The sequence below is a fragment of the Streptomyces sp. NPDC058240 genome, assembly GCF_042882135.1.
Classification (GTDB): Bacteria; Actinomycetota; Actinomycetes; order Streptomycetales; family Streptomycetaceae; genus Streptomyces.
This window is the reverse complement of sequence record NZ_JBHVWT010000001.1, coordinates 109,334-166,593: the sequence shown is the minus strand read 5'-3', so window position 1 is coordinate 166,593 and position 57,260 is coordinate 109,334. Positions and strand designations below refer to the sequence as shown.

At 71.7% G+C, this 57,260-nt stretch carries 53 protein-coding genes and 1 riboswitch (2 of these 54 running past the window's edge); of the genes, 31 read left to right on the top strand and 22 right to left on the bottom strand.

What is annotated here, in order from left to right; translation table 11 throughout:
* The 4 genes from ACFVX4_RS00760 to ACFVX4_RS00745 form a co-directional block, all read left to right on the top strand.
* Positions 1-189: the end of an NYN domain-containing protein gene (locus tag ACFVX4_RS00760; RefSeq protein WP_389970410.1), read on the top strand. It extends 1,173 nt beyond the left edge of the window; the window shows 189 of its 1,362 coding nt (coding positions 1,174-1,362); its start codon lies beyond the left edge, outside the window; it ends in the stop codon at positions 187-189.
* 284 nt (positions 190-473) lie between these two features.
* Positions 474-1,502 (top strand): NlpC/P60 family protein, encoded by a 1,029-nt coding sequence (locus ACFVX4_RS00755; RefSeq protein WP_389970407.1) that lies wholly within the window; start codon positions 474-476, stop codon positions 1,500-1,502.
* A gap of 237 nt (positions 1,503-1,739) precedes the next feature.
* Entirely contained in the window at positions 1,740-2,771 is a 1,032-nt protein-coding gene (locus tag ACFVX4_RS00750; RefSeq protein WP_389970405.1) for an NlpC/P60 family protein, read from the top strand.
* Between the two features lie 16 nt (positions 2,772-2,787).
* On the top strand, positions 2,788-4,029 hold the full coding sequence (locus ACFVX4_RS00745; RefSeq protein WP_389970402.1) for a hypothetical protein: 1,242 nt from the start codon (positions 2,788-2,790) through the stop codon (positions 4,027-4,029).
* Positions 4,030-4,244: 215 nt separating this feature from the next.
* On the opposite strand, the gene ACFVX4_RS00740 is transcribed toward ACFVX4_RS00745, so the two are convergent.
* Positions 4,245-5,492 (bottom strand): glycosyltransferase 87 family protein, encoded by a 1,248-nt coding sequence (locus ACFVX4_RS00740; RefSeq protein ID WP_389970399.1) that lies wholly within the window; start codon positions 5,490-5,492, stop codon positions 4,245-4,247.
* Positions 5,493-5,615: 123 nt separating this feature from the next.
* Here ACFVX4_RS00740 and ACFVX4_RS00735 point away from each other — a divergent pair, with 123 nt between their 5' ends.
* Complete coding sequence (locus tag ACFVX4_RS00735) at positions 5,616-6,758, top strand: glycosyltransferase family 4 protein (RefSeq protein WP_389970397.1); 1,143 nt, start codon at positions 5,616-5,618, stop codon at positions 6,756-6,758.
* A 73-nt stretch (positions 6,759-6,831) separates the two neighbouring features.
* Here ACFVX4_RS00735 and ACFVX4_RS00730 read toward each other — a convergent pair whose 3' ends face one another.
* Complete coding sequence (locus ACFVX4_RS00730; protein WP_389970394.1) at positions 6,832-8,628, bottom strand: AMP-dependent synthetase/ligase; 1,797 nt, start codon at positions 8,626-8,628, stop codon at positions 6,832-6,834.
* Between the two features lie 280 nt (positions 8,629-8,908).
* Here ACFVX4_RS00730 and ACFVX4_RS00725 point away from each other — a divergent pair, with 280 nt between their 5' ends.
* From ACFVX4_RS00725 to ACFVX4_RS00700, 6 genes are all read left to right on the top strand, one after another.
* The gene (locus ACFVX4_RS00725; protein ID WP_389970392.1) at positions 8,909-9,715 is read left to right on the top strand and encodes a metallophosphoesterase; all 807 of its coding nucleotides are present in this window, start codon (positions 8,909-8,911) and stop codon (positions 9,713-9,715) included.
* Positions 9,716-9,821: 106 nt separating this feature from the next.
* On the top strand, positions 9,822-10,271 hold the full coding sequence (locus ACFVX4_RS00720) for an SRPBCC family protein (protein WP_072483258.1): 450 nt from the start codon (positions 9,822-9,824) through the stop codon (positions 10,269-10,271).
* Positions 10,272-10,275: 4 nt separating this feature from the next.
* Positions 10,276-11,592, top strand: a complete 1,317-nt coding sequence (locus tag ACFVX4_RS00715; RefSeq protein ID WP_389970389.1) for an ArsA family ATPase — start codon at positions 10,276-10,278, stop codon at positions 11,590-11,592.
* Between the two features lie 83 nt (positions 11,593-11,675).
* Positions 11,676-12,134 (top strand): DUF5304 domain-containing protein, encoded by a 459-nt coding sequence (locus tag ACFVX4_RS00710; RefSeq protein ID WP_389970386.1) that lies wholly within the window; start codon positions 11,676-11,678, stop codon positions 12,132-12,134.
* Between the two features lie 74 nt (positions 12,135-12,208).
* On the top strand, positions 12,209-13,150 hold the full coding sequence (locus tag ACFVX4_RS00705; RefSeq protein WP_385327057.1) for an ROK family glucokinase: 942 nt from the start codon (positions 12,209-12,211) through the stop codon (positions 13,148-13,150).
* Between the two features lie 69 nt (positions 13,151-13,219).
* Positions 13,220-13,978 carry an endonuclease/exonuclease/phosphatase family protein gene (locus ACFVX4_RS00700; RefSeq protein WP_389970383.1) on the top strand — a complete coding sequence of 253 codons (759 nt, stop codon included), beginning with the start codon at positions 13,220-13,222 and terminating at the stop codon, positions 13,976-13,978.
* Positions 13,979-14,033: 55 nt separating this feature from the next.
* On the opposite strand, the gene ACFVX4_RS00695 is transcribed toward ACFVX4_RS00700, so the two are convergent.
* Positions 14,034-14,714, bottom strand: a complete 681-nt coding sequence (locus ACFVX4_RS00695; protein ID WP_389970380.1) for a hypothetical protein — start codon at positions 14,712-14,714, stop codon at positions 14,034-14,036.
* Positions 14,707-15,486, bottom strand: a complete 780-nt coding sequence (locus ACFVX4_RS00690) for an alpha/beta hydrolase (RefSeq protein ID WP_389972033.1) — start codon at positions 15,484-15,486, stop codon at positions 14,707-14,709. Before ACFVX4_RS00690 ends, ACFVX4_RS00695 begins: the two co-directional genes overlap by 8 nt.
* A 195-nt stretch (positions 15,487-15,681) precedes the next feature.
* Here ACFVX4_RS00690 and ACFVX4_RS00685 point away from each other — a divergent pair, with 195 nt between their 5' ends.
* From ACFVX4_RS00685 to ACFVX4_RS00670, 4 genes are all read left to right on the top strand, one after another.
* Positions 15,682-16,425 (top strand): lysophospholipid acyltransferase family protein, encoded by a 744-nt coding sequence (locus tag ACFVX4_RS00685; protein ID WP_389970378.1) that lies wholly within the window; start codon positions 15,682-15,684, stop codon positions 16,423-16,425.
* Positions 16,426-16,474: 49 nt separating this feature from the next.
* Positions 16,475-17,698 (top strand): MacS family sensor histidine kinase, encoded by a 1,224-nt coding sequence (gene macS / locus ACFVX4_RS00680; RefSeq protein ID WP_389970375.1) that lies wholly within the window; start codon positions 16,475-16,477, stop codon positions 17,696-17,698.
* Positions 17,695-18,387, top strand: a complete 693-nt coding sequence (locus ACFVX4_RS00675; RefSeq protein WP_389970372.1) for a response regulator — start codon at positions 17,695-17,697, stop codon at positions 18,385-18,387. Before macS ends, ACFVX4_RS00675 begins: the two co-directional genes overlap by 4 nt.
* Before the next feature lie 208 nt (positions 18,388-18,595).
* The gene (locus ACFVX4_RS00670) at positions 18,596-19,600 is read left to right on the top strand and encodes a 2-hydroxyacid dehydrogenase (RefSeq protein WP_266420366.1); all 1,005 of its coding nucleotides are present in this window, start codon (positions 18,596-18,598) and stop codon (positions 19,598-19,600) included.
* A gap of 34 nt (positions 19,601-19,634) precedes the next feature.
* Here ACFVX4_RS00670 and ACFVX4_RS00665 read toward each other — a convergent pair whose 3' ends face one another.
* Entirely contained in the window at positions 19,635-21,569 is a 1,935-nt protein-coding gene (locus ACFVX4_RS00665; protein WP_389970369.1) for an anthranilate synthase family protein, read from the bottom strand.
* 92 nt (positions 21,570-21,661) lie between these two features.
* On the bottom strand, positions 21,662-21,718 hold the full coding sequence (locus ACFVX4_RS00660) for a trp operon leader peptide (RefSeq protein WP_107408160.1): 57 nt from the start codon (positions 21,716-21,718) through the stop codon (positions 21,662-21,664).
* A 103-nt stretch (positions 21,719-21,821) separates the two neighbouring features.
* Between ACFVX4_RS00660 and ACFVX4_RS00655 the strand changes: the two genes are divergently transcribed.
* Together ACFVX4_RS00655 and ACFVX4_RS00650 are read left to right on the top strand one after the other, a co-directional pair.
* Complete coding sequence (locus tag ACFVX4_RS00655; RefSeq protein ID WP_266420370.1) at positions 21,822-23,168, top strand: class II 3-deoxy-7-phosphoheptulonate synthase; 1,347 nt, start codon at positions 21,822-21,824, stop codon at positions 23,166-23,168.
* 161 nt (positions 23,169-23,329) lie between these two features.
* On the top strand, positions 23,330-23,635 hold the full coding sequence (locus ACFVX4_RS00650) for a bacterioferritin-associated ferredoxin (RefSeq protein WP_389972031.1): 306 nt from the start codon (positions 23,330-23,332) through the stop codon (positions 23,633-23,635).
* Between the two features lie 95 nt (positions 23,636-23,730).
* Here the strand turns inward: ACFVX4_RS00650 and bfr are convergent, their stop codons facing one another.
* Positions 23,731-24,210, bottom strand: coding sequence for a bacterioferritin (bfr, locus tag ACFVX4_RS00645; RefSeq protein ID WP_124718145.1), 480 nt, complete (start codon positions 24,208-24,210; stop codon positions 23,731-23,733).
* 154 nt (positions 24,211-24,364) lie between these two features.
* Between bfr and ACFVX4_RS00640 the strand changes: the two genes are divergently transcribed.
* Positions 24,365-24,997 carry a sulfite oxidase-like oxidoreductase gene (locus ACFVX4_RS00640; RefSeq protein ID WP_389970365.1) on the top strand — a complete coding sequence of 211 codons (633 nt, stop codon included), beginning with the start codon at positions 24,365-24,367 and terminating at the stop codon, positions 24,995-24,997.
* Positions 24,998-25,029: 32 nt separating this feature from the next.
* Here ACFVX4_RS00640 and ACFVX4_RS00635 read toward each other — a convergent pair whose 3' ends face one another.
* From ACFVX4_RS00635 to thiO, 6 genes are all read right to left on the bottom strand, one after another.
* Positions 25,030-25,614, bottom strand: coding sequence for a DUF4396 domain-containing protein (locus ACFVX4_RS00635; protein ID WP_389970363.1), 585 nt, complete (start codon positions 25,612-25,614; stop codon positions 25,030-25,032).
* 80 nt (positions 25,615-25,694) lie between these two features.
* Entirely contained in the window at positions 25,695-26,549 is an 855-nt protein-coding gene (locus ACFVX4_RS00630) for a deoxyribonuclease IV (protein WP_389970360.1), read from the bottom strand.
* Between the two features lie 6 nt (positions 26,550-26,555).
* The gene (gene pknB, locus ACFVX4_RS00625; protein ID WP_389970357.1) at positions 26,556-28,469 is read right to left on the bottom strand and encodes a Stk1 family PASTA domain-containing Ser/Thr kinase; all 1,914 of its coding nucleotides are present in this window, start codon (positions 28,467-28,469) and stop codon (positions 26,556-26,558) included.
* 111 nt (positions 28,470-28,580) lie between these two features.
* On the bottom strand, positions 28,581-29,375 hold the full coding sequence (locus ACFVX4_RS00620; protein WP_389970355.1) for a thiazole synthase: 795 nt from the start codon (positions 29,373-29,375) through the stop codon (positions 28,581-28,583).
* Between the two features lie 2 nt (positions 29,376-29,377).
* The gene (gene thiS, locus ACFVX4_RS00615) at positions 29,378-29,608 is read right to left on the bottom strand and encodes a sulfur carrier protein ThiS (RefSeq protein ID WP_389970352.1); all 231 of its coding nucleotides are present in this window, start codon (positions 29,606-29,608) and stop codon (positions 29,378-29,380) included.
* Positions 29,605-30,789, bottom strand: a complete 1,185-nt coding sequence (gene thiO, locus ACFVX4_RS00610; RefSeq protein WP_389970349.1) for a glycine oxidase ThiO — start codon at positions 30,787-30,789, stop codon at positions 29,605-29,607. The genes thiS and thiO overlap by 4 nt, the downstream gene beginning before the upstream one ends.
* Positions 30,787-30,899, bottom strand: a riboswitch (TPP riboswitch). It overlaps the preceding gene by 3 nt.
* Before the next feature lie 237 nt (positions 30,900-31,136).
* Here thiO and ACFVX4_RS00605 point away from each other — a divergent pair.
* The 6 genes from ACFVX4_RS00605 to ACFVX4_RS00580 all read left to right on the top strand — a co-directional run bounded on the left by ACFVX4_RS00605 (position 31,137) and on the right by ACFVX4_RS00580 (position 37,431).
* Positions 31,137-32,393 carry an NAD(P)/FAD-dependent oxidoreductase gene (locus ACFVX4_RS00605; RefSeq protein WP_389970346.1) on the top strand — a complete coding sequence of 419 codons (1,257 nt, stop codon included), beginning with the start codon at positions 31,137-31,139 and terminating at the stop codon, positions 32,391-32,393.
* A 116-nt stretch (positions 32,394-32,509) separates the two neighbouring features.
* Complete coding sequence (locus ACFVX4_RS00600) at positions 32,510-34,258, top strand: peptide-N4-asparagine amidase (protein ID WP_389970343.1); 1,749 nt, start codon at positions 32,510-32,512, stop codon at positions 34,256-34,258.
* A 43-nt stretch (positions 34,259-34,301) separates the two neighbouring features.
* A complete protein-coding gene (locus ACFVX4_RS00595; RefSeq protein WP_389970340.1) occupies positions 34,302-34,667 on the top strand; it encodes an Rv2175c family DNA-binding protein in 366 nt (121 codons plus the stop codon).
* A gap of 107 nt (positions 34,668-34,774) precedes the next feature.
* Entirely contained in the window at positions 34,775-35,428 is a 654-nt protein-coding gene (gene thiE, locus ACFVX4_RS00590) for a thiamine phosphate synthase (protein WP_389970337.1), read from the top strand.
* 99 nt (positions 35,429-35,527) lie between these two features.
* A complete protein-coding gene (gene metF, locus ACFVX4_RS00585; RefSeq protein ID WP_389970334.1) occupies positions 35,528-36,445 on the top strand; it encodes a methylenetetrahydrofolate reductase [NAD(P)H] in 918 nt (305 codons plus the stop codon).
* Positions 36,446-36,495: 50 nt separating this feature from the next.
* Positions 36,496-37,431 carry a hypothetical protein gene (locus tag ACFVX4_RS00580; RefSeq protein ID WP_389970331.1) on the top strand — a complete coding sequence of 312 codons (936 nt, stop codon included), beginning with the start codon at positions 36,496-36,498 and terminating at the stop codon, positions 37,429-37,431.
* A 52-nt stretch (positions 37,432-37,483) separates the two neighbouring features.
* Here ACFVX4_RS00580 and ACFVX4_RS00575 read toward each other — a convergent pair whose 3' ends face one another.
* The 5 genes from ACFVX4_RS00575 to ACFVX4_RS00555 form a co-directional block, all read right to left on the bottom strand.
* Positions 37,484-39,001, bottom strand: a complete 1,518-nt coding sequence (locus ACFVX4_RS00575; protein WP_389970328.1) for a phytoene desaturase family protein — start codon at positions 38,999-39,001, stop codon at positions 37,484-37,486.
* A gap of 30 nt (positions 39,002-39,031) precedes the next feature.
* Positions 39,032-39,649, bottom strand: a complete 618-nt coding sequence (locus ACFVX4_RS00570; protein WP_389970325.1) for a DUF4126 domain-containing protein — start codon at positions 39,647-39,649, stop codon at positions 39,032-39,034.
* A 362-nt stretch (positions 39,650-40,011) separates the two neighbouring features.
* A complete protein-coding gene (locus ACFVX4_RS00565; RefSeq protein WP_266420416.1) occupies positions 40,012-40,623 on the bottom strand; it encodes a TetR/AcrR family transcriptional regulator in 612 nt (203 codons plus the stop codon).
* 29 nt (positions 40,624-40,652) lie between these two features.
* Positions 40,653-42,740, bottom strand: coding sequence for a YhgE/Pip family protein (locus ACFVX4_RS00560; protein ID WP_389970322.1), 2,088 nt, complete (start codon positions 42,738-42,740; stop codon positions 40,653-40,655).
* Positions 42,712-43,512, bottom strand: coding sequence for an ATP-binding cassette domain-containing protein (locus ACFVX4_RS00555; RefSeq protein WP_389970319.1), 801 nt, complete (start codon positions 43,510-43,512; stop codon positions 42,712-42,714). Before ACFVX4_RS00555 ends, ACFVX4_RS00560 begins: the two co-directional genes overlap by 29 nt.
* Positions 43,513-43,681: 169 nt before the next feature.
* Here ACFVX4_RS00555 and ACFVX4_RS00550 point away from each other — a divergent pair, with 169 nt between their 5' ends.
* The 3 genes from ACFVX4_RS00550 (at position 43,682) to ACFVX4_RS00540 (ending at position 45,754) form a co-directional block, all read left to right on the top strand.
* Complete coding sequence (locus ACFVX4_RS00550) at positions 43,682-44,209, top strand: SAV_6107 family HEPN domain-containing protein (RefSeq protein ID WP_389970316.1); 528 nt, start codon at positions 43,682-43,684, stop codon at positions 44,207-44,209.
* Between the two features lie 102 nt (positions 44,210-44,311).
* On the top strand, positions 44,312-45,070 hold the full coding sequence (locus ACFVX4_RS00545) for a class I SAM-dependent methyltransferase (protein WP_389970313.1): 759 nt from the start codon (positions 44,312-44,314) through the stop codon (positions 45,068-45,070).
* Positions 45,071-45,361: 291 nt separating this feature from the next.
* Entirely contained in the window at positions 45,362-45,754 is a 393-nt protein-coding gene (locus ACFVX4_RS00540; protein WP_389970310.1) for a DUF3040 domain-containing protein, read from the top strand.
* A gap of 330 nt (positions 45,755-46,084) precedes the next feature.
* On the opposite strand, the gene ACFVX4_RS00535 is transcribed toward ACFVX4_RS00540, so the two are convergent.
* The 4 genes from ACFVX4_RS00535 to ACFVX4_RS00520 form a co-directional block, all read right to left on the bottom strand.
* The gene (locus ACFVX4_RS00535) at positions 46,085-48,574 is read right to left on the bottom strand and encodes a DUF3488 and DUF4129 domain-containing transglutaminase family protein (protein ID WP_389970308.1); all 2,490 of its coding nucleotides are present in this window, start codon (positions 48,572-48,574) and stop codon (positions 46,085-46,087) included.
* Complete coding sequence (locus ACFVX4_RS00530) at positions 48,571-49,959, bottom strand: DUF58 domain-containing protein (protein WP_389970305.1); 1,389 nt, start codon at positions 49,957-49,959, stop codon at positions 48,571-48,573. The genes ACFVX4_RS00535 and ACFVX4_RS00530 overlap by 4 nt, the downstream gene beginning before the upstream one ends.
* Positions 49,959-51,008 carry an AAA family ATPase gene (locus ACFVX4_RS00525; RefSeq protein ID WP_389970303.1) on the bottom strand — a complete coding sequence of 350 codons (1,050 nt, stop codon included), beginning with the start codon at positions 51,006-51,008 and terminating at the stop codon, positions 49,959-49,961. The genes ACFVX4_RS00530 and ACFVX4_RS00525 overlap by 1 nt, the downstream gene beginning before the upstream one ends.
* A gap of 244 nt (positions 51,009-51,252) precedes the next feature.
* Complete coding sequence (locus ACFVX4_RS00520) at positions 51,253-51,816, bottom strand: beta-class carbonic anhydrase (RefSeq protein WP_389970301.1); 564 nt, start codon at positions 51,814-51,816, stop codon at positions 51,253-51,255.
* Between the two features lie 382 nt (positions 51,817-52,198).
* Here ACFVX4_RS00520 and rsmH point away from each other — a divergent pair, with 382 nt between their 5' ends.
* The 4 genes in view from rsmH to ACFVX4_RS00500 are tightly spaced (at most 49 nt apart) and all read left to right on the top strand, a layout consistent with a single transcriptional unit that may run on beyond the window.
* Positions 52,199-53,164, top strand: coding sequence for a 16S rRNA (cytosine(1402)-N(4))-methyltransferase RsmH (rsmH, locus tag ACFVX4_RS00515; RefSeq protein ID WP_389970298.1), 966 nt, complete (start codon positions 52,199-52,201; stop codon positions 53,162-53,164).
* Between the two features lie 49 nt (positions 53,165-53,213).
* Positions 53,214-53,807, top strand: a complete 594-nt coding sequence (locus ACFVX4_RS00510) for a septum formation initiator family protein (RefSeq protein ID WP_389970295.1) — start codon at positions 53,214-53,216, stop codon at positions 53,805-53,807.
* A 4-nt stretch (positions 53,808-53,811) separates the two neighbouring features.
* On the top strand, positions 53,812-55,794 hold the full coding sequence (locus tag ACFVX4_RS00505) for a penicillin-binding transpeptidase domain-containing protein (protein ID WP_389970292.1): 1,983 nt from the start codon (positions 53,812-53,814) through the stop codon (positions 55,792-55,794).
* An 18-nt stretch (positions 55,795-55,812) separates the two neighbouring features.
* Positions 55,813-57,260 carry the 5' portion of a UDP-N-acetylmuramoyl-L-alanyl-D-glutamate--2,6-diaminopimelate ligase gene (locus ACFVX4_RS00500; protein WP_389970289.1) on the top strand. 280 nt of this gene lie beyond the right edge of the window, so only the first 1,448 of its 1,728 coding nucleotides appear in the window; it begins with the start codon at positions 55,813-55,815; the stop codon falls past the right edge of the window.

The window sequence follows — 57,260 nt, the reverse complement described above, 5'->3', positions numbered from 1 at the left end:
GTCCGGGTGCTGTTCAGCAAGCCCGGCGTGACCGCCGACGAACTCATCCGTCAGCTGGCGCGCGCCGAACCTCCGGGCAGGCCCGTCGTGGTGGTCTCCACCGACCGCGAAGTCGCCGACGGAGTGGCGAAGGCGGGCGCCAGGCCCGTTGCGTCCGTCTTGCTCCTGAAGCGCCTTTCGCGCGTCTAGTGGCACTTGTCGGGTCTCGGTGGAAATGAGGGAACGGACCGTCAGGTCGCCGCTACACCCCGTGCGTCGAGGGTAAAGAAGTGCGGTCTGTGACGAGATTTTTCTGGTGAGGATTTGAACTGATCACAAGTTGGTCACTAGGGTCGTACCTCGAACCTTCGCACGGTTGATCACCCATCCGGGGTGACGGCGAAGACACCGCCGAGTCCGTGACGTGCACGGAGCCGGGGATTCGAATCCCCCACAGCCCGGTAGGCGGCTCGAGGAAGAAGGAGCTCGCCTTCGTGGCGTCCCACCGTCGTCCCAAGCAGCCGAGCCGCGCCCGTGTGACCGTGCTCACCGCGACCGCCGCCGCGGCCGTGGCCCTGACCTCCCAGGCGGCCCACGCCGACCCGAAGCCCTCCAAGGGCGAGGTCAAGGCGAAGGTCGAGAAGCTCAACCACGAGGCCGGCGCCGCCAATGAGCGGTACTACGGCGCCAAGGAGAAGCAGCAGAAGCTGGAGAAGGAAGTCGGCGCGCTGCAGGACAAGGTGGCCCGCGGCCAGCAGGAGATCAACAACCTGCGCAACGGCCTCGGTTCGCTCGCCGCCGCGCAGTACCGCTCCGGTGGCATCGACCCGTCGGTGCAGCTCTTCCTCTCCTCCAACCCGGACAGTTTCCTCGACGAGGCCTCGGCCCTCGACCAGTTGACGGCCAAGCAGACCGAGACCCTGGGGAAGATCCAGGAGAAGCAGCGGGTCCTCGCGCAGGAGCGCAAGGAGGCCCAGGACAAGCTCGGTGACCTCGCGGACGTGCGCAAGACACTCGGCGCGAAGAAGAAGAAGCTCCAGGACAAGCTGGCCGAGGCGCAGCGCCTGCTCAACACGATGACCCAGGCCGAGCGCACGAAGATGCGCAATGACGAACAGCGTGCCAGCCGTGCCGCGAGCGACCGGGTCGACCTGGGCAAGGAGGTCCCCGCCTCCGCCTGGGGTGCCGCCGCCCTGAACGCAGCTGCCACCCAGGAGGGCAAGCCGTACCAGAGGGGCGGCACCGGCCCCGGGGCCTTCGACTGCTCCGGGCTGACCCAGTGGGCCTACGCCCAGGCCAACGTCCAGATCTCCCGGGTCACGTACACCCAGGTCAACGACGGTGTCCACATCGGGCGCAGCGCGCTGAAGCCGGGCGACCTGGTCTTCTTCAACAACACCGAGCACGTGGGCCTCTACGCGGGCAACAACACCGTCCTGCACGCCCCGTACCCGGGCACGTTCGTCCGCTACGAGTCGATGAACACCATCGGCAGCTTCCAGTTCGGCGTGCGCGTCGGCTGACGACGCCCGAACGGGCGAATTCCCGCGCCCGCGCAGACAGCCCGCCCCGCCGGAGACCACAGGTCACCGGCGGGGCGTCGCCTTTTCTGCCGCCCTTCCGTCCGGCGCGGTCGTTGGTCGCTCCGTGATCGGCCGACTACTGTCTGCCTGCCGTGCAGCTCCCGGTCGTCGGTCCGCCCGCCCCGGGCGGCAGGGGCTGCGCGCGTCTGCGTACCGCGGAAGGGAGTGCGGCGTCCTGTGGTGTCCCATCGCCGTTCCACACAGCCCGGCCTCAATCTCGGGGTCCGGGCCACCGTTCTGTCGGCCGCGGCGGCGACCGCGGCCGCCACCCTCGGGGCGGCCACCGCGAACGCCGACCCGCAGGACGCACCCCGGGCCGCCAAGGCCCGCATCGACCGGCTGTACACCGAGGCCGAGCGCGCCACCGAGCAGTACAACAAGGCCGGTGAGAACGCCGGCCGGCTGCGCGGCGAGGTCGGCCGGGCCCAGGACCGGGCGGCCCGCGGCCAGGAACGGCTCAACCGGATGCGTACGGCGCTCGGTTCGGCGGCGAGCGCGCAGTACCGTTCCGGCGGCATCGACCCCTCGCTCGCCCTGCTGCTCTCCTCCGACCCGGACAGCTACCTCGACCGGGCGGCCGTGCTGGAGCGCCTGACCGACCTTCAGGCCGCCGAGCTGCGGGAACTCCAGCAGGTCCAGCGCGGGCTCGTGCAGACCCGCGCGGAGGCGGACCGCGCGCTGGCCGAGCTGGAGCGCAACCGGGCGGACGCCACCCGCCACAAACGCGCCGTCGAGCGCAAGCTCACCGAGGCCAGGAAGCTGCTGAACGCGCTGCCCGGCGCCGACCGGGCGGAGTTCCAGCGGGCCTCGCGCTCCGGCCGCGACGGCGCGTACCCGGCGATGGCCGATCTGCCGGCCGGCTCCGCGCGCGCGGCGGCCGCCCTCATGGCGGTCCGGCAGGCACTGGGACGCCCGTACATCTGGGGAGCCAACGGGCCGGCCGGATTCGACTGCTCCGGGCTGATGCAGTGGGCGTACGCCCAGGCCGGGGTCAGCCTGCCGCGGACCTCGCAGGCCCAGCGGTACGCGGGACACATGGTGCCGCTCTCCGAGGCCCGCCCCGGCGACCTGGTTGCCTACCGCGCGGACGCCGGCCACATCGCGATGTACGTCGGCAACGGCCAGGTGATCCACGCCCCGTACCCCGGGGCCCCGGTGCGCTACGACCCCGTCGGCATGATGCCCGTCTCGTCGGTCACCCGCGTCTGACCGTACCCTCGGTCGGGTGAGCGAGCGGCGGGGACGGAACGGCGGGCGGCGCGCGGCGGGAGCGCTGCTCGCCGGACTGCTGCTCGCCTCCGGCTGCGCGGCCCACGACGACGGCGCCGCCCCGGACGCGACCGTCCGCGCCGTCCGCGCCACGCTGGACCGCCGGGCGGCCGCCGTGCTGGACCACGACACGGACGCCTACCTGGCCACGACGGACCCCGAAGCCACCGGGCTGCGCACGGCCCAGCGCCGGGAGCTCGCCAACCTCGCGGACATACCGCTGGGCTCGTGGACGTACCGGCTGCGCGACGTGACCGCGCGGGGCGCCGACCGGGCCACCGCGGACGTCGAGCTGCGCTACCGGATCAAGGGCTACGACGCCGCCCCGGTCGCCGCGGACCGGGTGTTCGACCTGAGACGGGACCGGGCGGACGGCCGCTGGTACGTCGTCGGGGACCGGGCGGACGGGGACGGCGCCCGGCAGCTCTGGCAGCAGGGCGACGTCCGGGTGGTGCCCGGGAAGCACAGCCTCGTGCTCGGCGTCGGCCGCACGGAGCAGGAGCTGCGCGCCATCGCCCGGACCGCGGACCGCGCGGTGCCCGCCGTGTCCGACGCCTGGCCGGAACGCTGGGCGGGCCGCGTGGTGATGCTCGTACCGCGGACGGTGGAGGACATGGCGGGGCTGCTGGGGTCGTCGGCGGCGGACTACCGGGGCATCGCCGCCGTCACCACCGGGCAGACCGGCGGCGCGGGCCGGACCCCCGCGGACCGGGTGATCGTCAACCCGCAGGCGTACGGCACCCTCGGCACCTTCGGGCAGCGGATCGTCCTCACCCACGAGACCGCCCACGTCGCCACCCGCACCCGCACCTCCGCCGCGACCCCGACCTGGCTCTCCGAGGGCTTCGCGGACTGGGCGGCCTACCGCTCCGAGGACCGCACCGCCGCACAGATCGCGCCCGACCTCGCAAACGCCGTCCGGCGCGGCGACCCGCCCGCCGAGCTCCCCACGGACGAGGACTTCGGCTTCGCGGGCGACCCGGCGCGCCTGGCGAGGGCGTACGAGGGCGGCTGGGCGGCCTGCGAGCTGATCGCCGACCACTGGGGCGAGAAGAAGCTGTTCGCCTTCTACCGGGCCGTCGGAGGGCACCCGGGACGGGACGGAGCGGTGGAGCAGGCCATGCACGAGGTGCTCGACACGACCCCGCAGGACTTCACCGCACTCTGGCGGGAGCAACTGCGCTCCCGGCTCGGCTGAGCGCGGCGCACGGCTCAGAGCCTGTCGGGTGACCTCAGATCGGATAGCGGACGCGGTCTGGTGCGTGCGATTCCAAGGCGGAAGAGGAAGTCAACGCGGAGCGTTGGCGACCGACGACAACGCGGGAAGCGCGCGTGCCAGGGCGTGGCCGCCCGGTCGGAGGTCACCCGACAGGCTCTCAGAGGCTGCCCGATTGGAGGTCACCCGACAGCCTCTCAGGAGCCGACCGGCTCCGCCTCCCGGCCGAGGCCGGACCGGACGGCTGACCCGCCGCCGTCGCGCGTCGCCCGGGGCACCGTCCGCCGCCACAGACGGCGGCAGGCGATCAGCGTCGCCGCGACCAGCAGGCCGTTGCGCAGGAACATCAGCGTGACCCCGGTCGCGTCGCTGGTCACCACATGCGTGAACCCGAACGGGAACTCCCACTGGGTGAAGCCCGTCGCCAGCAGCACCAGACCGGCCGGCAGCACCATCCGGCTGTCGCGGAACACCAGGCAGACCGCCGCCAGGCCGACCAGCCACAGCAGGTACTGCGGGCTGATCACCCGGCTCGTCGTCGTGAACAGCAGCACCGCCGCGAACGCCGCGTCCGCCGGGGTGCTCACGCCGAACTCACGGGCCCGCAGCCGCCACACCACCAGCCAGCCGAACGCGAGGACGGACAGACCGAGGGCCAGCGTGCTCACCAGCGGCACGTACGGACCCAGGAACTCCATCGAGCCGTAGTGGAACTCCACCCGGCCCTGCCAGCCGAACTGCCGCGCCACGTGGAAGACCAGCGCGCCCAGCGACTCGACCTCGGTGCCCCGGTCGCGCTGGGAGCCGATGAAGGCCAGCGCACCGGGCATCGCCACGGCGCACCCCACCAGCAGCCCGGCCGCCGTCACCGCCGCGGCCGTCCACGCCAGCCGCGTCCGCCGGCCGCGCGCCGTACCGGCCAGGATCAGCGCCGGCCACACCTTCAGCAGCGCACCGACGGCGGCCAGCACCCCCAGCACCCGCGGATGCCGCAGCCCCGCCAGGAGCGCCGCCACCGCCACCGCCGTGACCATCACGTCGTAACGGGCGTACGCGGTCGTGCCGAGCAGCGGCACCCCCGCCACCCACACCCAGGCGCCCGCCACCGACCGGCCGCCGCCCCGGCCCGCGTACAGCAGCAGCCCCAGCACCAGCAGGTCGCACACGAACGCGAGGACGAAGAAGGCCGAGGCGTAGTCCAGGAACGGCAGCAGCGCGGGGGAGAGGATGGCGAGCGCGGCCAGCGGCGGGTACTGCCAGGTGACGTCGGACTGCGGATACGTACCGGTCTTCAGCACCTCGGACCAGCCGTGGTAGATCACCGAGACGTCACTGGTCACGTCCGGTCCGGACAGCGTGATCACCTTGGTGACGCAGAGCAGCAGCGCGACCCTGGTCAGGGCCCACACCGCGACAGCGAGCCGCGCGCCGGTCGATCCCCTCATGACCGCCTCATCCGTTCTCATCAGTGGGCACCGGTGGGTACTCGGTGGGTACGAGGAGACATGATGCCCGCACGGCCGGTGCCGGAGCCATCGGGCCCGGACCGCCCGGTACTGTCGGCCGGGATGGACAAGACCCTGATCGTGACCAACGACTTCCCGCCCCGCCCCGGCGGCATCCAGGCCTTTCTGCACAACATGGCACTGCGCCTGGACCCCGGACAGATCGTCGTGTACGCCTCGACCTGGAAGCGGACCCCCGAAGGCGTCGCGGCCACCGCCGCCTTCGACGCCGAGCAGCCGTTCACCGTCGTGCGCGACCCGACGACGATGCTGCTGCCGACCCCGCGGGTCACCCGGCGCGCGGTACGGCTGCTGCGCGAACACGGCTGCAGCTCCGTCTGGTTCGGCGCCGCGGCCCCGCTCGGGCTGATGGCACCGGCGCTGCGCAGGGCCGGTGCCCGCCGCCTGGTCGCCACCACCCACGGGCACGAGGCGGGCTGGGCCCAGCTGCCCGCGGCCCGGCAGCTGCTGCGACGGATCGGCGAGGGCACGGACACGATCACCTACCTGGGGGAGTACACCCGCTCCCGGATCGCCCCCGCGCTCACGCCCGGGGCCGCGGCGCGCATGGCCCAACTGCCGCCCGGCGTCGACGAGAAGACCTTCCACCCGGGGTCGGGCGGGGACCGGGTCAGGGCCGGGCTCGGCCTCGCGGACCGGCCCGTCGTCGTCTGCGTGTCACGGCTCGTGCCGCGCAAGGGCCAGGACACGCTGATCCTCGCGATGCCCGCGATCCTGGCGCAGGTGCCGGACGCGGTGCTCCTGATCGTCGGCGGCGGACCGTACGCCGAGGAGCTGAAGCGGCTGGCCGGGGAGACCGGGGTCGAGGAGTCCGTGCGGTTCACCGGACCGGTGCCGTGGGAGGAGCTGCCCGCCCACTACGGTGCGGGCGACGTCTTCGCCATGCCGTGCCGCACCCGTCGCGGCGGCCTGGACGTGGAGGGCCTCGGCATCGTCTTCCTGGAGGCGTCCGCGACCGGTCTGCCGGTGGTGGCGGGCGACTCGGGCGGCGCGCCCGACGCGGTGCTCGACGGCGAGACCGGGTGGGTGGTGCGCGGGGACAGCGTGGAGGAGTCGGCCGACCGGATCGTCACCCTGCTCCGCGACCCGGAGCTGCGGCAGCGGATGGGGGAGCGGGGACGGGCCTGGGTCGAGGAGAAGTGGCGCTGGGACCTGCTCGCCGAGCGGCTCCGGGCACTGCTCTGACGACCGGGACGTACGCATGAGAGGGGGCCCGCACATGCCGTGCGGGCCCCCTCTCATGCGTACGTCCCGGTCGTCAGCCCCGGTAGATCGCCTCGATCTCGTCCGCGTAGTCCTTCGCCACCACGTTCCGCTTCAGCTTCAGCGACGGCGTGATGTGGCCCGCCTCCTCGGTGAACTGCGAGTCCAGGATGCGGAACTTGCGTACCGACTCCGCCTTGGACACGGCCGCGTTCCCGTCGTCCACCGCCCGCTGAACCTCGGCCAGCAGCTCCGGGTCCTCGCGCAGCGACCGGGCCGTCGAGCCGGCCGGCTTGCCGTGCTCCTCGGCCCAGCGGCCCAGGAACTCCTCGTCCAGGGTGACCAGCGCGCCCACGAACGGCCGTCCGTCGCCGACCACCATGCACTCGGCGACCAGGGCGTGCCCGCGGATCCGGTCCTCGATCACCGCGGGAGCGACGTTCTTGCCGCCCGCCGTGACGATGATCTCCTTCTTGCGGCCGGTGATCGCGAGATAGCCGTCCTCGTCGAGGGTGCCGATGTCGCCCGTGTGGAACCAGCCGTCGGCCAGCGCGTCGGCCGTCGCCGCCTCGTTGTTCCAGTAGCCGGTGAACAGGTGCTCGCCGTGCAGCAGCACCTCGCCGTCGTCCGCGATCCGCACGACCGAACCGGGCAGCGGCTGGCCGACCGTACCGATCTTCTGCCGGTCCCACGGGTTGAAGGCGGTGGCCGCACAGGTCTCGGTCAGGCCGTAGCCCTCCAGGACCGTGAAGCCGATCCCGCGGTAGAAGTGGCCGAGCCGCTCACCCAGCGGCGCGCCGCCGGAGATCGCGTACTCGCCGCGCCCGCCGAGCACCGCCCGCAGCTTGCCGTAGACCAGCCGGTCGAAGACCTTGTGCTTCAACTTCAGGCCCAGGGGCGGGCCCTGGGGGGTGCCCAGCGCGCGGCTGTAGGTGATCGCCGTGTTGGCGGCCTTGTCGAAGATCTTTCCCTTGCCGTCGGCCTGCGCCTTGGCGCGCGCCGCGTTGTACACCTTCTCGAAGACCCGCGGCACGCCGAGGATCAACGTCGGCCGGAACGAGGCCAGTTCATCGGTGAGGTGCTTGATGTCCGGTACGCAGCCGAGCTTGATCGGGGCCATCACCGAGGCCACCTCGACCAGCCGTCCGAAGACATGCGCGGCGGGCAGGAAGAGCAGCACGGAGCACTCGCCGGTACGGAAGAGCGGCTTCAGTCGTTCCACCACGTTGCCGCACTCGGCGAAGAAGCTGCGGTGCGTGAGCACACAGCCCTTGGGGCGGCCGGTGGTGCCCGAGGTGTAGACGATGGTGGCCGGGTCGTCCGCCTTGGCGCTCACCATCCGCAGGTCCAGCGTCTCGTCCGAGACGTCCTCCCCGATCGCCGTCAACCGGCGGATCGCGTCGTCCTCGATCTGCCAGATGCCCTTCAGGGCCGGCAGGTCCGCCTGGACGGAGACCACGGAGGCCTGGTGCGCGTCGGATTCCACGAGGCACAGGGCGGCGCCGGAGTCGCCGAGGATCCACTGGATCTGCTCGGGCGAGCTGGTCTCGTACACCGGGACGGTGACCGCGCCCGCGCTCCAGATCGCGAAGTCGAGCAGTACCCACTCGTAGCGGGTGCGCGAGAGCAGGGCCACCCGGTCACCGGCGTCGACGCCCTCGGCGATCAGCCCTTTGGCGACGCCTCTGACCTCGGCCAGGAACTGTGCGGCGTTCACATCGGTCCACGTGCCCCCCACCTTGCGGCTCATCACCGCGACATCGGGATGCTGAGCGGCATTGCGGCGGATGAGATCCGTCAGGTTGCCGTCCGAAGGGACCTCGTACAGGGCCGGAAGGCTGAACTCGCGCAAGACTGCTGCTCCTCATCGGGCTCCGGTGCCACGGCTCTGTGTGACGCACCGGCTGCGGTCCAAGACTGGCGGGTGCTCAGTGGGGTGAGCACGACTGGACTGCCCGGACGTTACCCACGAGTACTCGGTTCCCGATAGGGGGTTCCGGCCAGATGTCTTATGCGTCACACACCACGGTGACCCTTGGGCGCACAGTAGTCCACCCGCGTGACCGGGCGGCGATATTCGCAGGTCCGGCGGCCTCTACCGAGGTGACCGGCAGAGTTCTAAGGTGATCGTCATGCGAGCCGGACCGGACAGCCCAGGCACATCGACCCGACAGCGCACCCGCATCCACGTCGTCAGCGACGTGCACGGCAACACCGAGGCGCTGGCCCGTGCCGGGAACGGCGCCGACGCGCTGGTCTGCCTCGGTGACCTGGTGCTCTTCCTCGACTACGCCGACCACTCGCGCGGCATCTTCCCCGAACTCTTCGGGGTGGAGAACGCCGACCGGATCGTCGCGCTGCGCACCGCGCGCCGCTTCGAGGAGGCCCGCGAGTTCGGCCGGGGCCTGTGGGCGGGCATGGACCGCAACGCCGCGATCGTCACGGCGGTGCGCAAGCAGTACGCCGCACTCTTCGCGGTCTTCCCCACACCGACGTACGCCACCTACGGCAACGTCGACATCCCCGGCCTGTGGCCCGAGTACGCACACCCCGGCACCACCGTCCTGGACGGCGAGCGGGTCGAGATCGGCGGCCGTGTCTTCGGCTTCGTCGGCGGCGGCCTGAAGACCCCGATGAACACCCCGTACGAGATCGGCGACGAGGAGTACGCGGCGAAGATCGAGGCGATCGGCCCGGTCGACGTGCTCTGCACCCACATCCCGCCCGAGGTCCCGGAGCTGACGTACGACACGGTGGCGCGCCGCTTCGAGCGCGGCAGCCGGGCCCTACTGGACGCCATCCGCCGCACCCGCCCGCGGTACGCGCTGTTCGGCCACGTCCACCAGCCGCTGGTCCGCCGGATGCGGATCGGCGCCACCGAATGCGTGAACGTCGGCCACTTCGCGTCCACCGGCAGGCCCTGGGCCCTGGAGTGGTGACAACACCGGCACGGACCCTGGAACGAGGCGCCGCACACACGCGATAGCCTTCTGACGGCAGGCCTCTGCCGACGCACCGGTACACCGCACTGGAGGAGCCACGGCGATGGCTGAACACACCAGCTCGAGCATCACGATCGAGGCGGCACCGGCCGACGTCATGGGAGTGATCGCCGACTTCGCCCGCTACCCGGAGTGGACCGGCGAGGTCAAGGAGGCCGAGGTCCTCTCCACCGACGACCACGGCCGCGCCGAGAAGGTCCGCCTCGTCCTCGACGCCGGAGCGATCAAGGACGACCACACGCTCGCCTACACCTGGATCGGCGACTACGAGGTCAGCTGGACCCTCGTCAAGTCCCAGATGCTGCGCGCCATCGACGGCTCCTACGCGCTGGCCCCGCTCGGCGACGGCGACCGCACCGAGGTCACCTACCGGCTGACCGTCGACGTCAAGATCCCGATGCTCGGCATGATCAAGCGCAAGGCGGAGAAGGTCATCATCGACCGGGCCCTGGCCGGTCTGAAGAAGCGCGTCGAGTCCGTCCCGAAGGCCTGACCGGATGCGTACGGTCCTCGTCACCGGCCCCGGCGGCGCCGGCCGTACCACCGTCGCGGCGGCGACCGCGCTGGCCGCCGCCCGCCGCGGCAGGCGCACCCTGCTGCTGACGGCCGACGGCATACCCGGCTTTCCCGACAGCACCGAACCCACCGAGGTCACCGATGGGCTGTGGTCCGCCCGCATCGACTCCGGCGATCACTTCCGCGGCGAACTCCTCGCACTCCAGGACCAGGCCTCCGCCGTGCTCGACCTGCTCGGCGGGAACCGGCTGGACGGCGAGGAACTGACCGAGCTCCCCGGCAGCTCCGAGCTCGCCCTCCTGCACACCCTGCGCCGCGCCGCCGAGGGCGACTGGTCGCGCCGCGGCCACGACCTCCTCGTCGTCGACCTGCCACCGCTGCGCGAAGCACTCGCCCTGCTCGCCCTCCCCGAGCAGCTGCGCCGCTATCTGCGCCGGCTGCTTCCCCCGGAACGCCAGGCCGCCCGTGCCCTGCGACCGATGCTCGCCCAGCTCGCCGGCGTGCCCATGCCCGCCCAGTGGCTGTACGAGGCAGCCGCCCGCAGGGACGCCGAGCTGGCCGCCGTCCAGGCCCTGATCGAGGACCGCAACACCACGCTCCGGCTCGTCGCGGAGCCCGGCCCCGCCGCCGAGGAAGCCCTGCGCACCGCCCGCACCGGCCTCGCCCTGCACGGACTGCGGGTCGACACCCTCGCGGTGAACCGGGTGCTGCCCAGGCACTCCGCCGACCCCTGGTTCGCGGAGCTCGCCGCGCAGCAGGAGAAGACCGTCGACCGCTGGTACGAGGAATGGGTGCCCGAGGCCGCGCTGTGCGAGGTGCCCCACCTCGGCCGCGACCCGCGGGGCCTCGACGACCTCGCCCGCCTCGACACCACGGCCGCCTGCACCGTCTTCGAGACGGCCGGCACCGGTGGCGGCCTCTTCGAGGGCGACGGACTGGCCTCGGAACTGGACGGGCGGAGCCCCGGCCGGGCCGACGACCCCTGGTGGATCGAGAGCCCCGACGTCCCGGACGGCCTCGACGGGCTGCTGCCCGGCGGCCGGATCGTGACGGCCCCGCCGTCCGGCGACGGCGACCCGGTCCTCGTCTGGTGCCTGCCGCTGCCCGGCGCCGTCAAGAAGGACCTCCAGCTGGTCCGCCGCGGCGACGAGCTGCTGCTCACGGTCGGCCCGTTCCACCGGATCGTCCCGCTGGAATCAGGACTGCGCCGCTGCACCGTCTCCGGCGCCGCCCTCACCGACGGGGTGCTCCGGGTCCGGTTCACCCCGGACCCCGGACTGTGGCCGAGGACGGGCTGAACGGCACCCCACGGTTCGGGTAACGTCGGTAGTACGTGCCCCGTATGCCGGGCCGCCGGCACACCACGTCGCAGGAGTCCGCCATGAGCGATGCCACCGATCGTCCCGTCGACGACGACGCGTGGGCGAAGGCCTGCGCCGAGGACCTCGAAGCGGAGAAGGCCCGCCGCCGGGCCCAGCACGGCCCGCCGCCCGGCTCCGCCGCCGAGGAACTGCGCAAGCTGGTCGACGCCGTGGCCGACAAGGTCTCGTCCCTCCAGTCGCCGCTGTTCGGCGCGGCGGCCCAGGGCACCGTGCAGCAGATCATCAAGCAGGCGAAGTCCGCGGTCGAGCCCGTCATCGAGCGCAATCCGGACGTCTTCGACCACATTGCCGCAGCCGGCAGCGAACTCCTCGCCGCCTACCGCTCCGCCGTCGAAGGCCAGGAACGCCGCTGGACCCAGGGCGCCGGGGACCCCGCAGGCAACGAAAAGAAGGCCGACGACCCTTCCGACCCCCGCGACGAGGGCCCCGCCGCAGGCGAACACATCGACCTGGACTGACCGGCCCCGAAAGGCCGGGCCCCCGGCTCGGGTACGGTTGGCCCCAGCGGGGCTCGACCGGAACTGAGGGATTCATGGGACTCACCATCGGCGTCGATATCGGCGGCACGAAGATCGCGGCGGGAGTGGTCGACGAAGAGGGCCGGATCCTCTCGACGTTCAAGGTGCCGACCCCGCCGACGGCTGAAGGCATCGTGGACGCGATCGCGTCGGCCGTGTCCGGCGCGAGCGAGGGCCACCAGATCGATGCCGTCGGCATCGGTGCGGCCGGATACGTCGACGACAAGCGCGCCACCGTGCTGTTCGCGCCGAACATCAACTGGCGGCACGAGCCGCTGAAGGACAAGGTCGAACAGCGCGTCGGCCTTCCGGTCGTCGTCGAGAACGACGCCAACGCCGCCGCCTGGGGCGAATACCGCTTCGGCGCCGGACAGGGCCACGACGACGTCATCTGCATCACGCTCGGCACCGGCCTCGGTGGCGGGATCATCATCGGCAACAAGCTGCGCCGCGGACGCTTCGGCGTGGCCGCCGAGTTCGGCCACATCCGGGTCGTCCCGGACGGTCTGCTCTGCGGCTGCGGCAGCCAGGGCTGCTGGGAGCAGTACGCGTCCGGGCGCGCACTCGTCCGGTACGCCAAGCAGCGCGCCAACGCCACCCCCGAGAACGCCACGATCCTGCTGTCGCTCGGCGACGGCACGGTGGACGGTATCGAGGGCAAGCACATCAGCCAGGCCGCCCGGCAGGGCGACCCGGTGGCGGTCGACTCGTTCCGCGAGCTGGCCCGCTGGGCCGGCGCCGGACTCGCCGACCTCGCCTCGCTCTTCGACCCGTCCGCGTTCATCGTCGGCGGCGGCGTGTCGGACGAGGGCGAGCTGGTGCTCGACCCGATCCGCAAGTCGTTCCGGCGCTGGCTGATCGGCGGCGAATGGCGCCCGCACGCCCAGGTGCTCGCGGCCCAACTGGGCGGCAAGGCCGGGCTGGTGGGCGCGGCGGACCTGGCCCGCCAGGGCTAGGGCCTGTCCGAGCCGGACGCCCGTCGCGCCCCTGTGGGAGCGGCGGGCGTCCGTCGTATCGTGAGACACATGGTCCTGACGCCACTGCCCGACTCCCGTACCGAGCCGGATGGTTCGGCCGTCATCCGAGTGCTCAGCTACAACATCCGGTCGATGCGCGACGACCGCGAGGCACTGGCCCGCGTCATCAGCGCCTGCGCCCCCGACCTGGTCTTCATCCAGGAAGCCCCGCGCTTCTTCCGCTGGCGCAAGCGCGCGGCCTGGCTCGCGGCCCGTACCGACCTGGTCCTCCTCAGCGGCGGTGCCACGGCGGCCGGGCCGCTGCTGCTCTGCTCGCTGCGGGCCACCGTGGAGCGGACGGAGGACGTGCTGCTGCCGCTCACCCCCGGACTGCACCGCAGGGGCTTCGCCACATCGGTGGTACGGATCGCGGGCACCCGGATCGGTCTGCTGAGCTTCCATCTGAGCCTGCAGCGCGACGAACGCCTGGCCCAGACGGAGTTGTTGCTGGAGCGGCTGGACGCGATGGGCGTCGAGCACGCCATCGCGGCCGGCGACCTCAACGACGTACCGACCGGGAGCGCGTTCCGGCGGCTGGCCGAGCGGCTCCAGGACTGCTGGGCGGTCCGGCCGTGGGGCGAGGAGAACACCTACGCGCCGGACAACCCGCGACGGCGCATCGACGCGGTCTTCGCGACGGACGGGATCGAGGTGCTCGGCTGCGGTGTCCCCGCCGGGCTGCCCGGTGCCACCGACGCGGACCTGCGGGCGGCCACCGACCATCTGCCGGTGCTGGCGGCGCTACGGGTGCCCGCGATCAGGCCCTGAGCGGGCGGCGGCCCGCCCGCCGCAGCGCCCCGGCCTCAAAGGCTGTCGGGTGACCTCAGACCACCGCCCCGCGCCCGGGGTCGTCGCCGTCCTCGTCGTCGTCGTTCATCCGAGCCACCAGGGTGACGAAACCGCCCAGGAAGCCGCCGACGCAGATCGTTGTGAGCCACCAGGTCATGTCCCACCGCAGCAGCACCGCGAGCAGCATCAGCACCGGACCGCCGACGACCGCGAGCCAGGCGAACTTCGCCGTGACATCGGCCTCCGGCAGCGGCGGCGGCTCCGGGGGGACGAAATGCCCCTCGTCGCTCCCGTCGAGATCGTCGTCCTTCGGCTCCGCGACCTCGTAGTCGCGCGGGCCCCCGACGCCGGGCGCGAACACGATCGAGCTGCCGAGCGGCTTCTCCGGCGGCTTCGCGGACTTCTTCCCGAGCCCCTTGTCCGGATCCAGGACGTCGGGCTGGTCGTCCTCCGGCAGCGCGAGATCCTCGATCGACCTGAACGGCTTGGCGCCCGGCGGGTCCGGCGGCTCCTCGCCGTACCCCGCGATGATCGCCTGCCACGCCGCGTCCTCGTCGACCGACGGCTCGGACCGGCTGCCGTCGGCGCCCGGGGTCGCCTCCCGGGCAGCGGCGTCCTGCGGGCCCGTGCCGTCGTCGGGCACGGCCGCTCCCTCCGCGGGAAGGGGCTCGCGCTCCTCCTCGCTGCCCGCGCGCTCCGCGTCGTGCTCAGCCACCTGACGTGCTCCCCTTCTTTCCGACGCTCGGGGCGAGGCGGCCGATGAACCGGTAGCTCTCGTCGAAGATCCGCTCCGCATCATGGTCCAACGTCGCGACGTGGTAGCTCTGTTCCAGCAGGATCTCCTCGACGTCCGTCGACGACACCCGGCTGAGGATGCGGGCCGAGTCGGCGGGCGGCACCACATGGTCCTGCGGGCTGTGCAGCAGCACGATCGGCTGCGTGACCTGGGGCAGCTCGGCGTCGACCAGGCGGAAGAACTTCCGCAGCGAATGCGCCGCGTGCAACGGCACCCGGTCGTACCCCACCTCGTCGGAGCCCGGCAGGGCGATGTCGCTCGCCAGCCCCTTCGTCGTCCGCACCAGATGGCGGGCGACCGGCAGCGCGTACGACGACAGGCCGTGCACCTTGTTCGCCGGGTTGACCAGCACCAGACCGCTGATCGCGTCCCCGTGCTTCGCCGCCAGCCGCAGCGTCAGCGCGCCTCCCATGGACAGTCCGAAGACGAAGACCTGGCCGCACCGCTCCAGCAGGGCGCGCAGCTCCCGGTCCACCTCCGCGTACCAGTCCTGCCAGCCCGTGAGCTGCATGTCTTCCCAGCGGGTGCCGTGCCCCGGCAGCAGGGGCAGCGAGACGGTGAGCCCGCGCTCCGCCAGGTATTCCGCCCAGGGGCGCAGCGACTGCGGGGAACCGGTGAATCCGTGGCAGAGGAGGACGCCGACCTCTCCGCCCTCGTGGCGGAACGGCTCGGCTCCAGGAAGGACCGGCACCGGGGTCTCCTGTTCGTGAGGCTCGAAGGGGAGCGAAAGAGGGGAGTGCAGAAGGATTACTTCACCGTACGCGACCGGGCTGACACCGACCAGGGTCGTCACCGCCTCCGGCCGCCGCATCGGCTCCCTGCCGGGCGGGAGCGGGGGCGGCCCACGGGTTAAGGTCTGTCGGACAGCACACAGGAGGCACCCGAGTTGATCTACGGCGCAATGAAGTTCTCCATCGGCGGCTCGCTGAAGCTTGCCTTCCGGCCATGGGTGGAGGGCCTGGAGAACATTCCCGCGCAGGGACCGGCGATCCTCGCGAGCAACCACCTGTCGTTCTCGGACTCCTTCTTCCTGCCGGCCGTCCTGGACCGCAAGGTCACCTTCATCGCCAAGTCGGAGTACTTCACCGCACCCGGCGTGAAGGGCAAGCTGACCGCGGCCTTCTTCAAGGGCGTCGGCCAGCTCCCGGTGGACCGCTCGGGCGCCCGCGGCGCCGGCGAGGCGGCCATCAAGGCGGGCATCGAGGTCATCGAGAGCGGCGGCCTCTTCGGCATCTACCCGGAGGGCACCCGTTCGCCCGACGGCCGTCTCTACCGGGGCAAGCCCGGCGGGCTCGCCAGGGTGGCACTGGCCACCGGAGCGCCTGTCATCCCCGTCGCGATGATCGACACGGAGAAGATCCAGCCGCCCGGCCAGGTGATGCCCAAGCTGATGCGCCCGGGGATCAGGATCGGCAAGCCGCTCGACTTCAGCCGCTACCACGGCATGGAGGGGGACCGCTTCATCCTGCGCTCGGTCACCGACGAGGTGATGTACGAGATCATGAAGCTCTCCGGCCAGGAGTACGTCGACATCTACGCGACGGCGGCCAAGCGGCAGATCGCGGACGAGGCGAAGCGCCGCGCCGAGGCGGAGAAGCACAAGGGCGACGAGTCCGGAACGCAAGGCTGAAGGAACGGTACGGCGCGAGCGCGCCGGTGCCGTCCGGGGGGTGGGGGAAGTGGCCAGGCGCGAGCGCGTCGTACGGATGTCGGTCGAGCAGCCGCTGTGGAGTGCGCTGACGGCGTACCGCATCCTGACGATGCTGTACGCGGTCCTGCTCTCCGTCTTCGGCCGGGAGAAGTACGACCGGCCGTGGGTGGCCGTCGCCTTCCTGGCGGTGATGGTGGTCTGGACGCTCGCCACCCTTCCGAAGGTCGCGGGCGCCGCCGCCTGCACCAAGCGTTTCCTCGGCGCCGATCTGACCATCGCTCTGGCCGGGATACTCCTCACCCCGCTCGCCGACTTCGAGGCCCAGCAGGTCGACGGCCCGACGCTGCCGTCGATCTGGACCGCGGGTTCCGTGCTGGCCTTCGCGATCAAGGGCGGCTGGCGCTGGGCGGCCTTCGCCTCCACCTTCGTCGCCGTCGTCAACATCATCGAGCGCGGTGACCCCAGCCGGGACACCTTCCACAACGTGCTGCTGGTCTGGGTCGCCTCCATCGCGATCGGGTACGTCGTCGAGGTCGCCAGGGCCAGTGAGCGGACCCTCGCCCGAGCCCTGGAGATCGAGGCCGCCACCCGGGAGCGGGAACGGCTGGCCCGGGACATCCACGACAGCGTGCTCCAGGTCCTCGCGATGGTGCAGCGCCGCGGCACCGCGCTCGGCGGGGAGGCGGCCGAGCTGGGCCGGATGGCCGGGGAGCAGGAGGTCGCCCTGCGCACCCTGGTCTCCAGCGGCCTCGTCCCCACCACCCGGGTCTCCGAGGACGCCGCCGAGGGCGCCGTGGTCCGCAGCGTGGAGGTCGACGACGAACCGTCCGGCCGGGCCGACTGCGATCTGCGCTCCCTGCTCGCCCCGCACGCCGGCTCCCGGGTCAGCTTCGCGGAGCCGGGAGCCCCGGTGCTGCTCGCTCCCGCGGCCGCGATGGAGCTGGCGGCCGCTGTCAGTGCCGCCCTGGACAATGTCAGGGTCCACGCGGGGGAGAATGCCCAGGCCTGGATCCTCGTCGAGGACTGGCCGGACGAGGTGATCGTGACGGTCCGGGACGACGGCCCCGGAATCCCGGAGGGGCGGCTCGCCCAGGCCGAGGGGGAGGGACGGATGGGGGTGGCCCTGTCGATCCGGGGGAGGCTGCGCGACCTGGGCGGTACGGCGGAGTTGATCTCGGTGCCCGGCCAGGGCACCGAGGTCGAGTTGAAGGTTCCGAAGGTTTCACGGGGGAAGGCAGGATCAGCGAGATGAGCACGGAGAACACCCGGGGCGCCGAGGAGCGGGCCATCAGGGTGATGGTGGTGGACGACCATCCGATGTGGCGCGACGCCGTCGCCCGTGACCTTTCCGAGTCGGGCTTCGACGTGGTGGCGACCGCCGGTGACGGACCGCAGGCGGTCCGCAGGGCGAAGGCCGTCACCCCCGACGTCCTCGTGCTCGACCTCAACCTGCCCGGTATGCCCGGCGTCCAGGTCTGCAAGGAACTCGTCGGCTCCCACCCCGGGCTGCGGGTGCTGGTGCTCTCCGCGAGCGGTGAGCACGCCGACGTACTGGAAGCGGTCAAGTCCGGCGCCACCGGCTATCTGCTCAAGTCGGCCAGTACGCAGGAGCTGACCGAGGCCGTGCGGTCCACCGCCGTCGGCGACCCCGTCTTCACGCCGGGCCTGGCCGGACTGGTCCTCGGCGAATACCGCAGGCTCGCCTCCGACCCCACGCCGGTCGCCTCCGACGAACCCAAGGTCCCGCAGCTCACCGAGCGCGAGACCGAGGTGCTGCGGCTGGTCGCCAAGGGGCTCTCCTACAAGCAGATCGCGGAGCGGCTGGTCATCTCGCACCGCACCGTGCAGAACCACGTGCAGAACACCCTGGGCAAGCTCCAGCTGCACAACCGGGTGGAGCTCGTGCGGTACGCGATCGAGCGCGGCCTCGACGACGCCTGAGAGCCTGTCGGGTGACCTCCGGCCGGGCGGCCACGCCCTGGCACGCACGCTATCCGATCTGAGGTCACCCGACAGGCTCTGAGCGCCGCGGCCCCGGTCGCCGGCCGGCCCGTTCGGCCGAGCGGTGCGGCAGGGGCATGGGCCGTATATTCGCGATGACCGGCCCCTGTCCCTGATCCGCTGATCCGTGCGACGAACGGGAGAAGTCATGGAAATCCTGGCATTCGGCGTGCAGTCCGACGAGAAGCCGCTGATCGAGAAGGCCTTCGCCGGGCAGCACGAGGTCCGTTGCCTGGACGTCTTCCTGAACAAGGACACCGCCCCCATCGCGGCGGGCTACGAGATCATCTCCACCAGCGTCAACGCCGACCTGGGCGCCGGCGTCCTGCAGACCCTGGCGGCGGGCGGCACGCAGATGATCGCCCAGCGCTCCACCGGCTTCAACAACATCGACCTCGATGTCGCCGAACGCCTCGCCCTGCGGGTCGCCCGGGTCTCGTACTACTCGCCGTACTCGGTCGCCGAATTTGCCTGGACCCTCGCGATGGCCGTCAACCGCCGGATCATCCGGGCCGCGAGTCGCACCCGCGACTTCGACTTCCGGCTCGACGGACTGCTCGGCCGGGACATGCGCGGCCGCACGGCGGGCGTGATCGGCACCGGCAAGATCGGCGAGGCCTTCACCCGTATCGCCCACGGCTTCGGCATGGAACTGCTCGGCTGGGACGTCGCCGAGAACCCCGCCTGCCTCGCGCTCGGCATGAAGTACGTGGAGAAGGAGCGACTGCTCGCCGAGTCCGACCTGATCAGCCTGCACGTCCCGCTGCTGCCCGCGACCCACCACATCATCGGCGAGGACGCCCTGGCCCGGATGAAGGACGACGCGATCCTGGTCAACTCCAGCCGCGGCGGACTCATCGACACCACGGCGCTGGTCACCGAACTGCGCGCGGGCCGCTTCCTGGGCGTCGGACTCGATGTGTACGAGGCGGAGGCCGGGCTCTTCTTCCTCGACAAGTCGCTGGAGGGCGTCGACGACGACACCCTGGCCCGGCTCGTCACCTTCCCGAACGTCATCGTCACCTCGCACCAGGCGTACTACACCGAGGACGCCGTGGGGCAGATCATCGACGCCACCGTGCAGAACGTCGCCGACTACCTGGCCGGCCGGCGCAGCGACAACGTCCTGGTCCCGGCGCTCCCGGCGAGCTGAGACCCCGGATCGCCCCGGGGTCCCGTCCGCCCCTTCAGCCGGCCACCGGCAGCCCCGCCAGCAGCTCCGCCACGATCGTCGCGCCGCGCAGCGTCAGCACCGACTCCGGGTGGAACTGCACCGAGGCGAAGCCCGGCCCGCGCAGCGCGTGCAGCTCACCGGTCGCCGCGTCCACGCTCGCCCCGACACCGTGCGTGGCGAGCTCGGTGACCACCGCCTCGTCGCAGCGCGCGGTGAAGCTGTTGTAGAAGCCGACCGTCTCCGGCCGCCCGAACAGCTCGATCCGGGTCTGCGCGCCCTGGTGCGGCACGGTCTTGCGGACGATCTCCAGACCCAGCTCCGCCGCGATCAGCTCATGGCCGAGGCAGACCCCCAGCAGGCCGTGCCGGTGATCACGGACCAGCTCCGCGGCGAGTCCGCGCAGCAGCCGCATCTTCGGATCGGCGGTGTCGCCCGGATTCCCCGGCCCGGGACCCAGCACGACCGGACCCTCGTGCGCCCGCACCCGTTCGCGCAGCCCCGGCTCGTCGTAGCGGTGCACCGCCACATCGAGGCCCGAGGAACGGAGCAGATGCGCCAGCATCGCGGTGAAGGTGTCCTCCCCGTCGATCACCAGCGCCCGTCCGGACAGCTCCTGCGTACGCTCCTGCATCCGCAGCCAGAACGGCGCGAGACCGTCCCGCCGGGCGTCCAGCGCGGCCTGCACGCGCGGGTCGCCCGCCAGCCGCGGCCGGGCCGCCTCGTCCCGCGGCCGGCCGGGCCGCACCCCCAGCGCGGCGAGCACGCCGGCCGCCTTCGCATGGGTCTCGGCGACCTCGCCGTCCGGATCGGAGTGCCGTACGAGCGTCGCCCCGACCGGCACCCGCAGCTGCCCGCCGGCCGAGATGTCGGCGGTACGGATCAGGATCGGCGAGTCCAGGGTCTGCGCCCCGCCCGGCTTCTGCCGCAACAGCGCCAGGGCCCCCGCGTAGTAGCCGCGCCCGCCGGGCTCGTACCGCTCGATGACCCGGCAGGCGTTCTGCACCGGGGAGCCGGTGACCGTCGCCGCGAACATGGTCTCCTTCAGCACCTCCCGCACATCCAGCGAGGAGCGCCCGCGCAGCTCGTACTCCGTATGGGCGAGATGGGCCATCTCCTTGAGCCGCGGCCCGATCACCACCCCGCCCATGTCGCCGACGGTGCACATCATCTTGAGCTCCTCGTCGACCACCATGGAGAGCTCCTCGGTCTCCTTGCGGTCGGCGAGGAAGGCCAGCAGACCCTCCGGGGTCGGGCCCTCGGCGGGGTAGCGGTACGTCCCGCTGATCGGGTTCATCACGACCGTCCCGCCGGACATCCGCACATGCACCTCGGGACTGGCGCCGACCAGCGTCCGCCCGCCCGTCGCCCGCCGCCCCGACGGGGAGGGCCCTTCGGGTCCGCTGTCGCCCGTGTGCACGACGAAGGTCCAGTACGCGCCGCGCTCACCGGCCAGCAGCCGCCGGAAGAGGGCCAGCGCGTCGGCCCGGCCGAAGCCGGGGATCTCCCCCCGGAAGGTCCGCCGGATGACGAAGTTCGCGCCCTCACCCTGCCCGATCTCGTCCTCGACGACCCGCCGGACGATCCCGGCGTACTCCTCGTCCCCGACGTCGAACGCGCCGCCCTCGACCCGCACGTCCCGGACCGGCAGACGGTCCAGCACCTCGGCGAGCGGCAGCTCGTACGTCTCGTCCGCGACCAGCACGGACAGCGGTGTCCCGTCGTCGCGCACATCGAAACCGCGCTCGGCGATCTGCCGGAACGGCACCAGGGCGAGCGAGGGCAGCTCCCCGACCGGGAGATCGGCGAGCCGGTCCACTTCCCGCACCCGGCCGATCAGCACCTCGACGGTGTCCTGGTCGCGGCCGGGGGTGCGCCTGCGCAGCAGCGCGAACGGCGGGCAGTCGTCACTCAGGAGTCTGTGGACGACGACGTCGGTGCGGTGAGGCATGGGGTGTTCCTTCCGGATGGAGGAACGGCTCCCGAAAACGCGGAAAAGGCCGCCCCTCGGGCGGCCTTCGCGTGGTCTGTCGCGCGCGATTGTCAGTGGGCCGCCGGATGAGCGGTCCACCACCAGTTCTGGTTTGTCTGCGCGAACATGTCCTGAACCCTAGCGGACGCCGATGACGTCCGAGCACGCGTCTCATCTATTGAGCTCGCGGATGGACGCACCGCCGGAACCCGTAATGTTGAGGTTGTGACCGTGAACGCCAATACCTCCGTCGCCGGTGGCAACACCTGGCGAGACCTTCCCGCGGCGCAGCAGCCCGAGTACCCCGATGCCGAGGCTCTGCGCGATGTACTCGCGGACCTCGCGTCGTATCCGCCCCTCGTCTTCGCGGGCGAGTGCGACCAGCTGCGCGCCCGCATGGGAGCCGTCGCCAAGGGCGAGGCGTTCCTGCTGCAGGGCGGTGACTGCGCCGAGGCCTTCGACGCCGTGTCGGCCGACCACATCCGGGCCAAGCTGAAGACGCTGCTCCAGATGAGCGCCGTCCTGACGTACGCGGCCTCCGTGCCCGTCGTCAAGGTGGGCCGGATCGCCGGGCAGTACTCCAAGCCGCGCTCCAAGCCGACCGAGACCCGCGACGGCGTCACCCTGCCGACCTACCGCGGCGACTCCGTCAACGGCTTCGCCTTCACCGAGAAGGACCGCGTCCCGGACCCGGACCGGCTGAAGCAGATGTACCACGCATCCGCTTCCACGCTGAACCTGGTCCGCGCCTTCACCACCGGCGGTTACGCCGACCTGCGCCAGGTACACGCCTGGAACCAGGACTTCGTGAAGTCGTCCCCGTCCGGCCAGCGCTACGAGGCGCTCGCCCGCGAGATCGACAACGCGCTGAACTTCATGAAGGCGTGCGGCACGGACCCGGCCGAGTTCAAGGCGGTCGAGTTCTACTCCTCGCACGAGGGCCTGCTGCTGGACTACGAGTCGGCGCTGACCCGCACCGACTCGCGTACCGGCGAGCTGTACGACACCTCCGGCCACATGGTCTGGATCGGTGAGCGCACCCGCCAGATGGACGGCGCGCACATCGAGTTCGCCTCAAAGATCCGTAACCCCATCGGCATCAAGCTCGGCCCGACGACCACGGTCGACGAGGCGCTCGGCTACATCGATCGCCTCGACCCCGAGCGCGAGCCCGGCCGGCTGACCTTCATCGTCCGGATGGGTGCCGACAAGGTCCGCGACAAGCTCCCGGCCCTGGTCGAGAAGGTCACCGCATCCGGCGCCACCGTGGCGTGGGTGACCGACCCGATGCACGGCAACACCTTCGAGGCCGCCTCCGGCCACAAGACCCGCCGCTTCGACGACGTCCTGGACGAGGTCAAGGGCTTCTTCGAGGTGCACAAGGGCCTCGGTACGCACCCGGGCGGCATCCACGTCGAGCTCACCGGTGACGACGTCACCGAGTGCGTCGGTGGCGGACACGAGATCTTCGTGGACGATCTGCACCAGCGCTACGAGACGGCCTGCGACCCGCGGCTCAACCGCAGCCAGTCGCTCGACCTGGCGTTCCTGGTCGCCGAGATGTACCGGGACCAGTAGGCGTCACCGCAGGTGGCGCGCGTACGACTGTGGGGCACGGATCGATGTGATCCGTGCCCCACAGGGCGTTCGGAGGCTTTCAACGCCTTTCGGCGCCGGGTAAGGTTAGGTTAGCCTCACCGATAGACGGGGTGGCAGCCAACGACCGATCCCGCCGGGAGGTGAACCGCGTGTACGTCTGCTCGTGCTTCGGCATCACGGAGAAGCAGGTCAAGGAGCATGCGGACGCCGGGGCGTGCACACCCCGGCAGATAGCCTCGGCCTGCAAGGCGGGCACCGACTGCGGCGGCTGCGTCCGGGCCATCCAGGCCGTGCTCGGCCGCGGCGCCTGCCCGCGCCGCGAACTGCTCGACCGGAAGCGGACCCCCGGCCCCGCCGACGAGGCCACCACGGGCGCCGGATCGGGGGCGGACCCGGGCATCGCTCCCGGCATGGCGCCGGGAATCCCGCTCCACGACGCGGCCTGACCCTTCCCGCCGGTGCCGGTCCAGGGCCTTTCGTTTGGATCAGGCCGGATCAGGGAGCGGGGCACGCGAGCCCGGCATGATCCAAACGAGAGACCCTAGCTGTCCGGCTGCTCGATCAGCTGGGCGATGTACAGCGGCTCGCCGAGCTTCTCGACCAGTTCCAGCTGGGTGTCGAGGTAGTCGATGTGGTGCTCCTCGTCCGCCAGGATCGACTCGAAGATGTTCGCGGACGTGATGTCGCCCTTGCCGCGCATCAGTTCGATCCCACGCTTGAGGCGGTCGATCGCCTCCACCTCGACCTGGCGGTCGGCCTGGAACATCTCGGTGACGGTCTGGCCCACCCGTACATGGAACAGTCGCTGGTAGTTGGGCAGTCCGTCGAGGAAGAGGATGCGGTCCGTGAGGATCTCGGCGTGCTTCATCTCGTCGAACGACTCGGAGCGGGTGTACTTCGCGAGCTTCGTCCAGCCGAAGTTGTCCTGCATCTTCGCGTGCAGGAAGTACTGATTGATGGCAGTCAATTCTGCGGTCAGCTGCTCGTTCAGGAACTCAAGGACCTCGGGGTCGCCCTGCATCGCAGAGGCTCCTTCCAACCGGTGAACTGGGCAAGTTGGCCGCATCCTGTCATCGCACCCGATGGGCGTCCAGTAAGTATAGGCTTACTGCGAGTTGTCCGGATTGCCCCCGCCCTGGTCGGGACCACCCCTGCCTGTCTGTCACCATGGAGTCATGGGTCAACCGGAAAGCCGGGAACAGCGCGCGTCGGAGCAGTCCGAGCTTCCGCCGGGACAGCGACTCCAGCGTGGTTGGCCGGTTACCCACTACGGGCCCGTGCCCAAGTTCAAGCCGGACCGCTGGGAGTTCCGGGTCTTCGGGGCCACTGCCGACGGCGAGAAGCACTGCTGGAACCACCAGGAGTTCTCGGTGCTGCCGTTCGCCTCGGTCGTCGCCGACCTGCACTGCGTCACGAAATTCAGCATGATCGGTGCCGAATGGGGCGGAGTCCTGGCCCGCACAGTACTGGAACTCGCGCCGCCCGCGCCGAACGTCACCCATGTGATGGTGTGGGCCGAGTACGGATTCAGCTCCAACCTGAGGCTCTCCGACTTCGCCTCGGACCGAACACTTTTCGCCACTCACAACGGCGGGGAACTGCTCACGGCCGAGCACGGGTTTCCGCTCCGCCTCGTCGTGCCGCATCTCTACGCCTGGAAGGGGCCCAAGTGGGTCCGGGGCGTCGAGTACATGACGGCCGACCGCCGCGGCTTCTGGGAGGAGCGCGGCTATCACAACATCGGTGACCCGTGGAGCGAGCAGCGGTACTCCTACCAGGAAGAGCCCGGGGACGGCCCCGAGCTCTGACCTGACGGCTCCGGGCCGGTCCGGCCCGTTCCTCAGTGGTGGTACTGGTGCACCACTGCGTGCCCCTTGCCCCGGCCGATCACCCACTTGTTGACCGGTGTGGTGACGACGAAGGCGACGGCGAGCGAGAGTACGAGCGCGCCCCAGAACAGCGCGTCGGAGAGAGTGGCGTCCATGGCGCCCGGCCACAGCGCGATCACGCCGTTGTCGATCAGCTCCATCACCGCGATGGACAGGGTGTCGGCGGCGAAAGCGACCCGCAGGGCGGTACGGAAGTCGACGCCCGCCTTCAGGATCGAGCGCAGGGTGAGCGTGTAGCCGAAGAAGAAGGCCAGGACGATGGCGAGCACCATCGTCGCCATGTTGCCCCAGCCGAGCGCCGTGCCGATCACCATGCCGAGGATCTCGCCGATGGCGCAGCCGGTGAGGCAGTGCAGCGTGGCCCGAGCGGCCATGGCCCAGTCCACCTTGCCGGGGTGATGGCCGGCGTGCCCGGCGTGCCCGGCGTGGTCGCCGTGGCCTGAGTGACCGGCGTGATCTGCATGATCTGCATGGCCCGAGTGGGTCGCCTGGTCCGCGTGGTGGCTGTACTGCCCCTGGTGTGTGTCGTGCTGCATGGCGATCCCCCAATGCGGAGTGGCGGTTCCTGCCGACAGCAGGAACCGTATACCCCCGTGGGGTATTCCTCAATGGGGAATCAGGTGTCGCGCAGCCCCTTCAGCCGGGCCACGTCCGCCGCGTGGCCTTCCTTGCCGCCCGGCGTCTCGATGATCAGCGGCACGCCCGCGGTCGCCGGATGCGAGAACAGCTCACGGAACGGTTCCTCGCCGATGTGTCCGGCGCCGATGTTCTCGTGCCGGTCCTTGTGGGCTCCCGCCACGTCCTTGGAGTCATTGGCATGGATCAGTTTCAGCCGGCCCTCGCCGACCGTCGCCACCAGCAGATCCAGCGTCTGCCGCATCCCCGCCGGGCCGGTCAGATCGTGGCCCGCCGCGTAGATGTGGCAGGTGTCGAGGCAGATGCCGAGCTTGGGGTGGGCGTCGAGGGCGTCGAAGTACGGGCCGAAGTCCCAGGTGCGCGAGCAGAGCGAGAACCCCTGCCCGGCGGTCGACTCCAGCAGTAGATACGGGTCGTCGTCATGCGTCAGCTCGTCCAGGAGCGGCCGCATGTGCGTGCGTACCTGCGCGAGGGCCTGCTCGCGCGGCCGGCCGCCGGTCGCCGATCCCGTGTGCACCACGACGCCCAGGGCGCCGATCTCGCGGGCGCGGCGCAGCGAGTGGCGCAGCGACTCCACGGACTTCTCGACGGTCGCCTCGGTGTGCGATCCGAAGTTGATCAGGTACGGGGCGTGGACGTACGCCGGTATGGATTCGGCGGCGCACTCGGCGCGGAACCGTTCGTCCTGGGCCGGGTTGCCGACGGGGGTCGCCCAGCCGCGCGGGTTGGCGACGAAGACCTGGACGGCCTCCGCCCCCATCCCTCGGGCGTAGGGGAGGCCGACCTTGGCGAGGCCGCCGGCCACCGGAACATGGCCGCCGACTGGGTTGCGCATGTGGATCTAGAGTCCCTTGGTCTTGATGGTGATGGTGCTGCCTTCGGGGGCCTGCTTGCCGCCGTCGACGGACTGGCTCGCGATGGTGTCGCTGAAGGACAGGAACGGGCGGTCGACCTTGACCTCGAAGCCCGCGTCCTTCAGTTCGCTCGTGGCTTCGTCGACGTCCTTGCCGGTGACATCGGGGACGTCGATCATGCGCGGCCCGTCGGAGACCGTGAGCTCGACGGTGTCGCCCTCGGCGGCCTCGGTGCCCTCGCCCGGCGACTGCCGGGCGATGTCGCCCGCGTCCTCGGCGGAATTGACCCGGTCGGGCAGCACCTTTGCCTTCAGCCCCTCCTCCTCCAGCGCGGCGGTGGCGTCCTCGACGGACAGCCCGGTGACATCGGGGACGTCCACCGGAGCGCCCTTGCTGACGAAGAGGGCGACCGCCGAGTCCGGGTGGCGCTCGGTGCCCACCACGGGGTCCGTACGGATCACGTCGCCCCGTGCCGTCTCCTCGCTGAATTCCTTGGTGACCATGCCGGGCACCAGACCGGCCTTCTTCAGCTCACGCCTGGCGTCGGCGAGCGAGAGGTCCTGGACGTCGGGCACCTTCACGATCTCGGGACCGCGCGAGACGACGAGCGTCACCGCGTCATTGCCCCTGACACGGGCGCCGGAATCCGGGTCGCTGCTGATGACCTTGCCGCGCTCCACCGTGTCGCTGTAGGCCCGCTCGACGCCCTTGAGGTCCAGACCGACGTCCGAGAGCCGCCGCTCGGCGTTCTTCTCGGTCTGGCCGAGCAGCGAGGGAACCCGGGTGAACTGCCCGGAGTTGATGTACCAGACACCGGTACCGATCCCCAGCGCCAGCAGTACGGCGACGACCGCGGCTATGACGGAGCGCCGTGGTCCGCGGCGCCGGTCCTGCGACGCGGTCCGCGGCGGCTCCGGCGGGGGCATTTCCAGCCGGCTGGTGTGGTGCGAGACGCCCTGGTCGGCCGGGAGCAGCCGCGGGATCACGCTGGTGCGGTCCTCGGCGGCGTCGTGCACCTCGGCGGTGGCCTGCGGCGGTACGGCGTCCAGCTGGGCGTCGGTGAGGCCGGAGCGGGCCTCACGGGTCTCGGCGAGCAGCGCCACCGCGTCGAACGGGCGGACCTCGGGGTCGCGGGCGGTGGCGCTCGCCACCAGGCCGTCGAGCTCGGCCGGAAGCCCCGGGACAGTGGCCGACGGCGGCGGGACGGCCTCGTTGAGGTGCTGGTAGATGACCTGGGCGGGGGTGTCGCCGCCGTGCGGCTTGGACCCGGTCAGTATTTCGTACAGGACGACGCCGCAGGCGTACACATCGGTGCGGGTGTCCGCCGTGCCGTTCTCTATCTGCTCGGGGGCGAGATAGGAGACCGTGCCCAGGACGGACCCGGTGGTGTTGGTGACGGTGCCCACCGCCCGTACGAGACCGAAGTCGGCGACCTTGACCCGGCCGTCGTCCCCTATCAGGACGTTCTCCGGCTTCATGTCGCGGTGCACGAAGCCCGCCCGGTGCGCCGCACCGAGGGCGGCGAGGACCGGCTCCAGGATGTCCAGTGCGGCCCTCGGCTGAAGCGCGCCGCGATCGCGCAGCACGTCGCGCAGGGTGCAGCCCGCGACGTACTCCATCGCCAGGTAGACGTACTGCCCCTGGGCGCCCTGGTCGAAGACCGCGACCACGTTGGGGTGCGCGAGCCGGGCCACGGACTTGGCCTCGCGGATGAAGCGCTCGACGAACGAGACGTCGGTCGCCAGCGCCGGGTGCATCACCTTGAGGGCGAGCACCCGGTCGAGCCGGGTGTCCACGGCCCGGTAGACCGTGGCCATGCCGCCCACGGCGATGCGGGCATCGACGCGGTAGCGGCCGTCGAGCAGCTGCCCGACAAGAGGGTCCTGGAGGGTCGTATCCACGCAGGCGAGTCTACGAGCCGCCACGGACACGGCCCACGGGCCGGGGCACTCCCGGGGCCGTACTGCAGCCGAGCCGTGACAGGAACATGCGCTGTCCGCCGTACCGGCGGCTCAGAAGGCCGGGCGCTCCGGGTCCAGCACCGCGCGCCCCTCCACCGGCGACGACGCCTCGGCGAAGTGGCGGCGCGGAATCCGGCCGGCCCGGTACGCCAGCCGCCCGCCCGCCACCGCGTGCCGCATCGCCGTGGCCATCAGCTCGGGCTCCTGGGCCCGGGTCACCGCGGACGCCAGCATCACCGCCGCGCACCCCAGCTCCATCGCGAGCGCCGCGTCGGAGGCCGTTCCGGCGCCCGCGTCGAGGATCACCGGCACCCGGGCCTGCTCGACGATCAGCCGGAAGTTGTGCGGATTGCGGATGCCGAGCCCGGAGCCGATGGGGGAGCCGAGCGGCATGACCGCCGCGCACCCCACGTCCTGGAGCCTGCGGGCCAGCACCGGGTCGTCATTGGTGTACGGCAGCACGGTGAAGCCGTCGTCCACCAGGATCTCCGCGGCGTCCAGCAGCTCGATCGGGTCGGGCAGCAGGGTCCGCTCGTCGGCCACCACCTCCAGCTTGATCCAGTCGGTGCCGAGCGCCTCGCGGGCCAGCCGGGCGGTCAGCACGGCCTCGCCCGCGGTGAAGCAGCCCGCAGTGTTGGGCAGGACGCGGATGGAGAGCCGCCGCAGGACGGAGAGCACCGAGCCCTGCACGGTCGGGTCGAGGCGGCGCATCGCGACGGTGGTCAGCTCGGTGCCGGACGCGGTCAGGGAGCGCTCCAGCACGTCGAGGCCGGCCGCCCCGCCCGTGCCCATGATCAGCCGGGAGCCGAACGTGGTGTCGCCGAGGGTGAAGAGGTCGTCCGACATGGTCAGCCTCCCTGGACCGCGGTCAGGACCTCGACGCGGTCCCCGTCGTGGAGTGCGGCGGCGGACCACTGGCCGCGCGGTACGACGGTCTCGTTGACGGCGGCCGCGACGCCGGAGCGCGCGGCGGTCAGGGTGGCGACCAGGATGTCCAGGGTGGTGCCCGCGGCGAGGAGCCGCACCTCTCCGTTCACGGACACGGACACGGAGTGGCGGGGTACGGGCTCGGCGGTCATGCGGGCTGCTCCTGACGTACGGGGGCGGCGGCGGACGGGAAACGGCGCGGGGTGAAGGGGCGGGCCGGCTCGGGCGGCTCGCCGCCGGTGAGGAGCTCCGCCATGACGTCACCGGTGATGGGGGTGAGCAGCACCCCGTTGCGGTGGTGGCCGGTGGCGAGATGGAGGCCGGGCAGGGTGGTGGGGCCGAGCAGCGGGGCGTTGTCGGGGGAGGCGGGGCGCAGGCCGGCCAGGGTCTCGGTGAGCGGCAGCTCGGTGATGCCGGGTACCAGCTCGTGGGCATCCCGCAGCAGCTCGTAGACGCCGCCCGCGGTGACGGTGGTGTCCCAGCCCAGCTCCTCGCTGGTGGCGCCGACGACCAGTTCGCCGTTCTCGCGCGGCACCAGATAGACATGGCTGCCCCGGACCACGGCCCGTACCGTCCGGCTCAGGAACGGTGCGTACGGGGCCGGCACGGTCAGCCGCAGCACCTGGCCCTTCACCGGCCGGACCGGCGGCACGACCTCGTCCGGCAGCCCCGCCAGGCGGCCGCTGAGGCTGCCCGCGGCGAGCACGACCTGGTCGGCCGCGAGCTCCGTGCCCCCGGCGAGCACCGCTCCGGTGGCCCGGTCGCCCACCACGCTCAGGCGCTCCACCCAGCCGCGGTGGAAGACCACCCCGGCCCGCTCGCAGGCGGTCAGCAGGGCGGCGGCCAGCCGGCGGGGATCGATCTGGTGGTCGCCGTCGACCCGCAGACCGCCGCGGACGCCCGGCGCGAGCATCGGCTCCAGCCGGCGGCACTCACGGCCGGTGAGCCACTCCGACTCCAGGCCCGAACGCCGCTGCAGGGCGTGCAGGTCCCGCAGATGGGCGCGGTCGTCGGAGTCCAGTGCTACGGCCAGGGTGCCGCAGGCGCGGAAGCCGGTCTCCTGCCCGCTCGCCGCCTCCAGCTCGGCCGCGAAGGCCGGATAGCGGGCGGCGGAGGCGACGTTGAGGCCCAGCAGGAGCTGTTCGCCGTAGTGGAGTTCGGTGACGGCGGCCAGCATGCCGGCCGCCACCCGGGCGGCCCCGCCACCCGGTTCGGGGTCGGCGACCGCGGTGCGCAGTCCGCGTTGCGCGGCCCGCCAGGCGGTCACCAGGCCGATGATCCCGCCCCCTATGACCAGGACATCGGATCCGTTTCCGTTCCGAGAAGAACGCATGGGCTTCCAGCCCCTCCCTTCGCCGGCATGACCCGGATCAGGTTCGTACGGTCGGAGGCCGCCCAGCCTCCCTCTCAGCCCGGTGCGTCCGGGCTCCCGCGAGTGTTTTACGTTGGCCACCCTAAACCCCGTCCCCCCGGCCCGGTAAGGGAGCAGCCGCCGTGGCCCGTTCGCTCGACGGACTCGTCCTGTCACCGGCGGCCGACCAGGCGCCCGGCCAGGTCGGCCCCCGGACCGGCGACACCCTCGACCTCCTCCCCGTGGGAGTCGCAGGAGGGCGGCGGGACGAGCGCGGTCGAAGAACGCACCCCTTTCCTGACGATCTATCAGGTGCTTAAGGTGTACGGGTGAGCGAGCAGCAGCAGTCGGAGCAGCCGGAACGGCGGGCGGGACGCCGCGTCGTCATCGTCGGTGCGGGCATGGCCGGGGTGCAGACCGCGGTGGCCCTGCGGGAGCAGGGCTTCAGCGGCCCCGTCACCCTGATCGGCGCCGAACCGCATCAGCCCTACGACCGGCCTCCGCTGTCCAAGGCGGTGCTCCTCGGCAAGGCCGAGGACTCCGCCTTCGACATCGACTTCGAGGCGCTGGAGATCGATCTGCGACTGGGTCGCGACGTCACCGGTGTGCGGCCCGCGGCGCATGAGCTGGACACCCCGTCGGGACCCGTTCCCTACGACGTCCTGGTGATCGCGACCGGTGCCGAACCGGTCGTCCTGCCCGGGTCCGAGGGCGTTCCCGGCGTCCATCTGCTGCGCACCCTCGACGACGCGGCACGACTGCGGCCGGTCCTCGACGAGCAGCACGGCGTCGTGGTCGTCGGCGCGGGCTGGATCGGCGCCGAGTTCGCCACCGCGGCCCGCGCCGCGGGCTGCGCGGTCACCGTCGTCGAGGCCGCCGACCGGCCCCTCGCGGGCGCGATGCCCGCGGAGGTCGCCGCCCCGATGGCCGCCTGGTACGCGGAGAGCGGCGCCGAACTCCTCACCGGAGCCCGGGTCGCCCGCATCGAGCCGGGCCGGGTGGTCCTCGCGGACGGCCGTACGGTCCCGGCCGGAGCGGTCGTCGTCGGAATCGGCGCCCGGCCCGCCACCGGCTGGCTGGCCGGCTCCGGCATCGCGCTCGGCCCCGACGGATCGGTGACCGCCGACGGGGCGCTGCGCACCTCGCTGCCCGATGTGTACGCGGTCGGCGACTGTGCCTCGTTCCCCTCCGCCCGGTACGGCGAACGCCTGCTCGTCCACCACTGGGACAACGCGCTCCAGGGCCCGCGCACCGCCGCCGCCAACATCATCGGGGCAGCCGCCGCCGACGGCCCGGCACCGATGACCTACGACCCCGTGCCGTACTTCTGGTCCGAGCAGTTCGACCGGTTCGTGCAGTACGCGGGCCACCACGGGAGCGCCGACACCCTGCTGTGGCGCGGCGATCCGGCCGAAGCCGCCTGGTCGGTGTGCTGGCTGCGCGAGGGCGTGCTGGTCGCGGTTCTCGCCGTCGGCCGGCCGCGCGATCTGGCGCAGGGGCGCAAGCTCATCGAGGCGGGGGCGCGGCTCGATCCGGCGCGGGCCGCCGACCCCTCTGTACCGCTGAAGTCGGCGATCCGTCAGTAGGCGTACGGAAAGCGGACGTTGGCGTCCGCTATGTGGGCTCCCCCTTGGACGGGGGCGGAAATTAGTGCACTGTGCATCTTTTGGATTGCTCATTTCACACTCTTCGAAGGATGCGCATGTTCCGGCACAGATGGGCCCGCGCGCTGCGCGGAATCTCCATGGCCTCGGCGTCGATCGCCCTCGTCGGAGGCGCACTCGCCGCCCCGGCGTACGCGGGCGCCACCCCCAAGCCCGGTTCCAACCCGGCTGTCGACTACCAGGACCCGATCGACGCACTGCCGCCGGTCTCCCGTCCGGACACCAAGAGCTGCTCGGTGACGGCCGTCGACCACGACTTCGGCTACACCCTCGGCGGACCGCCGTACACCACCACGCTGACCCCGCCCAAGCAGTGCAAGGGTCCGTGGAACAAGGTCGTCCTCGACTGGTCGGGCAGCGTGAAGGGGCGTCAGTACGACCGTCTCGCCGCAGTCTTCATCGGTGGCGCGGAGGTCTTCCGCACCAGCACCGCCGAGCCCGACGAGGACGGCATCAGCTGGCACGTCGCCAAGGACATCACCGACTTCGCGCCGCTCCTCAAGGACCCGCAGAAGCTGCAGGTCGAACTTGGCAATGTCGTCAACGAGACGTACACCGGTGTGTACAGGATCAAGCTGAAGATCACGTACTACCAGGCCGACAAGCGTCACCCGGCCGCCACCACGGCCGACCGCATCGTCCCGCTCGGTGACACCGGCTCCGACAACGCCCCCTGGATGAACGTCGGCAAGGGCGGCTCCACCCGCACCGAGGTCACCTTCCCGCGCAACCTGACCAAGGCGCGCCTGGAGGTCTACGCACGCGGTGGCGGCTGCGACGAGCAGTGGTTCGACGCGGTCCCCAGCGACCTGGCGGAAACCGCTCCCGACTACCTCTGCGGCGGCGGCCCCTACCGTGAGGTGCAGGTCGCGGTGGACGGACAGCCCGCCGGCCTCGCCCAGCCGTACCCCGTGGTGTACTCCGGCGGCATCGTGCCGACCCTGTGGCGCCCGATCCCGGCCATCGACCAGTTCAGGACCGAGGCGTACGACATCGACCTCACCCCCTTCGCGGGTCTGCTGGCCGACGGCAAGCCGCACGCCATCAGCATCACCCCGTACGGCGCGGCCGACGGCTGGAACGTCGACGGCTCGCTCTTCCTCGACACGGACGCGCACGCGTCCCGCACGAGCGGCAAGGTGACCACCAACACGCTCGGCCACACCCCGGTCGTGAAGACCGTCCAGACCTCGGGCGAGAACGGCTCCACGGACGTCTCCGTGTCGACCGGCCGCTCCTGGAAGATCTCGGGCTATGTCGAGACCTCGAAGGGCCGGGTCACCACCACCGTCGAGCAGAAGTTCGCGTACACCAACACGGACAACGTCTCCCGCACGGGCAGTCACCAGGTGATGCATCAGCGTGACCACGGTTCCACCACGGTGACGACCCGGACCCACGGGCGCACGGACGCGCAGCGGCACACCTGGTCCTACCCCATTGACGTGGACATGGACATCCCGGTGTACGGCGATTACAACAACTACGACATGCGGGCCGCCGTCACCCAGCGCCGTGTGCTCGTCGACGCGTCCCGGAAGGGCTCCGCACACGCGTGGCGCACGGACGCGGTGACGGACGACACCGTGGACTCGACCGGCAGCATCGCCCGCACGAACGGTGTCGTCCAGTCCGCCGACGGAGCCTCGACCGAGAAGTACCGGGGCACCACCGACACCGGGGCCTGCTACGCGCGCTCCCTGACGACCGCGCACGGCTGGGTCACCGGTGACCGGCAGAGCCGTTGCCGGGTCGCCGACGTGGTCCGCGAGGCCCTGAAGGGCTGACTCCGGGTATCGGCTGTCAGCGCGGGATGGCAGGCTTGTACCCGTGACCGAGATTGACGCAAAGATCGATGCTCTCGTCCCCGCCTGGCTCCACCTGCCCGACATCGCCGAAATGTTCGATGTCCAGGTGACGCGCGTGCGGCAGCTGGTCAAGGAGGGCCAGCTGATCGCCGTACGACGTGGTGAGAACCGGACGCTCCAGGTGCCTGCTGCCTTCATCGACGGCAACAAGGTGGTCAAGGGCCTCTCCGGCACCCTGACGCTCCTGAGGGACGACGGCTACAACGACGAAGAGATGCTGGAGTGGCTCTTCACCCCCGACCCGACCCTGCCGGGCACCCCTGCCCAGGCACTGAGCGAGAATCGTGGCACGGAGGTGAAGCGCCGCGCCCAGGCGCTCGCCGTCTGACCGCCGGCCGTATGTGAGGGGCGGGCAGCGCGACACCGCGCGGCCCGCACCCCCGCACAGCCCGGCGACAACCGCTCCACGATGCTCTCCCAGGGGGGAACCGCACCATGCCCACGCCTCGCGCGCTGCTGTCCGATGCCCGGCTCTATCTGTGCACGGACGCCCGCAGGCGCCAGGGCGACCTCCCCGCGTTCCTCGACGCCGTCCTCGCCTCCGGGGTGGACATCGTCCAGCTCCGCGACAAGGGCATGGAAGCGGCCGAGGAGCTCGACCACCTGGCCGTCCTCGCCGAGGCGTGCCGGCGCCACGGCAAGCTCCTCGCGGTGAACGACCGGGCCGATGTCGCCCATGCCATCGGCTCCGACGTGCTGCACCTCGGCCAGGGCGACCTGCCGGTGCCCGCCGCCCGAGCCGTACTCGGCGAGGACGTGCTGATCGGCCGCTCCACGCACGCCGGGTCCGAGGTCGACGCGGCCGTCGCCGAGCCCGGCGTGGACTACTTCTGCACCGGCCCCTGCTGGCCCACCCCGACCAAGCCCGGCCGGCACGCCCCGGGCCTGGACCTGGTGCGGTACGCCGCCTCGCTCGACCAGCCGCGCCCCTGGTTCGCCATCGGCGGGATCGACGCCGGCAATCTCGACGAGGTGCTGGACGCCGGGGCCCGCCGGGTCGTCGTCGTACGGGCGATCACCGAGGCCACCGACCCGGCCGCCGCCACCGCCGAGCTGGCCGGGAGGATCCGGGCGCGCGCCATGGCGTGATCAGGCCAAGTGTCCGAAGGATGGACAAACAACCAGTCAATTCGGGCAATTCACGCTGGTCCGGTCCTTCGGTCGTCGTGCTCTGGTTAACCTGCCCATATGGCCCTTGGCACACCATCCACCAGGACAGATCACGCACGCACGGTGCGTGAGCTCCTCGCGACCGGCAAGACCTCGTACTCGTTCGAGTTCTGGGCGCCCAAGACCGAGAAGGGCGAGCGGAACCTCTGGAACGCGCTGCGCCGGGTCGAGGCGGTGCGGCCGAGTTTCGTCTCCGTGACCTACGGGGCCGGTGGCTCCACCCGGGCCGGGACGGTGAAGGCCACCGAGCAGATCGCAGCCGATTCCACCCTCACTCCCGTCGCCCACCTCACGGCGGTCAACCATTCCGTCGCCGAGCTGCGCAACATGATCGGGCAGTACGCGGACGCCGGGATCCGGAACATCCTCGCCGTGCGCGGAGACCCGCCGGGCGACCCGATGGGCGAGTGGATCGAGCACTCGCAGGGCGTGCGGTACGCGGCCGATCTCGTCCGGCTCATCAAGGAATCCGGCGATTTCTGCGTCGGCGTCGCGGCATTTCCCGAGATGCACCCGCGCTCGACCGACTGGGACGCCGACATCCGGCATTTCGTGGACAAGTGCCGCGCCGGTGCCGACTATGCGATCACCCAGATGTTCTTCAATCCGGAGGACTATTTGCGTATGCGTGACCGTGTGGTCGCTGCGGGTTGCGAAACCCCGATCATCCCCGAGGTCATGCCGCTGACCAGCGTCAAACAGCTGGACAGGTTTGCGCAGCTCAGCAACGCGTCTTTCCCCTCGTCCCTGAAAGAACGCATCCTCGCCGCCAAGGACGATCCCGCCGCTGTACGCTCCATTGGCATCGACTTCGCAACGCAGTTCTGCGCGAGGCTGCGATCCGAGGGTGTGCCCGGATTGCACTTCATTACGCTCAACAACTCGACGGCGACGCTCGAAATCTACGAGAATCTCGGACTGCACAAGCAGTCGTGACCGGCCGTACCCGCCGCGACCCGGGGCGGTGGCCGTAGGAGGGGGCGGGCATGGGCTGGACGGTCCTCTACATCGCGTTCGGAATAGTCGCGCTGTGGCTGCTCGGCGAGGTGCTCCTGCAGTACAAGGCGCGCCTTCGCTGGCGTCTGCTCGCGTTCGGAGGCTTCGGCTGCGTGGTCGTCGGCGTGCTGATTCCGTCGGTGTTCGTCATCGTCCTCGGCACGATCGCCTTCGCGACCGGCCAGACATACGTCACGCTCTCCTTCCGGCGCGGCTTCTCCACCGGCTGGGCCATAGGGGGCAGGCCGGGCGCGAGCCGCCGTCGTCGGGGCGGCGACCGGGAGGGCCGCGGGCCCACGCTCCAGGTGTCGGACGTGGAGACGGCGTACGACGGGCAGGCCCCGCAGCGCGCGGACGCCGAGGCTCCGGCGGCCGCGGTCTACGAACCCGAGCCGCTGCCGGACGACACCGGGCAGTACGGCGTCTACTCCGACCATCACCGGTCGCAGCGGGGGCCGGGCCAGGAGGGGCAGCCCCAGCAGCAGCCGCAGTACGACCCGTACGCCGCCCCCGCCCCTGCCTCCGCCGCGTACGGGGCGCCGGGCCAGGACCCGTACGCCGGACAGGACCCGCTGGCCGGGCAGTACGACTACGGCACCGAGCAGCAGCAGCAGTACGCCGCGTACTCCGACCCGTACATCGGGACCGGTACCACCGGCGCTCCCGCGCAGTACGAGGCGTACGACAGCTACAGCAACGGCTACGACAGCTTCGGTGGCCGGCAGCAGTACGACCCCGACCCGTACGCCCAGCAGTACGCTCCCGAGACCCCGCCGGGCGGTGTCTGGGTGCCTCAGCAGCGCGAGGGCGAGCAGTACCCGGTCACACCGCCGGTCACACTGCCGGAACAGCCCGCGCAGCCCGCCCCGTTCCCGAACGGCTACAACAACGGCAACGGCTACGACGAGCAGCAGTACCGCTACTGACGACGGGCGGGCGGCCGGAATCGCCGACGGGCCCGGCAGGCGGCTCTCCCGGTCACTGGGAGCCGCGGAAGCCGTCACCCTCCACGATCAGCCCGGCGACCAGCGCTCCCGACATGCCCGCGTGGGCGAGCCCGCCGCCCGGGTGCGCCCAGCCGCCCGCGGCGTAGAGCCCCGGCAGCCGGGTGCGATTGCCCGGGTGCAGATACGCGCCGCCCGCCCCGGCCAGCGCGGGCGCGGGCACCGAACCGCCCTCGGCGCCGGTGTCGGCAGCGGTCTCGGCCGGCGTCCGCACCTCGGCGTGGAGCAGCCGCTCCCGTATCCCGGGCACGGCCGCGGCCGCCGCCTCGATCAGCGCATCGGCGCACCGCTCGCGCACCGCCGGGTCCGTCCAGTCCACCGCCCCGTGCGGGGCGACCGTCGCCATCAGCGTCACCGCCTCGTGCGCGTCGTCGGGGCGGTTCGACGGGTCGTCCGGGCGCAGCACCGTCACCGTGGGGCGCTCGGCGAGCCTTCCGCCGAACACCGCCGCGCGCTCCGCCGCGCCGTCCTCGGGATGCACCAGCGTCCGGTGCACGGCATCCGCGGGCCGGGCACCGCGCAACGAGAGCAGAACCAGGAACCGGCCCGGCACCACCCCTTCTCCGGGCCGGGGCTGCACCGAGACGTCGCCGTCCTGCCACAGCTCCTGACCGGGCACCAGCCCCGGCCACGGCCGGGCCCCCAGCACCACATGGCCGGCCTCGGCGACCGTACCGTCCATCAGCTCGACGCCCGCCGCCCGGCCGCCCTTCTCGACGACCCGGGCCACCTCGGCGCCGAAGACGAACTCCACCTTCCGGGCCAGGCACCGCTCGTACACCGCCTGCGCCAGGGCCCGCATCCCACCGGAGACGTACCAGCTGCCGAACGTCTCCTCCATGTACGGCAGCAGGGCGGCCGCCGTCGGGGCGCGCAGCGGATCGAGCCCGTACGACAGGGCGTACCCGTCGAGGAGCGCGGCCAGCCGGGGGTCCGCCAGCTCCCACGCGCCGACCTCCGCGACCGTGCCCGCCTGTTGGGCGGAGCGCAGCAGGCGGCGCCGGCGGAGCGCCGGATACGGATCACGGCCGAGCACCTGCCAGTCGGGGCGCAACGGCTCCTCCAGGAGCGGACGCCGGGACCGGTCCCAGGCATCGCGCGCCCGGTCCAGGAACTCGCCCCAGGCCGCGCCGACGCCGCCACCGAGCGCGCCGTCCAGCGCGGAGACGACCCCGGCCCGCGAGGCGTTCGGCAGCGAGACCGCCGTGCCGTCGGCGAACAGATGACGGCTCGCCGGATCGACCTGGGTCATGGTGACGCACCGCTCCAGCGGCTCCTTGCCGGTCTTCACGAACAAGTCGCGGTAGACGGCGGGCAGATGCAGCAGCGTCGGGCCGGTGTCGAAGGCGAAGCCCTCATGGGCATACCGGCCGACCGAACCGCCGAAGGTCTCCGACCGCTCGTACACCGTCACCCGGTGGCCTGCCACGGCGAGCCGGGCGGCCGCCGCCATCGCGCCCATCCCGGCGCCGATCACCGCAATACGTGCCATGTCAGTGACCTTAACTGCCACCACCGACAGTCAGTCCGGCGGCCAGTGCGAACCCGTCCCGGCCAGGCGTTTCCCCTCCCGCCGCTGAGCCCTGCGGCGCAGATACCGACGGATTCTGGAGGCCAGGACGGCCAGTATCACGATGCCCAGCAGCAACAGCGTCCCCGCGATGACCGCGGCCACCACCGGATGGAATATCGCGAAGGTGACGACCCCGGCGACGCCCAGGTCCTCCGCGATGCTTACGGCGACATTGCTGAACGGCTCGGGGGAGGAGTTGACGGCCATTCTGGTGCCCGCCTTCACCAGATGGCTCATCAGCGCGGTGGAACCGCCCACCGCCGCGGCGGCGAGCTGCGGCAGCGAACCGCTCTCGCCGGCCAGCAGCGCGGCCACGACGGCACCGGCGACCGGCCTGATGACGGTGTGCACCGAGTCCCAGACCGAGTCCACGTACGGGATCTTGTCGGCCACCACCTCGCACAGGAAGAGAACGCCGGCCACCACGAGGACGTCGGTGCGTTGCAGCGACGCGGGCACCTCGTCGGTCAGACCGGTCGCGCCGAAGACACCGAGCAGCAGGACCACCGCGTAGGCGTTGATCCCGCTCGCCCAGCCGCTCGTGAACACCAGGGGAAGTACGGACACGGACGAGATCGTAGGCCAGATGGCGCAAGACCCGGGGTGGGTTCGGCGCGCAGCTCTGAGTATCCGTACCTAGGCGACGAGATGAGTAGATGTGCGGATGGGCTCCCACCTGTGCGGACGGGAGAGTGGAACGCACGGAGAGGGCGCGGCTCCGGCACCGCCGACACGGGGCGGCGGAACGGTCGCGGCGTTCCTTCCGGAACGGGGGAGCACGAAGGAGAGCCCGGGGGCCACGGGGGAACGAAGGTCACGGGGGAAGGCTCTCCGGCAGTACGGAAGACGCCGGTCCGGCGCAGGCTCGGGGGGATCGAGCCTCACCGGACCGGCGTCTTTTCGTGCTGCCGCGCACCCGGCCGGGCGGATCAGCGCCCGCTGACCCGCCCGTGCAGGAGCAGCGACAGCGCCGAGTGCACATCGTCGATCGAACGCTCCGGCTGGAACGCCTGCCAGTCCAGGGCCGCCACCAGCACCATGCCGACCAGCGCGGCGGCCGTCAGCGGGATGTCGATCTCCTCGCTCAGCTCACCGTTGCCCACACCCTCGCGCAGCACCCCCTCCACCACCGCGACGGCTTCCTGACGTACCACCAGGAGGGTCCCCTGCCAGGCACGGTTGGTGCGCCACAGCTCCGCGACGTACAGCTGGGTGAAGGCCGGATAGCGGTCGATGAAGACCAGACCGGCCCGGATCATCGCGTCCAGGGCCTCGACCCGGGTGCCGCCGCGCTCCTCGGTCTCCTCGGCCGCGGAGCGCAGCGAGGCCGTGAGCAGTCCGACGCCGTGGCGCAGCAGCTCCTCGAAGAGCTCGGTCTTGCTCTTGAAGTTGTAGTAGACCGTGCCCTTGGCGACCCCGGCGCGCTCGGCGATCTCGTCCACCGTGGTTGCCGAGAAGCCCTTCTCGGCGATGAGGGTCACGGCCGCTTCGTAGAGCTTCTGCCGGGTGGCCCGGCGACGCGTGGTGCTACTGCTTTCCATGCCCCCGATTCTCACAGGTTCCGGCGTGCTCACAGGCTCAGCTCCGGGTGGAGCCGGTCCAGGGTCCACACCTGCTTGCGGCGTGCGGCGACCGCGGTCAGGGCGAGCGCCCCCGCCGTGAAGGCCAGCAGCACCGCGCTGCCCTGCCAGACCGGGTCGAGGCCGCCGCCCGTGATCAGCCGGCGCAGCCCCTCGACGATGTAGCTCATCGGCAGGTAGGGGTGGATCGCGTTGAAGAATCCGGGGCTGGTCTGGACGGGATACGTTCCCCCGGCCGAGGTCAGCTGGAGCATCAGCACGGCCAGTACAAGGATCCTTCCCGCGGCTCCGAACCGGGCGTTCAGCCACTGCACGATCGCCGCGAAGCAGCAGGTCACCAGCGCCAGGAAGCCGACCGTTCCGGCGGCGCGGGCCATCTGCAGACCGAGCCCCCAGTGCAGTACGGACATCAGGGCGGCCACCTGGAGCAGACCGATCGCGGCCACCGGCAGCCAGCCCGCGAAGGCGATCCGCCAGGCGGAGGCCCCGGCGGCGAGCGCGCGCCGGTTGAGCGGCTGGATCAGCATGTAGGCCACCATCGCGCCGACCCAGAGGGAGAGCGGGATGAAGTAGGGCGCGAAACCGGTGCCGTAGTTGGGGGCCGCGTGCAGCGACTGGGAGGCCAGCTGCACCGGGTCGGCCATGACTCCCGTACGGGCGTCGCGGTCCTTCTTGTCGTAGTCGGGGATCTGGCCGACACCGTCGTTGAGCCCCTGGGCGAGGGTGGCCGAGCCGTCGCCGAGCCGGATCAGCCCGCTGTCCAGGTTGGTCGCGCCCTTCTTGAGATCGCTCACGCCGGTGTCCAGGTCGGCGGAGCCGGTCCTGGCGGTGACCAGGCCGGTGTGCAGATCGTCGGCTCCCTTCGCGACCTTGTGGGCACCGGTGTTGAGCGCGTTGACCTTCTTGACGGCGGACTTCAGGTCCTCGTCCAGATGCGGCGCGCGCCCGGCCAGGTCATCGGCCTGCCGCTGAAGCGTGGTCAGCTGGGTGCGCAGCTTCTTCAGATCACCGTTCTGGTTCGTGACCAGCACGTTCACATCGTCGGCGACAGCGGCGACATCGGCCGCCGCGGTCTTGGCGCGCTTCAGCGGCGGGCAGACGGTGGAGTCGGGCACCGGCTCGTCCGTGCAACTGGTGCGGTAGATCTCGGCCAGGTCGTCGGAGGCCGTGTGGGCGGCGGTGGCCGCGGTGGGCGCCGCCTTCACCAGCAGGTCGAGGTTGTCCCGCACGGTCTTCGAGGAGTCGGAGACCAGCCGGGCGGTGTCGCCGATCGACTTGCCGTTGTCCTTCAGGAACGGGCGGACGTCGGCCGCCACCCCGTTCACCTTGTCGGCGAGCTGCTGAGTGCCGTCGGCCACCTGCCGGGAGCCGGTTTCGAGGTCGTCCGCGCCCTTGTTCAGCTTGACGATCCCGCCGGCCAGCCTGCCGCTGCCGTCCTTGGCGTCCTTCAGGCCGTCCGCGAGATCCTGCGATCCCTTCTTGGCCTTGCCGATGCTGCCCTTGAGGTCGTCGGCCCCCTTGGCGGCCTTCGCCGTCGCGTCGTGGAGGTCGGAGAAGTTGATGAAGATCCGGTCGTAGAAGCCGCGCGAGGCGTTGGTCGACGCGGCGGTGCGCACCTCGGAGAACACCGTCCGGGAGATCTGCCCGACGATGTAGTTGTTGGCGTCGTTGGTCCGCACCTGGAGGGCGCCGGTCTCGGGGGAGTCGCCCGAACTCGACGCGATCCGCTTGCTGAAGTCCGACGGCATGGTGAGCGAGAGGTAGTACGTCCCGTCCTCGACACCCTTGTCGGCCTCGGCGGAACTCACCTCGTGCCAGTCGAAGACCTTGGAGTCGAGGAGCTTGCCGGTGATCTCGTCGCCGGCCGCGATGCGCTTGCCCGATGCGGTGGCGCCCTTGTCGTTGTTGACCAGCGCGACGGGGATCTTGTCGAGGCGGCCGTACGGGTCCCAGAAGGACCACAGGTACAGGGCGCCGTACAGCAGCGGCAGGAGCAGCAGCGCGACCAGTGCGGCGCGCGGCAGCTTTCCCCTGCCGAAACGCTTGAGCTCAAGCGCGGCCAGTCTCGGCGAACGCATCGGCCGTTCCTTCCTCGGTCGTGGTTTCCCCGGTCGCGGTCTCCGCGGTCGTGCTGTCCGCGTCGTCCGTGCTGCCCGTGCTGCCCGTACGCAGGGTGATGGCGTCCTCGGGTGCCTGGCTGCAGACGGCGAGCACGGTCGTGCCGTTGTCCGCGATGGACCGCAGCAGCTCCCAGGCCTCGGCACGTTCGGCGTCGGAGAGCTTGAGATCGGTGTCGTCCACCGCGAGCAGCCGGGGGCTGCCGATCAGCGCGAGGGCGATGGAGAGCCGCAGCGCCTCCAGCCGCTCCAGATCCCGTACGGAGGTCCGCCCGGCCTTGGGCAGGGTGGCCGGGTCGAGTCCGGCGGCGTCCAACGCCGCGTCGATCCGTCCCTGGGCGGTGGCGACCCGCTCGGCGCGCGGGCGCAGCAGGGCGCGCAGCGAACCGTCGAAGCGGCGCTGCAGCAGGGCCCGCTCGCGCAGGTGCTCGGCGACGGTGAAGGCCGGGTCGAGCTCGCTGACCCCGGGGACCGGGCCCAGCGAGGCGATGCGGCGTACGGCGGCCATCTTGCGCGGCAGACGCAGCCCGCCGACCTTCGCGTGGCCCTCGGTGGGGCGCATCCGGCCGGTGAGAGCGAGCAGCAGGCAGGTGCGGCCCGAGCCGGACGGGCCCTCGATCGCCACCAGCGAACCGGGTCCGGCGTCGACACCCAGGCCTCGGAAGGCCCAGCCGCGCGGCCCCTTGAGGCCGAAATTCTCGGCGGTGACGGATGCCCCGTGCGGGCTGTCCACAGGTCCTCCCCCTTGTTTTGAACTGACCAGTCAGTTCAAAAAGGTAGCCCGAACTTGCGAACGAAGCAAAAGCGCAGGTCGGAGAGGGGTTCGGGTCGATTGTCAGTGGTGCCCCTCACGATGGATACATACGGCCACGGAGCCGTTACACGAGACAGGAGGTTTCGTCATGGCCCACTCGTCCGCAGCAGCCGCACCCCGGCGCCGCGCAGACGGCCCTGCCCCCTCACTGACCGACCCGGCAAGCGATGTCCACCCCGTTCCGCGCCGCACCACGGCGCCGCCCGCCGCCCTCGATCTGCTCGCCCAGGCCCGCACCGGCCTCGACGAGGCCGCCGTTCTCGATGTGCCGAACGAGCGGTATGCCACCGCCCACCTCGCAGCGCTGCGCACCGCGGCCGCGGTGCTCGCCGCGCGGGGCCGCCCGGAGACGTCCAAGCGGCGCCGGGAGCGCATCCGCAGCGCCTGGGAGGTCCTGCCCGAAATAGCCCCCGAGCTGACCGAATGGAGCGCGCTGTTCGCCTCAGGTGCCCGGCGCAGGGCCCGCGCGGAAGCCGGGATACCAGGTGCGGCCAGCCGGCGGGACGCCGACGACCTGCTGCGTGACGCGGCGATGTTCCTGCGCCTGGTCGAGCGGCTGCTGGTCCTCCAGCCGGTGCTCCCGCAGGCCAGGAGGGAGCGGCCCGACGCGGGATGAGGGCGGCGGCGGCGCGAGGCAATAGGGTGGGCATCGCTCGTACCACCTGCACTGTTCACGCTCCGCCGTCAGAGGCGGCACCGTGCCGAGGAGTCATCTGCCGTGTCGGACCAGCTGCGCCCCCGCGCCTCCCTCCGTACCGCCGTGGTCTGGGAGGTCCTCAAGGACGCCCTCGACCGCCGGGTGAAGGCGACCGGCAGGGACGCCCTGGATGTCCTGGACACCGGCGGCGGCACCGGCAACTTCGCGGTGCCGGTCGCCCGTCTCGGTCATCGCGTCACCGTCGTCGACCCCAGCCCCAACGCGCTCTTCGCGCTGGAGCGCCGCGCGGCCGAGGCCGGGGTCGCCGACCGGGTCCGCGGCGTCCAGGGCGACATCCACGGCCTGTTCGAGGTGGTCGAGCGCGGGGGGTACGACGCGGTGCTGTGCCACGGCGTCCTGGAGTACGTCGACGACCCCGCCGAGGGCGTGCGCAACGCGGCGGAGGCGCTCCGGCCGTCCGGTGCGCTCAGCCTGCTCGCCGCCGGGCTCGGCGGTGCCGTCCTGGCGCGGGCGCTCGCCGGTCACTTCACCGAGGCCCGGCAGGCGCTCAGCGACCCGGCGGGCCGCTGGGGCGAAGGCGACCCGGTGCCCCGGCGCTACACCGCGGAGCAGCTCACCGGGCTGGTCTCCGGGGCCGACGTCGAGGTCGGGGCGGTCCACGGTGTACGGGTCTTCGCCGACCTCGTGCCGGGCGTCCTGGTGGACACGGAGCCCGGTGCCATGGAGGCCCTGCTCAAGCTGGAGTCCGCCGCGGCCGAACTGCCCGCCTTCCACTCGGTCGCGACGCAGCTGCACGTTCTGGGCACGAAGCGCGCCTGAGCGCGGTCCGGTCCTGCGGTTGCTCGGCCGCAGCGCGGCTGATCAGCGACGCAGCGGCAGACGGAGTACGCACCAGGCCCCCCGATCGGGGGCTTCGCCCCGTATGATCGGGGGACACCATCCGGCATGACGGATCGGAGGTTGGGGAATCAACGCCTCAGCAGCTGAGCCGTTGTGGCGGCCCGGACTGGCTGATGGGCAAGAAGGCGGGTTTCACGGGGGCGATTCCCTGCCTATCCTGGAAGGGCCGCATACCGGCCGCCCCCCGCGGCCGACGACGAGGAGGACTCCGTGCCGCTCTCGGAGCACGAGCAGCGAATGCTCGAGCAAATGGAGCGAGCGCTGTACGCCGAAGATCCCAAGTTCGCGACAGCGCTCGAGGGAAGCGGGCTGCGTACGTACACCCGGCGACGGGTCTACCAGGCGGTCGCAGGCTTCCTGGTGGGTATCGCGCTCCTCATGGCCGGAATGGTCGCCCAGCAGATCTGGATCAGCGTGGTGGGTTTTCTCGTCATGCTGGGCTGCGCGGTCCTTGCGGTCACTGGTTGGCGCAAAGCGCCCAAACCGGGCGAACATCCGGCAGCCGGAGCTGGCGGCGAGCGCGGCCGGCCCAGGCAACGCCGGACCGTGATGAACCGCATCGAGCAGCGGTGGCAGCGCCGCCGCGACGAGCAGGGTCAGTAGACCCTCGGACACACTTGGGTGAGGGGCGGCCGCGTCTTCGCGGCCGCCCCTCGCGTGTGCCCGGAACAGGCCACCGCAGGTGGCCATCGACCCTGACTTCTTCACGGGCAGGCCTTCCGCGAGGGCGTTCAAGCGGGCCTTCGCGCGGACGGACCCGAGGGAGCCCCGGGTCCGCCCGCATGAACGCACGCTGCGGGGCGAAGGCGGCCGGTCGGCCGGGCCGGCACAGCTACCGGAGCCGTCCCGCGCCCGGGACCGGTGGCGGGACGCAGACCGCGCCCACGCCCACGACTGCGACCGGTGGCGGGCCGTGGCAGACCACGCCCCCGGTCACCCCTGCTGGCGCGACGGCCGTCGCAGCCACCCCGCCCACCGGTCCCGGCTCCACAGCGCCGTCCACCTGCCGGTGATAGCCGCCCAGCGGTCCGAGGCCGCCCAGATCACCCGAACGGCCGAGCGCGGAGCCACGACCGCTCTGATCCGGGTGAGCCGGTCGGCAGACGCCCGCAGACCGGCTCGTACCGTCTCCACGTCCTCGGCCAGCCCGGTGCTCGCCCGGGGCTCCGGGGCGTACAGGACCTGCTCCACCGCCCCGGCCACCCGGTGCACCGCGGCGGCCGCATCGGGGTCGAGCCGACCCAGCCGCACCACCCGGGCCGCCGCCTTGCGCGGGGTCCGGGAGTCGTCCGGTTCGATGCCGTGGTCCCAGGCCGTGTCGGTGATCTCCTGCCAGGCCGCGAGCGTTCCGGTCGTCGCGTACACCGGTGTGCGGCCCGGTTCGATGCCGTGGTCCAGGCCGGTGGCGGTGGTGCCCTGTTCCGTGGGCGGCGTGCACCCGGTGGAGAGACTCAGCCTGCGCCTGCGTGCCCGGAGCCGCCAGAGCAGCGGCAGGAGAGGCAGCGCAAGGATCACCGCGGCGAGCAGGACCAGACCGGCGACGGTGCTCGTCGGTGTCCCGGAATCCGTCGGAGGCGCCGCCCCCGGTGCCGCCGTGCTGCCGCACTCGCCCTGCTTGCGCATCTGCGCCGGGCAACTGTCCGGGACGGACGGCGCGATCGAGGGAGCCGCCGAGGAGCCCTTCTCGGGCTGGGCCGGGACGTTCGTGTCACCCGCGGGGACGTCCTGCTGGGTGTACGCCGGCGTGCTGCCCCGTGTCGGAGTCGGCTCGAAACGGGTCCACCCGACGCCCTCGAAATAGAGCTCGGGCCAGGCATGCGCATCGCGCAGCCCCACCGAGACCGAACCGTCCGACTGCTCGGTGCCGGGAGTGAAGCCCACCGCGACCCGGGCCGGAATGCCCAGCGTCCGTGCCATCGCGGCCATCGCGAAGGAGAAGTGGACGCAGAAGCCCTGCTTGTCCTTCAGGAACCGGGTGATCGCCGCGCTTCCGGTGCCCGAGTTCACCGAGGTGTTGTAGCTGAAGCCGCCGTCCGAGGCGAAGTAGTCCTGCAGCTTCACCGCCCGCTCGTAGTCGTTGGCGGCGCCCTTGGTCACCCTGTTCGCGGTCTCCTCGACCACCTTCGGCAGGGTGCCGGGGACGCGGGTGTATTCGCGCCGCAGAGCGGCCGGCGCGGGGCCCGCCGCGGCGAGCTGTCCGGCGGTCGGCTCGACCACCAGACTGGTGACCTGGTACTGCGCACCGCGGGTCGTCTCCCCGCGGTCACCGACGAGCGTCCGTCCCACCGGTTCGTACCGCCAGCGCCCGTCGATCTTGACCTCGGTCGCCGGGTAGGGGAGCGGCAGATAGGTCTGCTGGTAGGAGCGGGACGCGGAGATGTTCGACCTGATCTCCGTGACCGCCACGTCCGGGCCGAGGCCCGCCGGATCCGGGAGCCTCTTCGGTACATCCTTCAGACGGCGCGTGGAGGGCCGCCACTCGCTCCCGTTGAACTGGTCCAGGGCCAGAATCCGCAGATAGAAGCCCTGCGGGGCGCCGGCATTGGTGCGGTAGGACATCACCTGCCGGTTCTCCGGCTGGTTCAGGTTGTCCTGCAGCGAGACCAGCGGGTTCACCGCGGAGATGGTGCCGCCGCCACCCTTGCCGCTTCCGCTGCCGCCCGTACCGATCAGCATTCCGCCGTCGAGCGCCGGCAGCGCCGCCGGGACGAGCAGCGAGACGCCCAGCGCCAGCGCGCCGATGCGGCGCCCGGTACGGACCGGGGCCGTCGGCCGGCTGCTCGAAATCGCCGCACCGACCGCCGGACCCCCCGGGGACCTGGCGGCCGCGCCGCTGAAGACCCGCCCCCACTGGGAGAGGCGGTCCCGGCCCTCGGCCAGCAGAAGCAGCAGATAGCCACCGGCCGCCAGCAGGAACCAGAGCCAGTCCGCTCCGCCCTCGGACAGCCCCGCGGCCACCGAGTAGAGCGCGAGGAGCGGCAGGCCGGCCGGGGCCGCGCTGCGGAACGTCACAGCGAGGGCGTCCACGGCCAGCCCGACCAGCAGCACACCGCCGATCAGCATCAGCCGGATGCCGTCCGTCACGGGAGCCGGAGCGGCATACCTGCCGACGTCCTCGGCGCCCGACGTCAGCAGATGCGCGAGCCGCTGGACGGCCTCCGGGCCGGGCAGCAGACCGGCCAGCGCCTGCTTCCTGGCGAACACCACCGTCAGCAGGACCAGCGTGACCAGCGCCTGCGCCGTGACGACCAGCGCGCGGGGCACGGGCGCCCGGCGGACCAGCGCACCCATCCCGCTCTGGACCGCCAGCACGAAAGCGGCCTGCAGGATCCACCCGGCCGGCTCGACCAGCGGCAGCATCGAGGCCGCCGCCATCAGCGTCGCCGCAAAGGCGCACAGCGCCAGCCGACCACGACTGCTCATGACCATCTCCCGGAGAAACCTGTCGTGCCGGCCGCGCCTCCGACGGCGGCGGACTGCGCCGCCACGTCCTGGTGCCCCGCCTGCTGCCAGCAGCGGGCGAGACCGGTCCCGGGCGCCACCGCCACAGCCGTCCAGCCTGATTCCCGCAGCAGCCGCAGCCGCCGCTCGGACGCCGCTTCCGCCCCCGCGGGCAGGACATCGCCCGGCACCCAGGCCGCGCTGTCCAGTACGAACGCGACGGCGCCACCGCTGCGCTGCCGCATCCGCGCCGCCACCGCCGCCTGCTCCTCGTCCAGATCACCGAAGAACGCGATCAGCAGACCCTCGTTGCCGCCGCGCAGCACGTCGTACGCGCGCGACAGACCGCTGCCGTCGGAGTGGTCGACCACCGCCAGGGCGTCCAGCATCAGACCCGCCGAATCGGCGGACTCCTGCGTCGACCCGGCGAAACCGCCCGCGCCCTCGCCCGGAACCGTGTTCCCGTCGTCGGTCAGCAGCCGGACGGCGAAGCCGCGCTCCAGCATGTGCATCAGCGCGGACGCGGCCCCGGACACCGCCCACTCGAAGGCGGAATCGGGCCCCGTCCCCTGGTAGGCGATCAGCCGGGTGTCCAGCAGCACCGTGCACCTGGCCCGCTGCGGCTGCTCCTCGCGGCGCACCATCAGCTCGCCGTAGCGCGCGGTCGAGCGCCAGTGGACCCGGCGCAGGTCGTCGCCGTGCCGGTAGCCGCGCGGAATCACGTCGTCGTCACCGGCCAGTGCCAGTGAACGCTGCCGTCCCTCGCCGTACCCCGAGGCCTCGCCGGCCAGCCGCACCGGCGGCAACGGCTCGGTCCGCGGAATGACGACGAGGGTGTCGTACGCGCTGAACGAACGGGTCAGCTCACACATCCCGAACGGATCACTCAGCCGCAGCTGCAACGGCCCGAGCGGATAGCGCCCGCGCAGATCCGACCGCACCCGGTAGGACACCTCGCGACGGCCGCCCGCCTCCACCCGGTCCAGTACGAACCGGGGCCGCGGCCCGAGCACATAGGGCACCCGGTCCTGGAGCATCAGCAGCCCGGTGGGCATCCGCGACACGTTCTCCATCCGCAGATGAACCCGCGCCTCCGTGCCCGCAGGGACCCGGGACGGCGCGAGCCGCCGGGTGCCCGAGACGCGGTAGCGGGTGCGGACGAGCACCACCACACAGACCAGCGGCAGTGCGGCGAGCAGCAGCCCGACCCGCAGCAGATCTGCCTGTCCGAGCACATAGGCGCAGATCGCCGCGGCGATACCGGCAGCCAGAAAGGACCGCCCACGGGTGGTCAGCCCGCTCAGAGCGGTCCGCAGACCGCCCTTCTCGTCGCCGTCGTCCATCGCGGCCGGCCCCCCGGCGGCCATCACACCCGCCGTGCGCCGGGCTGCTGCCGGCCGTACGCCGGACGGCCCGGCTGGTGCTGGGGATGGACCTGGGTGACGCCACCGCTCGCGGTCGGAACCGGTGTCTGCTGGAGGATCTCCAGCACGACCTGCTCGGCGGTACGGCGGTTCAGCTGGGCCTGTGCCGTCGGCAGCAGCCGGTGCGCGAGCACCGCGACCGCCAGCGCCTGCACATCGTCCGGCAGGCAGTAGTCCCGGCCGCTCAGCGCCGCGGAGGCCTTCGCCGCGCGCAGCAGATGCAGGGTGGCCCGGGGCGAGGCGCCGAGCCGGAGATCGGGATGGCTGCGGGTGGCCCCGACGAGCTCCACCGCGTACCGCCGCACGGCGTCGGCCACGTGGACCGTCCGCACCGCGTCGATCAGCTTGACGATGTCGTGCGCGTGCGCCACCGGCTGGAGGTCGTCGAGCGGCGAGGGACCGCCGTGCACATCGAGCATCCGCAGCTCGGCGTCGGCACTCGGATAGCCGATCGACACCCGCGCCATGAACCGGTCGCGCTGGGCCTCGGGCAGCGGATAGGTGCCCTCCATCTCCACCGGGTTCTGGGTGGCCACCACCATGAACGGGTCGGGCAACTCGTAGCTGTGCCCGTCGATGGTGACCTGGCGCTCCTCCATGGACTCCAGCAGCGCCGACTGGGTCTTCGGCGAGGCGCGGTTGATCTCGTCGCCGATCACGATCTGGGCGAAGATCGCGCCCGGTTTGAATTCGAAGTCGCGCCGCTGCTGATCGAAGATGGACACGCCGGTGATGTCCGAAGGCAGCAGGTCCGGCGTGAACTGAATGCGCCGTACCGAGCAGTCGATGGACCGTGCCAGCGCCTTGGCCAGCATCGTCTTGCCGACTCCGGGGACGTCCTCGATGAGCAGATGCCCCTCGGCCAGCAGTACGGTCAGCGAAAGCCGTACGACCTCAGGCTTGCCCTCGATCACACTCTCCACCGACCTGCGCACCCGCTCCGCGGTCGTGGTCAGATCTGTGAGGCTCGCTCGATCGTCATAGGTCGTCACCCGGCCCTCCTCGGCCCTGCCCCACGCTCACGAGGAGCAGGGGATACCCCATTCACGGGCCGACTCGCGCGCAGCGGTCCGGCCCACCCCGAAACACGGACACCCCATCCGGAAACGTCCGGCGGGATGCCACATGCGCATTCTTGTTGCCGTTACCGCTTCGTGTCACTCGCCTGTGGACAAGTGGGGGCGATATGTCGGTTTCGGTGGGGTTTTCGGTTCCGGAAGGGCGGCATCCGGCCGGTCAGGAGGCGGGGAGGATCTCCCGCAGCAAGCCGGTGGTCACGTCGAAGACGAAGCCGCGGACGTCGTCGGTGTGCAGCAGGAACGGCGAGGTGCGCACACGCTGCATCGACTGGCGTACGTCCTGGTCGGCGTCCTTGTACGCCTCGACCGCCCAGACCGGACGCTGGCCGACCTCCACCTCCAGCTCCTGGCGGAACTCCTCGGTGATCGACTCCAGGCCGCAATTGGTGTGATGAATGAGTATGACGCTGCGCGTGCCGAGGGCCCGCTGGCTGATGGTCAGCGAACGGATCACGTCGTCGGTGACCACGCCGCCTGCGTTGCGGATGGTGTGGCAGTCGCCGAGTGCCAGGCCGAGCGCGTCGTGCAGGTCGAGCCGGGCGTCCATGCAGGCGACCACGGCGACGCGCAGCACCGGCTTGGCGTCCATGCCCGGGTCTTCGAATTCGGCGGCGTACCGGACGTTCGCCTCGACGAGACGATCGGTGACCGTGCCTCCGGTGCGGGCCGGGTCGGCTGCGGGCGCGGATGGCCCGGCGGGGGAGTGCGCGGAAGTCGACATGGATATGACGTTAGCTCCCGCACCTGCACCCGTCGTGCTGTGAGAAGGGACAAAGAACGTCAACGAGACTTGTTGTGAGGTAACCCACAAGCCTCACGATCGTTCGTCCGGGCGGGTGATACAGAGGGCGGGGCGACGCGCAGCCGGGTTGATTGATCGGGAATCGATCGAATGGCAGGGTGGACTAAAGTGACGGGAAGTTACCGACACCCTGCACATTCCGTAGATTTCCCCTGTGTGTGCGGCGTACGTACGGGCCCGGCCCTCTCCCGCTCGCCGGTCGACCGGCGCCCCTTCCCCGGCGCCCGCCGACCTCCCCTTCTGAGCGGGTGGGGACCAGGCCGTACGTGCGGCCACACGGGACCTGAGCCTGAGAGGGCGCATGAGCCAGACCCGACACGTCCCGGTGATGCTCCAGCGGTGCCTGGACCTGTTGGCCCCGGCTCTGGAGGCGCCGGGCCCGCAGACGCCCGTGGTCGTCGACTGCACCCTCGGCCTCGGCGGGCACAGCGAGGCGCTGCTCTCCGCCTTCCCGTCCGCACGGCTGATCGGGCTGGACCGGGACAAGGAGGCGCTGCGGCTCTCCGGCGAGCGGCTCGCCCCGTACGGCGACCGCGCCACTCTGGTGCACGCCGTCTACGACGAACTGCCCGAGGTGCTCGACAGGCTCGGCATCCCGAAGGTCCAGGGCGTCCTGTTCGACCTCGGCGTCTCCTCCATGCAACTGGACGAGGCCGACCGCGGATTCGCGTACGCCCAGGACGCCCCGCTCGACATGCGCATGGACCAGACGACCGGCATCGGCGCGGCCGAGGTGCTCAACACCTATCCGCCGGGCGAACTGGTCCGGATCCTGCGGGCGTACGGCGAGGAGAAGCAGGCCAAGCGGATCGTCTCCGCGATCGTGCGCGAGCGCGAGAAGGAGCCGTTCAGCAACAGCGCCCGGCTCGTCGAGCTGATCCGTGACTCGCTGCCCCAGGCCGCCAAGCGCACCGGCGGCAACCCCGCCAAGCGGACCTTCCAGGCGCTGCGCATCGAGGTCAACGGCGAACTCACCGTCCTGGAGCGGGCCATTCCGGCTGCCGTGCAGAGCCTCGCGGTCGGCGGCCGTATCGCCGTCCTCTCGTACCACTCGCTGGAGGACCGGCTGGTCAAGCAGGTGTTCGCGGCGGGCGCCGCCACCACGGCGCCGCCCGGACTGCCGGTCGTCCCCGAGCGCTACCAGCCCCGGCTGAAGCTGCTGACCCGCGGCGCGGAACTGCCCACGGAGGAGGAGGTCGCCGAGAACCGGCGCGCCGCCCCCGCCCGGCTGCGCGGCGCCCAGCGGATCCGCGAGGAGGAGCGGTGAGCGTCCGGCGGCCGGGAACCCGGAAACCGGTGAGGCGCGGGGCGGCGCGGTGAGCAGACCGGCCGGGCAGTTGAAAGGGCGCGCCGCGCGGCTCGCCCGGCTGATGCCGTCCGGGCCCAGCAACGCGGCCCGTACCCCCTTCGTCCTGCTGGTCGTGGTGCTGCTCGGCGGCGGCCTGATCACGCTCCTGGTGCTCAACTCGGCCCTCAACGAAGGATCGTTCAGGCTGAGCGAGCTCAAGAAACGGACCACGGAGCTCACCGACGAGCAGCAGGCCCTCCAGCACGACGTCGACAACTACTCCGAGCCGGACGCCCTCGAACGGCGCGCCCGCGAGCTGGGCATGGTGCCCGGCGGCAGCCCCGCCTTCCTGAATCCGGACGGCACGGTCCGCGGCGTTCCCGCCGAGACCACCGCCGAGCCCGACCCCGTACCGCCGCGGCCGAAGAGCAGTCCGCCGGCGGCGCCCCCCGCGACCGCGCCCGCCACCGGCGCCCCGCCCCGGACCACCGCCCCGGCCTCGCCCGCTCCGTCGGCACCGGCCGGCCCTCCGGGCGCCGCCGCGCCGCCCAGCACCTCCGCGACCCCGCCCGCCGGGCCGCGTACCCCGGCAGACCAGCCCTCGACGAGCCCCGGCAGGTGACGCAGTGCCGCCCAAGGAACCACCGCGCCGCCGGGTCCCCGGCCCCGCGCGCCCGCGCAGCGCCGCAGGCGGCCAGGGGCGCCCCCGGCCCGCGGCCCGCCGCCCGTCCGCCCCGGCACGACGCCCCCACCCGCCCCGCGGCCGGACCGCGCGCCCCCTGCGGCTCGGCAACCCGCGCCCCCGGCTCCGTCTGGTCAGCGTCGCCCTGACGCTCGTGATGCTGGCGTTCGTCGTCCGGCTGCTCCAGGTCCAGGCCGTCGATGCCAACGCGTACGCGGCCAAGGCCAAGGAGAACCGCTACCTCAGCTACACGATCTCCGCCGAGCGCGGCGAGATCACCGACCGCAGCGGGATCGCCCTGGCCACCAGCGTCGACGCGTACAACATCACCGCCGACCCCTCGATGTTCACGCCCGAGTTCAGCAAGGCCCCCGACGCGCCCCAGCAGGCGGCGGCGCTCCTCGCCCCGATCCTCGGCACCGACGCCACCGAGCTGACCCGGAAGCTGTCCGGGAAGGGCCGCTACGTCGTCCTGGCCCGCCGCCGGACCCCGCAGGTCTGGAACCAGATCAGGGACCTCAAGTCCGTCTTCGCCGAGAAGGCGGGCAAGGACAGGGCGAGCGGCGGCGCGGGAGCCAATGTGCTGACCGGGGTCTTCCAGGAGGCGACCACCAAACGGGTCTACCCCAACGGGGGTCTCGCCGCCGGGATACTGGGATACGTCAACGCCGACGGCGAGGGCGCGGGCGGCCTCGAATCGCAGCTGGACAAGGAGCTCGCGGGCGAGGACGGCAAGATCAGGTACGCCCAGGCCGGCGGCCGGCGGGTGCCCACCGCGGGCACCAAGGAGGTCCCGGCCGTCCCCGGGGCCGACATCGAGCTGACCATCGACCGCGACATCCAGTGGGCCGCCCAGCAGGCCATCACCGACCAGGTGAAGAAGTCCAAGGCCGACCGCGGCTACGTGATCGTCCAGAACACCAGGACCGGCGAGGTCCTCGCCATGGCCAACGCGCCCGGCTTCGACCCCAACGACCTCTCGCAGGCCGACGCGGCCTCGCTGGGCAACGCCGCCCTCCAGGACGTCTACGAGCCCGGCTCCACCAGCAAGCTCATGTCCATGGCCGCCGTGCTGGAGGAGGGCGCCGCCACCCCGGGCACCCATGTCACCGTCCCCAACCGGCTGCACCGGGGCGACCGGCTCTTCAAGGACGACATCGACCACCCCACCTGGTACCTGACGCTCAACGGCGTACTCGCCAAGTCCAGCAACATCGGCACCATCCTGGCCACCGGCGAACTGGGCAGGACCCAGGCCCAGGCCAACAAGGTCCTCTACTCCTACCTGCGCAAGTTCGGCATCGGCTCACCGACCGGTCTCGACTACCCGGGCGAGACCCCCGGCATCCTCGCCAAGCCCAAGGACTGGTCGACCTCGCAGCAGTACACGATCCCGTTCGGCCAGGGCCTCTCGCTCAATGCCATGCAGGCCGCCTCCATCTACTCGACGATCGCCAACGGCGGGGTCCGCGTCGCACCCACGCTGGTACGCGGCACCAAGGGCGCCGACGGCCACTTCGAGGCCGCCGCTCCACCCGGGCGGACCAGGGTGGTCAGCGCGAAGACCGCCAAGTCGCTCGCCGCCATGCTGGAGTCGGTGGTCGGCGACGAGGAGGGCACCGGAACGAAGGCCAAGATCCCGGGCTACCGGGTGGCGGGCAAGACCGGTACGGCCAACCGGGTCGACCCGGTACGCGGCGGCTACCACGGCTACACCGCTTCCTTCGCGGGCTTCGCACCCGCCGACAACCCGCAGATCACCGTCTACTGCGCGATCCAGAACCCGACCAAGGGCAGCTACTTCGGCGGCCAGATCTGCGGACCGATCTACAAGCAGGTCATGGAGTTCGCACTCAAGACCCTCCAGACCCCACCGTCCGGCAGCGAGCCAGCCCGGCTGCCGGTGTCCTTCAAGCCCGGCGAGTGAACTCGGGGAAACCATCCAGTGACAACCATCACGCCCGATCCCGGGAACCGGAACGGGAACCACCGGAACCCCGGCCCCTCGCTTCGCGAGAGGCCGGGTGCGCCGGGTACGCTCACCGCCGTGCCCCACGCTGATCAGTCCCAAACCACCCAGAAGGCCGCCCCTGTGAACTACCCGGGAGCGCCCCGCCCGGACCGGATCGGGCCGACCGCGCTCGGCGAACTGGCAGCCCGGCTGGGAGTCGAGCCGCCGGGAACCGGCGAGGTCACCGGCATCACCCACGACTCCAGGGCGGTACGCCCCGGCGACCTCTACGCGGCCCTGCCGGGCGCCCGCCTGCACGGCGCCGACTTCGCGGCCCAGGCGGCCGACCTCGGCGCGGCGGCGATCCTCACCGACCCGGCGGGCGCCGAGCGCGCCGCCGCCACCGGACTTCCGGTGCTGGTCACCGAGGACCCGCGCGGCCGGATGGGCGAGCTCGCCGCCGAGATCTACGGACGGCCCGGCGCCGAACTCCTCCAGATCGGCATCACCGGAACGTCCGGCAAGACCACCACCGCCTATCTGATCGAGGGCGGCTTCCGCGGCGCCGGGCGCGCCACCGGGCTCATCGGCACCGTGGAGACGCGGATCGGCGACGAGCGCATCAAGTCCGAGCGCACCACCCCCGAAGCCACCGATCTGCAGGCCCTGTTCGCCGTCATGCGCGAGCGCGGCGTCGACTCGGTGACCATGGAGGTCTCCAGCCACGCCCTGGTGCTCGGCCGGGTCGACGGCTGCGTCTTCGACGTCGCGGTCTTCAACAACCTCAGCCCGGAACACATGGAGTTCCACTCCGGGATGGAGGACTACTTCCAGGCCAAGGCACAGCTCTTCACCCCGCGGCGCAGCCGGCAGGGCGTCGTCAACTTCGACGACGCATACGGCCGCAGGCTGATCACCGAGGCGTCCGTCCCGGTCGTCACCTTCTCCGCCGAGGGCCACCCGGACGCCGACTGGCGCGCCGAGGACGTCGAAGTCGGGCCGCTCGGCTCCACGTTCACCGTCGTCGGCCCCAAGGGCGAGCGGATCGCCGCCAGGGCCCCGCTGCCCGGCCCGTTCAACGTCGCCAACACCCTCGCCGCGATCGTCACGCTCGCTGTCGCGGGCATCGACCCGCAGACCGGGGCCGACGGCGTCGCGGCCGTTCCGGGCGTGCCCGGCCGACTGGAGCGGGTCGACGCCGGACAGCCGTATCTCGCGGTCGTCGACTACGCGCACAAGACCGACGCCGTCGAATCCGTGCTGCGTGCCCTGCGGAAGGTCACCGAGGGCAGGCTGCACATCGTCCTCGGCTGCGGCGGCGACCGCGACACGACCAAACGCGGCCCGATGGGCGCCGCCGCGGCCCGCCTCGCCGACACCGCCGTACTGACCTCCGACAACCCCCGTTCCGAGGACCCCCTCGGAATCCTCGCCGCAATGCT

Coding starts and splice junctions, on each gene's coding strand:
- ACFVX4_RS00740 (WP_389970399.1), bottom strand. CDS start 5,492: ATGAGGGGATCGACCGGCGCGCGGCTCGCTGTCGCGGTGTGGGCCCTG.
- ACFVX4_RS00735 (WP_389970397.1), top strand. CDS start 5,616: ATGGACAAGACCCTGATCGTGACCAACGACTTCCCGCCCCGCCCCGGC.
- ACFVX4_RS00725 (WP_389970392.1), top strand. CDS start 8,909: ATGCGAGCCGGACCGGACAGCCCAGGCACATCGACCCGACAGCGCACC.
- ACFVX4_RS00720 (WP_072483258.1), top strand. CDS start 9,822: ATGGCTGAACACACCAGCTCGAGCATCACGATCGAGGCGGCACCGGCC.
- ACFVX4_RS00715 (WP_389970389.1), top strand. CDS start 10,276: ATGCGTACGGTCCTCGTCACCGGCCCCGGCGGCGCCGGCCGTACCACC.
- ACFVX4_RS00710 (WP_389970386.1), top strand. CDS start 11,676: ATGAGCGATGCCACCGATCGTCCCGTCGACGACGACGCGTGGGCGAAG.
- ACFVX4_RS00705 (WP_385327057.1), top strand. CDS start 12,209: ATGGGACTCACCATCGGCGTCGATATCGGCGGCACGAAGATCGCGGCG.
- ACFVX4_RS00700 (WP_389970383.1), top strand. CDS start 13,220: ATGGTCCTGACGCCACTGCCCGACTCCCGTACCGAGCCGGATGGTTCG.
- ACFVX4_RS00675 (WP_389970372.1), top strand. CDS start 17,695: ATGAGCACGGAGAACACCCGGGGCGCCGAGGAGCGGGCCATCAGGGTG.
- ACFVX4_RS00670 (WP_266420366.1), top strand. CDS start 18,596: ATGGAAATCCTGGCATTCGGCGTGCAGTCCGACGAGAAGCCGCTGATC.
- ACFVX4_RS00665 (WP_389970369.1), bottom strand. CDS start 21,569: ATGCCTCACCGCACCGACGTCGTCGTCCACAGACTCCTGAGTGACGAC.
- bfr (WP_124718145.1), bottom strand. CDS start 24,210: ATGCAGGGCGACCCCGAGGTCCTTGAGTTCCTGAACGAGCAGCTGACC.
- ACFVX4_RS00640 (WP_389970365.1), top strand. CDS start 24,365: ATGGGTCAACCGGAAAGCCGGGAACAGCGCGCGTCGGAGCAGTCCGAG.
- ACFVX4_RS00635 (WP_389970363.1), bottom strand. CDS start 25,614: ATGCAGCACGACACACACCAGGGGCAGTACAGCCACCACGCGGACCAG.
- ACFVX4_RS00630 (WP_389970360.1), bottom strand. CDS start 26,549: ATGCGCAACCCAGTCGGCGGCCATGTTCCGGTGGCCGGCGGCCTCGCC.
- ACFVX4_RS00620 (WP_389970355.1), bottom strand. CDS start 29,375: ATGTCGGACGACCTCTTCACCCTCGGCGACACCACGTTCGGCTCCCGG.
- thiS (WP_389970352.1), bottom strand. CDS start 29,608: ATGACCGCCGAGCCCGTACCCCGCCACTCCGTGTCCGTGTCCGTGAAC.
- thiO (WP_389970349.1), bottom strand. CDS start 30,789: ATGCGTTCTTCTCGGAACGGAAACGGATCCGATGTCCTGGTCATAGGG.
- ACFVX4_RS00600 (WP_389970343.1), top strand. CDS start 32,510: ATGTTCCGGCACAGATGGGCCCGCGCGCTGCGCGGAATCTCCATGGCC.
- thiE (WP_389970337.1), top strand. CDS start 34,775: ATGCCCACGCCTCGCGCGCTGCTGTCCGATGCCCGGCTCTATCTGTGC.
- metF (WP_389970334.1), top strand. CDS start 35,528: ATGGCCCTTGGCACACCATCCACCAGGACAGATCACGCACGCACGGTG.
- ACFVX4_RS00580 (WP_389970331.1), top strand. CDS start 36,496: ATGGGCTGGACGGTCCTCTACATCGCGTTCGGAATAGTCGCGCTGTGG.
- ACFVX4_RS00575 (WP_389970328.1), bottom strand. CDS start 39,001: ATGGCACGTATTGCGGTGATCGGCGCCGGGATGGGCGCGATGGCGGCG.
- ACFVX4_RS00565 (WP_266420416.1), bottom strand. CDS start 40,623: ATGGAAAGCAGTAGCACCACGCGTCGCCGGGCCACCCGGCAGAAGCTC.
- ACFVX4_RS00560 (WP_389970322.1), bottom strand. CDS start 42,740: ATGCGTTCGCCGAGACTGGCCGCGCTTGAGCTCAAGCGTTTCGGCAGG.
- ACFVX4_RS00550 (WP_389970316.1), top strand. CDS start 43,682: ATGGCCCACTCGTCCGCAGCAGCCGCACCCCGGCGCCGCGCAGACGGC.
- ACFVX4_RS00535 (WP_389970308.1), bottom strand. CDS start 48,574: ATGAGCAGTCGTGGTCGGCTGGCGCTGTGCGCCTTTGCGGCGACGCTG.
- ACFVX4_RS00530 (WP_389970305.1), bottom strand. CDS start 49,959: ATGGCCGCCGGGGGGCCGGCCGCGATGGACGACGGCGACGAGAAGGGC.
- ACFVX4_RS00520 (WP_389970301.1), bottom strand. CDS start 51,816: ATGTCGACTTCCGCGCACTCCCCCGCCGGGCCATCCGCGCCCGCAGCC.
- rsmH (WP_389970298.1), top strand. CDS start 52,199: ATGAGCCAGACCCGACACGTCCCGGTGATGCTCCAGCGGTGCCTGGAC.